A 56028-nucleotide genomic window follows, 5' to 3' on the forward strand; every position below is an offset into this window, starting at 1 on the left:
CGGCTACTACCTGCTGTTCACGGCCCGCCGGATCGGCGACCAGCCGGAGGACAACAAGGAGGCCGACATCAGCGACGGCGCGGGGGAGATCGGCTTCTTCAGCCCGCACAGCTGGTGGCCTCTGTTCGTCTGCCTGTCGGCGGCGCTGACGTTCTTCGGCTTCGCCATCGGCCTGTGGCTGTTCTTCATCGGCCTGTTCGCCACGATCATGAGTGCGATCGGCTTCGTCTTCCAGTACTACCGGGGCAACTTCTCGCACTGATCCCCGTCACGCATCCTCACCGGCGCGGCCGGTCGGCGACCTCGCCGGCCGGCCGCGCCGTTCTTTGCCGTGATTCGGCCTGCTCCCTGCGAGGACCGCGCGTGACCGGGGAATAACCCTCGGAAACCGCCCGGTGGAGGGAGATCGACGTGCGAGCTGGTGCGGGGGCGCTGGCCCTGCTGGTGCTGGCGGGATGCTCCGCCACATCACAGGAGTCCGGCGGCAGGCAGGAGCCGAAGGCGGCGATCAGCATCAGCCCGCCGGCAGGTGGACGGGACCTGCCGGCTGAGATGCCCATCACGGTGGGCGCTGTGGAGGGCAGGCTCACCAGGGTGGCCGTCGAGGCCGCCGGACGGCCCGTGGCGGGCGTCTACAGCGCCGACCACACGCAGTGGCGCAGCGAGCGCTCGATGGCCCCTGGGACCTCCTACAGCGTCCGCGCGGTGGCCGCGGCGAAGGGCGGCGGGTCGGTCGAGACGACCGGGGAGTTCTCCACCCGGAGGGCGGCCAGGACCTTCGGCATCCAGACACTGCTGCCGAACAAGCAGGACACCGGCCTGACGGTCGGCGTCGGCATGCCCATCATGGTCACCTTCGACCAGAAGGTCACCGACCGCGTGTCGGTGGAGCGCAACCTCATCGTCGAGGCGTCCCGGCCGATCGAGGGCGCCTGGCACTGGTTCGACGACAAGAACGTGGTCTTCCGGCCCAAGGAGTACTGGCCGGCCCACACCAAGGTGCGGTTCATCGCCCGTCTGGCGGGCGTGCGCGGCGCGGACGGCATGTACGGCAAGCAGGACTACGTCCGCGACTTCGAGATCGGCCGGTCGCAGATCAGCAACGCCGACACACAGACCCATTACATGAAGGTCGAGCGCGACGGCAAAGTGATCCACAACTGGCCGATCAGCGCGGGGATGGCCGACGTCTACCGCCACACCACCACCAACGGCATCCATCTGGCGATGACGCGGGAGGACGTCACCGTCATGACGTCGCCGGACGCGTCCCCGGGACAGTCCGGGTACTACCAGACCACCGTCTACAACAGCGTCCGCATCTCCAACAGCGGTGAGTACGTGCACGGGGCTCCGTGGTCGGTGGGGGACCAGGGCAACTCCAACGTCAGCCACGGCTGTGTGAACCTCAGCCCGGAGCGGGCGAAATGGTTCAAGAACAACACCCTGATCGGCGATCCGATCATCATTCGCGGGACGCCGCGCGAGCTGGAGCCGACCAACGGCTGGGGGCACTGGCAGGAGAACTGGCGAGACTGGCTGAAGTGGAGCCGCCTGCGCGCCGACACCGCCGGGCGGCTGACGTAGGCCGCTGCGGCGCCACCCACCCAGGAGAGCGCGGTCTCCTGGGTGCCTGCGGTTCCTGAGAGCGCGCTGTCCGGGGAGCAGGGATTCACCGGCTCCCAGCGCACGGATCAGCGCACGGATCACCGGGAAGGCGCCCTCGACGGCGAACGGCCCGGACGGGGGTCTCCCCGTCCGGGCCGTTCGTTCGCCGGTCGAGCGTCTCGGGCGCTCCGATGCCGCGGAGCGCCCGTGGCCGAGGCTAGTGGAGCTCCTTGCGGTCTCCCGCTCCGACCGCCGCGTGCTCCTCTTCCGCGCCGTCGTGACCGTCGGCGTGGCCGTCGTGACCGTTCCCCAGGGGGACGAGGTCCGTGCCGTACGTCTCGCTCATCCGGGTGCGGAGGCGGCCGAGCGCCGTGCGGGCGCTCTTCGGCGGCACGCCGTCGCCGTCGGGGGAGCTCTCCAGAACGGGGATCTCCCTCTTGCCCCTGATGTGCTCGGCGATGTCCTCCGCCGCCGGAGTGTGCACCTCGATGTACTGGCCGTTCGGCAGCCGCTTGATGACGCCGGACTCGACGCCGTGCCCCAGCACGTCGGCGTCCCTGCGCTGCAGCCCGATGCACATCCGGTACGTGACGAAGTAGGCGATCGCCGGGCCGATGAAGATGGCGAAGCGGCCGATGATGGTCGTCGTGTACAGGTCGATGTGGAAGTTGGAGGAGATCACGTCGTTGGCGCCCAGCAGCCACAGGACGCCGTAGAACGTGATGCCCGCCATGCCGATCGACGTGCGGTGCGGGTTGTTACGCGGCCGGTCGGCCACGTGGTGCTCGCTGCGGTCGCCCGTGACCCACTGCTCGACGAACGGGTACAGCGCCAGGCCGGTCATCACCAGCCCCAGCGGCACCAGCGCCGGGATCAGCACGCTCATGGTGACCGTGTGACCGAAGAGGTTGATCTCCCACGGAGGCATGAGCCGCAGCGAGCCCTCGAGGAAGCCCATGTACCAGTCGGGCTGCGAGCCGGCCGAGATGTTCGCCGGATTGTACGGCCCGAACAGCCACACCGGGTTGATCTGCGCGAACGCCCCCAGGAGGGTGACCACGCCGAACGTGAACAGGAAGAACGCGCCCGACTTGGCCATGAAGGCCGGGTAGAACGGGGCGCCGACCACGTTGCGGTTGGTCCGGTCCTTGCCCGGCATCTGCGTGTGCTTCTGCACCCACATGATGATCATGTGCGCGGAGATGAGCGCCAGCAGGATGCCCGGGATGAGCAGGATGTGGATCGTGAAGAACCGCGGGATCACGTCGTGGCCGGGATACTCGCCGCCGAACAGGAAGAACGCCAGGTACGTGCCGACCACCGGGATGCCGAGCATGACGCCCTCGGTGATCCGCAGGCCCGCGCCGGACAGCAGGTCGTCGGGGAGCGAGTAGCCGGTGAGGCCTTCGAGCAGGGCCAGCGTGAGCAGCCCGATGCCGATGAGCCAGTTGATCTCGCGCGGCTTGCGGTACGCGCCGGTGAAGAAGACCCGGAGCATGTGCACCGTCATGCCGCCGATGAACAACAGGGCCGACCAGTGGTGGATCTGCCGGATCAGCAGGCCGCCGCGGACGTCGAAGCTGATGTGCAGCGTCGACTCGTAGGCCTCCGACATGCGCACGCCGACCAGCGGCGCGTACGTGCCGCCGTAGGTGACCTCGCTCATGCTCGGCTTGAACCACAGCGTCAGGAACGTGCCGGTCAGCAGCAGGATGATGAACGAGTAGAGCGCGATCTCACCCAGGAGGAACGACCAGTGGTCGGGGAAGATCTTCCTCATGTTGCGCTTGAGGAAGCTCCCCGCCCCGAGACGGTCGTCGATGAACGTCGAGACGCCGGTTATGGCTTTCGGGGGAGCGTTCATGACGCGGTCTCCCTTGCTTGCGCTTCAGCGTCGCCGCGCTCCCAGAAGCTGGGGCCGACGGGCACCTTGAAGTCGGACTTGGCGACGAGGTAACCCTCCTCGTCGATGCCGAGGGGGAGCTGCGGCAGCGGCCGGGCGGCGGGGCCGAAGATGACCTTCGCTCCGTCGGCCGCGTCGAACGTCGACTGGTGACACGGGCAGAGGATGTGGTGCGTCGTCTGCTCGTACAGCGCGGCGGGGCAGCCCACGTGGGTGCAGATCTTCGAGTACGCGACGATGCCGTCGTGGGTCCAGTTCTTGTTCGTCCCGGACTTGAGCTCCTCGGGGCGGAACTTGAGCAGGATCAGCGTCGACTTGGCCAGCTCGTCCAGGTTCTCCTCGTAGCCCTCGGGGACCACGGAGAGGATGCCGCCGGGCGAGTTGAAGTCCGCGGCCCTGATCGGCTGGCCGCTGCCCTCGACGACGAGCCTGCGCGGCTTGCCGTCCTTGGTCGGCGCTCCCCACGCGGTGTGCCTGAGCGAGGCGCCGGGCAGCGGGCCGAGGTCCCTGAGCAGCACCAGCGGCGCCAGGCCCAGCGGCGCGGTGGCCAGCAGCAGTGTGCGGCGCAGCATCTTGTGCTTGACGAAGCCGCTCTCGTCGGCGCCCGCGACGAAGGTCTTCTCGACGTACTCGCGGGTGGCCGGGTCGGTCGTCGCCATCACGTGGCGCTCCTGGACCATGTTGTACTTCGGCATGACCTGCCGCACCCACACCGTGATGCCGGAGGCCAGCGCGAACAGGGCCAGGGCGAGCGTGCCGCCGAGCGCGTAGTTCGACGTCGCCGTCTTGTCGATCGTGCCGACCTGGAACATGACGTACGACACGATGAACGCGGCGCCGGCCAGGAAGGCGACCAGGAACGCCAGCGAGGCGCGCCGCTCGCCCCGGCGCGCCTGGGCCGGGTCCTGCGGGACCACGCCGGGCACGTCGTCGGGCGTGGTGATGGGATCGGTGTCGAGGATCGGCTCGTCGGGCGGAGGGGTGCCGATGACGCGCGCCGGCACCCGGCTCTCGGGCTGGTCCGTGTGCTGTTGTGTCATGCCTGCGCCCGTCGCTTCTTCGCAGTGATCCAGATGGAGGCCAGGATCAGAAGGCTGAGACCCACGATCCACCCTACAAGGCCCTCGGTGACGGGCCCGATCCGGCCCAGACCGGAGCCACCCGGGTCGGTCTGCTCCCGTACCTGGGTGATGTAGGCGATCATGTCCCGCTTCTGCTCGGGGGTGATCGTCGAGTCGTTGAAGACGGGCATCGCCTGCGGGCCCGTGATCATCGCCTCGTAGATCTGCGTCGGCGTCGCCGGGTTGAGCGGCGGGGCGTACTTGCCGTACGTCAGCGCGCCGCCGGCACCCACGAAGTTGTGGCACTGGATGCAGTTGGCGCGGAACAGCTCGCCGCCCTTGCCGGGGTCGCCCTTGGCCGCGTCGACCTGCTCGGCGCCCGGCACGGTGGGGCCGCCGCCCAGCGACTGCACGTAGGCGGCCAGGTCCTTGATCGCCTGGTCGTCCGCCCAGTCGGGGCGCGGCTTGCGGGGGGCCTGGGCGCCGGCGTCGGCGGCCGGCATGCGGCCCGAGCTCACCTGGAAGTCGACGGCCGCGGCGCCGACGCCGACGAGCGTCGGGGCCTTCGCGCTGCCCTCGGCGTTCATCCCGTGACAGCTCGCGCAGTGGGCCACGAACAGGCTCTTGCCCTGCGCCACGTCGTCGGCCTTGCCGGACGCGATCGCGGCGTCCGCCGTGCCGCCGTTCGGCGCGGCGAGGGCGTATCCGCCGCCGAGCAGGCCCAGCGAGAGCGCCACGACGGCGACTCGCGCGAGGGGATGGCGCCGTCGGGCGGTGATCGAGTTCACCGAATTTCCCGTTCCGATCATTTGATGATGTAGATGGTCGCGAAAAGGCCGATCCAGACCACGTCGACGAAGTGCCAGTAGTAGGACACGACGATCGCGCTGGTCTGCTGCTCATACGTCAAGCGCTTCGCGGCGTACGTGCGTCCCAGGATGAACAGGAACGCGATCAGACCACCCGTCACGTGCATGCCGTGGAAGCCCGTGGTGAGGTAGAACACCGAGTCGTACGGGGAGTGCGAGAGGACGTGACCCTCTTTCGCGAGGTTCCCGTACTCCCAGAGCTGCCCGCCCACGAAGAAGGCACCCATCAGGAAGCTTACGACATACCAGAATCGCAGCTTCTTGACCTGGCCCTTCTCCACGGCCCACACGCCCAGCTGGCACGTGACACTCGACAGGACCAGGACGGTCGTGTTGAAGGTCGCGAACGGGACGTTGAGGTCCGCCTCGGGCCACGGCTGGCCCTGCCCGAGGCTGACCGACCGGATGGTGAAGTACATCGCGAACAGCGCCGCGAAGAACATGAGCTCAGAGGACAACCACACGATCGTGCCGACCTGAACGAGGTTCGGCCGGCTGGACCCGTGCGGTCTCGTCGTCGAAGTAATTGCGGATGCTGTCGCCACGCCAGCATTATTGCGGCTCCCCAGCTCGGGTCGCCCCACGACCCCCCGTTAGGGGCTGCTCGCACCCATCAAACGGGCATGTCGCCCCATGACACGGCAAGCGGGCCGGGGCTGCGCGCCAGGTGGCGCCGCCGGTAGCATCACGATGACCATACCCCGCGATTCGACAGTGAGCGTGACATGAGGGTTCTCGTCTACAGCGACGACGCAGGCACCCGGGAGAAGGTGCGGCTGGCCATCGGGCGGCGTCCCGCCGCCGACGTGCCCCTCACCGAGATCGTGGAGTGCGCCACGCAGCCCGCGGTGATCAAGCACCTGGACTCCGGCGAGATCGACATCGCCGTCCTGGACGGCGAGGCCGTCCCCGCCGGCGGGATGGGCGTCAGCAGGCAGGCGAAGGACGAGGTGCACGACTGCCCGCCGATCCTGCTGCTGATCGGCCGTCGCGACGACCGGTGGCTGGCCAACTGGTCCCGCGCCGACGCCGTCGTCGCGCACCCGATCGACCCCATCGTGCTCGCCGAGACCGTGGCCGGCCTCATGCGGGGCCGGCTCAGCGTCGCCCGGTCCGACTGATCCCGCACCGGTTTTCCTTCCGCTCCATCCCGCCGTACGCCACGGGCCTCCCGGGGGCGTACGGGAGGGGACGTGCCCGTACGCGGCACGGCCCGCGAATCCCGATCCCTGACCTCGACATCGACTCCGCGGAGCCCATCATGGACACGCGCACCACCTGGCCCTCCTTGCTGAACGCGCTGCTCACCGGCGAGAACCTGACGTCGGACGAGACGTCGTGGGCCATGGGCGAGATCATGTCGGGGTCGGCGACGCCCTCCCAGATCGCCGCCTTCGTCGTCGCGCTGCGGGGGAAGGGCGAGACGGTCGCCGAGGTGACCGGCCTGGCCCGCGCCATGCTCGACCGCGCGACCCCGCTGACCGTCGAGGGGCCGGTGGTCGACGTCGTCGGCACCGGCGGCGACCGGGCACACACGGTGAACGTGTCGACCATGGCCGCGATCGTCGCCGCGGCCGCCGGGGCGCGGGTCGTCAAGCACGGCAACCGCGCCGCCTCGTCCCTGTGCGGTGCCGCCGACGTGCTTGAGCACCTCGGCGTCGCCCTCGACCTGCCGCCCGCCGTCACCGCCCAGGTGGCGGTGGAGGCGGGCATCGCGTTCTGCTTCGCGCCCGTCTACCACCCCGCGCTGCGGTTCGCCGGCCCGACCCGCAAGGAGATCGGCGTCCCGACCGTCTTCAACTTCCTCGGCCCGCTGACCAACCCCGCCCGGCCGTCGGCGCAGGCCATCGGCGTCTACGACGCGCGGATGCTGCCGGTCGTCGCCGGGGTCTTCGCCGAGCGCGGCGTGTCCGCGCTGGTCTTCCGCGGGGAGGACGGCCTGGACGAGCTGTCCACGGCCGCTCCCTCGACGGTCTTCGTCGTGCGGGACGGCACGGCCACGCAGCTGACGTTCGACCCCGTCGACATCGGCGTCCCCCGATCCCGGCCGGACGACCTGCGCGGCGGCGACGTGGAGTTCAACGCGGCGGCCGTGCACGACCTGCTGCGGGGGAAGACGGGGCCGGTGCGTGACGCGGTGCTGCTGAACGCGGCGGCGGCCCTGGTCGCCCTGTCCGGCCCCGGCGACGACCTCGTGTCCGACCTGGGGGCGGCCTACGCCCGCGCCGCCGAGGCGGTCGACACCGGCCGGGCCGCCGGCACGCTGGAGCGGTGGGTGCGGATCAGCCGGGCCCTCACCGCCTGACGCCCCTCCGCCCTCTCCGGGCCGCCCTCTCGGGGCCGGGTGCCTTCGAGGCGCGCGTCCGCCCGCTCAGCCCGGCGTGAGTCCCGTCAGCTCCCCGGTCGTGAGGTCGCCGGCGGCGCCGCCTCAGTCGGCGTCGCCGAGGCCGAGGGAGAAGGCCGCCTCGAGGTCGTGGCGCGAGTAGGTGCGGAAGGCGATGTGGGTCTCGGTGTGCCGGACACCGGCCACCTTGTTCACCCGGCCCGGGATCACCTCGGCGATGTCCTCGTACCGCTGGACCCTGACCATGGCCAGCAGGTCGAACTCGCCGGTGATCGAATACACCTCGCTGACGCCGCCGATCTCGGCGATCGCCTGCGCGACCTCGGGAATCCGGTCGACGTCCGCCTTGATGTGCACGATCGCGGTGACCATTCCGGTTGTCTCCTGCTTCGTCGCGTTTACGCCCTGTGCCGCGGAAACTCCTGTGCCCCAGACATTAGCGTCATCGCAGCGGCCTCCCCTCACGCCGGTCGCCCCGCAACGCCTGGTAGGCCCGCTCGATCCGCTCGGTGAGCCGGCCGGCGCCGTACGCGGGGAGGCTCCAGGTGCCCTCGACCCGGACCAGCCGCACGCCGGGGGAGTCGAGCCAGCGCAGCACGCACTCGGTCTCCTCGGCGCTGGCGGCGGGGGTGGGGCCCGGCCCGGGGGTGACGGTCTCGGCGGTGGCCACCAGGGCGTCGACGTAGGGCGTGGGGTGCGCGCCCCGTGGCATCACGCCCGCCGCGGCGAGCCTGCCGTACCGGACGACGTGGATGTCCCACCCGCCGTCGAAAGCGGGGCTGGCCGCGATCATCTGCGGGATGCCGGTCAGCGAGCTGAGGCGCTGCATGCGGGCCGCCGCCCGGACGTACGCCGCGAGCCGGTCGCGGTCGACGGCCGCCTCCTCGTACCGCTGCTCGGCCGACAGGCGCCGCATCCGCGCCTCCATGGCGGAGAACACGATCTCCGGGTCATGCTGCATGGCGTGCCGGGCGCCGCTGACGTGCCGGCCGTAGGTCTCCTGGCTCTCGCGGCCCTCGCACGGCGCGCCGCAGCGGCCGATCTCGGCCAGCGCGCAGGCGGGGCGCCGGACGCGGGCCGACAGCCGCTCGGTGCACTGGCGCAGCGGCAGCGCCTCGTGCATCGCGGTCCTCGCGTCGTCGGCGGTGCGGGTGCTGCCGAAGGGGCCGAGGTAGGCGCCGCCGTCGTCCTTCACCTCGCGGACGATGCTGAGCCGGGGGAACGGCTCGTCGGTCAGCTTCAGCCACACCACCCGCTCGGGAAAGCGCGATCTGCGGTTGTACCGCGGCTTCGTCGCACCGATCATCCTGAGCTCGCGGATCTCGGCCTCCAGGGCCGTGGCGCAGACGATCGTCCGCACCCGCTCCGCGATGCCCACCATCTCCCTGATCCGCGCGCGCGTCTCGCTCGCGGTGAAGTAGCTGCGGACGCGGTTGCGCAGGTTGGTGCTCTTGCCGATGTACAGCGCCTCGCCCTTGGCGTCCTCGAAGACGTAGACGCCCGGGACGCCGGGCACGCCCTCGGACAGGTGGCGTTTGCGGCGCTGCTCGGGGGTGGGGGCGCGGACGAAGCCGCGCAGCTCCTCAAGGGTGTGGACGCCGAGCGAGCCGACCCGGCCGATGAGCCCGTGCAGGACGTCGACCGTCGCCCGGGCGTCGGAAAGCGCGCGGTGACAGGGCTCGGTGGAGCTGCGGAAGACCCTGGCGAGGGTGCCGAGCTTGCAGTTGGGGGTCTCGTCACGGGTGAGCACCCGCCGCGCGAGGTCGGCGGTGTCGACCACCGGGTTGGCCGGCGGCGGGTAGCCGGAGGCGGCGCAGGCGGCCCGGATGAACGACATGTCGAACGGCGCGTTGTGCGCCACCAGCGCCGCTCCCTTGGCGAACTCCAGGAAGCTCGGCAGCACCTCCGTGAACTTCGGGGCGGCGATCACCATGGCGTCCGTGATGCCGGTCAGCACCGAGATGAAGGGCGGGATCGGGCCGCCGGGGTCGACCAGCGTGGCGAACTCGCCGAGCACCTCGCCGCCGCGCACCTTGACCGCGCCGATCTCGGTGATGGCGTGCTCGGCGGCGGAACCGCCCGTCGTCTCAAGGTCGAAGACGACGAACGTCACGTCTCGCAGGGGTGTGCCGAGCTCGTCCAGCGTGCCTTGTACCGCATCCACGCCCATGACCATAGAGATCCCGACCGACATTCGCGCCACGCCCGAGGTCAGGCAGGGTTCTCCCACTCCCGCCGCAGCATGGCGTAGACCAGCTCGTCGCTCCACTCGCCCGCGAAGAACTCGTTCTCCACGAGGTGGGCCTCCCGGCGCATGCCGAGACGCTCCATGACACGCGCCGACGAGGTGTTGCGGGCGTCGCAGCGGCCGTAGATCCTGTGCAGCCCCAGCTCGCGGAAGCCGAGCCGCAGCAGCTCGCGCGCCGCCTCCGTGGCCAGCCCCCGGCCCTGGTACGCCGGGTTGAAGACGAAGCCGATCTCGCCCTGGCGGTGCTCCTCGCTGCGCCAGAAGAGGGTCAGGTCCCCGATGACGACGCCGGTCTCGGGCAGCTCGACGGCGACGCTCAGCGCGTCGCCGTCCTCCCGCAGGCAGGCCTGGGCGATCTTGACGTCCAGCGCCGCCCGGGTCTCCTCCCTGGTGCGGGCGTCCCAGTAGAGGTACGTCGTCACCTCGGGCAGGGAGTGGAACGCGTACAGGTCGTCGAGGTCGCCGGGGCGGAAGGGGCGGAGGATGAGTCTCGGGGTCGCTATGGGATAGGAGGGCGTCAGCACGGACCGAGCCTAGGACCACCCGTGCCGCCCGCCGTGCCGGCCACCGTGCCGGCCACCGTGCCGCCCGCCGGAGATCGGCGCGCTCGACTCGTACACGGGTGCGGCGGTCGTACTCTTGTAAGAAGACACATACAAGGAGCGACGAGATGAGTTCAGCCGGAGAGGGCCTGTCTCGTCCGTTGCCCGAGCAGGTCCGGTTACATGTCGTGGAGGTCGCCGCGCAGGTGCTCGGCTCCATGCAGGCGACCGCGGTCCCGCCGCCGCTGCGCGGCATCGCCAAGTTCGACCCACGCAAGCGGGCCCGGCTGGGCAGCGCGCCGATCGCCGCCCAGCTGGAGAACGACAAGGAGTTCCGCGAGCTGGTGGCCGAGTCGCTGCAGGCGGCCTGGCCGGAGCTGGTGGCGAGCCTCGCCGAGGGCACCGTCCCTCCGGCGGCCGAGCCGGTCCTGGTCGCGGCCGCCGCCTACCTGACCCGGCCGCCCGGATGGCCCGGCCTGGTGGAGGAGGCGCGGGCCGACCTGGAGCGGGCCGCCTCCGCCGGCACGCAGCGTGAGCAGGCGGAGATACGGCTGCGCGAGCAGCTCGCGGCGCATCGGGCCGCGGCCAAGGAGGAGATCGAGCGGGTCCGCGAGCAGCTCAGGTCCGCCCGCGCGGAGAACTCGGACCTGCGGCGCAAACTGCACGACGCCCGGGAGCGGACGAAGGCGGCCGAGGCGCGCGCCGACGCTCTGGAGGCCGAGACCGCCGAGGCCAGGTCCAGGGCCTCCAGCGCCAACGGGGCCGCCGAGTCCGAGCTGCGCAGGCTCAAGGAGCGGCTCGCCGACGCCGAGCGCCAGATCGAGGCCAGCCGCCGGGCCGCCCGGGAGGGCCGCAGCATGGAGGACGCCCGCGTCCGCGTGCTGATGGACGCCCTGCAGGACGCGGCGGCCGGCTTGCGCAAGGAGCTCGGGCTGCCCACCACGATCAGCAGGCCGGCCGACTACGTGTCCGCCGTCACCCCCGGGGAGCCCGGCGTGACCGGCGTTCCCGCGCGCGCCCTGGCCAACGACGACCCCCAGCTCCTCGATCAGCTCCTGGCGATCCCCAACCTGCACCTGATCATCGACGGCTACAACGTGACCAAGACCGGCTACCCGTCGCTCACCCTGGCCGACCAGCGCGCCCGGCTCCTGACCGGGCTCGGCGGCCTCGCCGTGCAGGTCAGGGTGGAGGTGACCTGCGTGTTCGACGGCGCCGAGCTCAACGGGCCGGTCCAGGTCTCGGCGCCGCGGGGCGTGCGGGTGATGTTCAGCGCGCCCGGGGAGATCGCCGACGACCTGATCCGCAGGCTGGTGCGGGCCGAGCCGGTCGGCCGTGCCATCGCCGTCGTCTCCTCCGACCGCGAGGTGGCCGACTCGGTGCGCCGGATGGGGGCGCGTCCGGTGCCGTCGCTGACGCTGCTGCGCCGCCTCGGCAGGAGCTGACCCGGCCGTCCGCTCAGGGGCGGGCACGCTCCGCTCTCATCCCGTCGCCATTGGTGATGAGTGCCGCGAATACCTGCGAATAGGTTGTAGCTTCAAGATCGCCTAGATAGAGTCGCGCCGCAGGTTGAGGTCGATTCCGCTAGGGGGCCCGAGTGCGAGGGCGAGTACCGGTGGCCACGGCCGTGGCCGCCGCGGTTCTGCTGTTGCCGGTCGCGAGCGCACAGGCGGATCCGAAGCCGACGCTCGCTCAGGCCAAGGCGAAACTGCAGAAGCTGAACTCCCAGGCCGACCAGCTCGTGGACCGCTATAACGCGGCCAGTGAGAAGTGGAAGAAGGCCAAGAAGCAGTACCTCGCGCTGAACGGCGACTACAAGAAGCAGTCCGTCCGGGTGGACGCCCTCCGATCCGGGCTGGTCACGATGGCGGTCAACACCTACCAGGTCGGCGGGGACGCCGGTTTGGGCGGCGTCATCTCCGGCGGAGACCCCGGAGTGACGCTCAGCGGCCTCGCGGCGCTCGACCAGATCTCGCAGGAGCGGGCCGGGCGCCTCCGGGAGTACGAGGACGCCATCAAGGGCCTGAAGGACCGCAGGAACCAGAAGAAGGCGCTCTACGAGGCGGCCACCAAGGTCAAGGCCGAGCTGGCCGGCGAGAAGGACAAGGTCGACGACCTCGTCGACGAGCAGACGCGGCTGCTGCGCAAGCTGGGCGCGTACAACGCCGGCAATCCGAACAGCCCAGGCGTCGTCTACAGCGGCCCCGCGTCAGGCAACGCGCTGGCGGCGCTGCAGTTCGCCTACAAGCAGGTGGGCAAGCCGTACCGCTACGGGGGGACCGGCCCGGGGGCGTGGGACTGCTCCGGCCTCGTGCAGGGCTCGTGGGCGGCGGCGGGGGTCAACCTGCCGCGGACGAGCTACGAGCAGTGGGCGTGGGGCGCGAGCCGCAGAGTGTCGCTCGACGCCCTGGAGCCGGGGGATCTGCTTTTCCACGCGGGGTACGGCCATGTGGGCATGTACGCCGGCAACGGCAAGGTCGTCCACGCCCCGCAGACCGGAGACGTCGTGAAGATCGTCAGTCTCTCCGAGTATCACGCGATCGGGGCCGTACGCCCCTGAGGGTTACCTGGCGGGGTTAGTTCTGTTACCTGTGTTGCGTCAGCCATGCCCTGATGCGGGCGTTGTGAGCAGAGTCACATTTACCTCTTCGTTACATGAGTAACCTGCGGATTTGTCCGATTGTTGGCCGTTATTGGATCTTTATCCGCGGTTGAGGCTTTGCGGAAAGCCGGTCCGGCTCGGTAGCTTCTGGGCCGCGACAGCACGAGTGCTCGTCGCGGTGGGCACGGCCACCCGGCCGGCCCACCTGGCACCTCCACCGAAACGTCACCGACGCCGCCACGAGAAAACCCCCTGCAGAGGGCCCCTGGGCGCGGTGACCTGCCGAGTCCGTGCAGTCAGGAGGCACGGAGCCGGGGAACCAATCGACCTTCTCAAGCGGAGGTCAGGGGTGAATCGGCGCGACACGCGCCGTAGGGCGACTTCCCCGCCCGAATCCGTCAGCTAACCCGGTAGGCGCCAGCGGAAGAACCGAGGAGCAATCCTGTCTACCACCCCCGCTAGTCTGTCTCGCCTTGCCCGCATCACCCTCGGCGCCGCCGCTCTGTCGGCGTCCGTGGGAGCCTTCGGCACCCAGTCGGCGGCGGCCGATACGGGCGATTCGCTGACAGTTACGGTCACGAAGGTGACCACGGAGACCACCGCGAGAGCGGCCTCCAGTACGGCCTCTTCGAAGTCGTCCACCAAGGCGGCCAAGGCCGATTCGAAGAGGAAGGTGAGGAAGCTGAGCAGGGCCGCACTCCAGCGGGCCAAGGCTCGGCGAGCCGTCACCGCGGCCAAGAGTCGCATCGGCGCCCCCTACCGGTGGGGAGCCACCGGCCCGGGGGCGTTCGACTGCTCGGGCCTGGTCCAGTACGCCTGGCGCAAGGCGGGCGTCAAGCTTCCGCGCACGACGTGGTCCATGCGCAGCGGCGTGAAGAAGAAAGTCTCCTGGAACGCTCTACAGCCGGGCGACCTCGTCTTCACGAGCGGCGGCGGTCACGTGGGCCTGTACGTCGGGCACGGCAAGATGATCCACTCTCCGCACTCCGGAGCGCGGGTCAGGATCGACCCGCTCGACTCCTACCGCAAGCGCACCTTCGTGGGAGCGGTACGCCCCGGCGCCTGATCCGTCGTCCCCCGTGCGTCCCCCGTGCGTCCCCAGTGCGTCCGCCGTGGACCTCGGAATCAGGTGACCTCCACAGGAGCGCCGCGCCGGACCTCGTCCGGCGCGGCGCTCCCGCGTCAGGGGGTCTGTTAGCCTCGTGCCCCCGACCTCCCAGGTGAGGAACGTGAGCCAGACCCGCCAGGCCGTCGCTCAGCGTGCCGGGGCCTCCCGCACCCTGGCCCTGCTCGTCGCGGCGGTGACGCTGCTGGCGGGGGTGCCGGGATCCGGCCCGCGGGACATGCTGCTGCCCCGGGCCCGGGCGATCGCCGCCGAGCGTCCCTCCTTGTGGACGGGGGCGTTCGTCGCCCGGGGCGAGCACGCCGTGGTGATCGGGAATCCGAGAGGGCTCGTCACCGAGCTGGCCGCGCTCGCCGACGACGCGAGCCGTACGGTCGCCCGCGTCTGGGGACGGCCCGTCGACGCGGTCGTCCTCGTCCCGCGCACGGCGGAGCAGGCGGCCGAGCTGGCCGCACCGGCCAGGGTGGAGGGCATGGCGGCGCTCGCCGGTGCCGACCGTGTGATCGTCGAGCCGTCCGGGTTCGCCCGGCTGTCGGCGGCGGGCCGCCGGATCGTCGTGACCCACGAGCTCACCCATCTCGCCACCGGCGCGGCCGTCAGCCCTGGTATGCCGGTCTGGCTGGTGGAGGGCTTCGCCGACTACGCCGGCTACCTCGGCAGCGGGCTCCCGGTCACCACCGTGGCCGCCGAGCTGGCCGCGGACGTGCGCGCCGGCTCGGCGCCCCGGGAGCTTCCCGTACGCGCCGACTTCGACGCCGGCCCGGTACGGCGGGCCGAGGCGTACGAGGCCGCATGGCTGGCCTGCCGGTACGTCGCCGGGCGGTTCGGCGAGCGGCGGCTGGTCGCCCTCTACCGCGCGGCTGCGGCGTCGGGCCTGGACGCCGCCCTGCGTGGCACGCTCGGCATGACGGAGGCGGAGCTGACCCGCTCCTGGCGGGCCTACGTGCTCGACCAACTGGCCTCGCCGTAGCGGCGCGGGGGTCCCGGCCGCGCCGCGCCGGCGAGCTGGGACAATTCCGTGGGCCGGTGATCGGACCCGGCCGGCATCACGCCGTCCGCCCCGGGTAGCCGCAGGCGGACGGGACCGTGGGCCGGGACGAGGGCGAGGGGGTGGGGGCGGCGAAGCGCACTCTGATCGTCACCAACGACTTCCCGCCCAGGGCGGGAGGGATCCAGGCGTTCGTGCACGGGCTCGCCAGGTCCCGCCCGCCGGGCTCCGTCGTGGTGTACGCCCCCCGGTGGAAGGGGTGCGAGGAGTTCGACGCGCGTCAGCCGTACGAGGTGGTGAGGCACCCCTCCTCCCTCATGCTGCCGACGCGGGGGGTCGCGCGGCGGGCGGCCGGCCTGGTCGAGGACGGCGGCACGGTCGTCTTCGGCGCCGCGGCGCCGCTCGGCCTGCTCGCCCCCGTCATGCGGCGGGCCGGAGCGGCCCGGGTCGTCATGCTCACCCATGGGCACGAGGCCTCGTGGGCCGGTCTCCCGGTCGCGCGCGGCCTGCTGCGCCGTATCGGCCGGGACGCCGACGTCGTCACCTACCTGGGCGAGTACACGCGGCGCCGCATCGCGCCGGTGATCCCCGGCACCCGGCTCGTACGGCTGGCGCCCGGCGTGGACACGGCCGTCTTCCACCCGGGGGCGGGGGGCGACGGGGTGCGCCGGTCCCTGGGCCTGGGGGACCGCCCGGTTGTGGTGTGCGTCTCCCGGCTCGTCCCGCGCAAGGGCCAGGACATGCTGCTGCGCGCCTGGCCCCTGGTGCTGCGGCGGGTCCCCTCCGCCGCGCTGCTCCTCGTGGGCGGCGGCCCCTCCCGTCAGGGGCTGGAAAGGGCGGTGGCCCGGGGCGGCCTGAGCGGCTCGGTCGTCGTCACGGGCTCGGTCCCGTGGGAGGCCCTCCCGTCGTACTACGACGCGGGCGACGTGTTCGCGATGCCCTGCCGCAGCCGGGTGGGCGGCCTCGACGTGGAGGGCCTCGGCATCGTCTATCTGGAGGCGTCGGCGACCGGGCTTCCCGTGGTCGCCGGTTCATCGGGCGGCGCCCCCGACGCCGTACGGCACGGCGAGACCGGCCTGGTGGTCGACGGCACCTCGCACACGGCCGTCGCCGAGGCGCTGGCCGGGCTCCTGTCCGACCCCGTGCGCGCCCGGGCGATGGGGGAGCGGGGCCGGGCCTGGATCGAGGAGGAGTGGCGGTGGGACCGGGTCGCCACCCGGTTCGCCGGGCTCCTCGACATGACGTCCCGCGACGAGGGCCCGGCGGCCGGGCCGGTCTGAGGGGTGCGCGGCAGGCCGGTGTGAGCGCGGCGCGCGCCCGGCCGGACGCCCGGTTCAGCCGGTGAAGATCTGCACGAGCAGGAACGCGTTGAGCGCGCTGATCACGGTCGCGACCGCCACTCCCATGGCGGTGGTGGAGCGGCGGTTGACCAGGCCGCCCATCAGCTTGCGGCTGCCGGTGAACGCCACGAGGGGCGCCAGGGCGAACGGGATGCCGAAGGACAGCGCCACCTGGCTCAGCACGAGCGCCCGCGTGGGATCGACGCCCGCGGCCAGGACCGCCATGGCCGGGAGCATCGTGACCAGGCGGCGGGCGAGCAGCGGCATCCGCCGGCGCAGGAACCCCTCCATGATCACCTGCCCCGCGTACGTGCCGACGCTCGACGACGCGAGCCCGGAGGCGAGCAGGGCCAGGGCAAACGCGACCGCGGCCCCCGGGCCGAGGATCCTCCCCAAGCCGGCGTGGATGCCCTCCAGGCTGCCGGGGTCGCCTCCGTCGAAGGTCGCGGCGGCGACCGTCAGCATCGCCATGTTGACCAGCCCGGCCACGCCCAGCGCCACCGCGATGTCCACGCGGCTCGCCCGCACGGCCGCCGGGCGGCCCCCGATCCTGCCCTGGTGTTGCGTGAGCGCCGAATGCAGGTACACGACGTGCGGCATGACCGTGGCGCCGACGATGCCGGTCGCCAGCAGCAGGCTGTCGGTCCCGGCCAAGCGGGGCACGAAGCCGGCCGCGGCGCCCGCGAGGGAGCCCGAGCTCAGCACCTGGTAGGCGAAGCCCGCCAGCACGACGGTCAGCATCGCCGTGACCACGGCCTCGAACCGGTGCCGTCCCCGCGGCGCCAGCGTGAGCAGCAGCGAGGAGACCACTGCGGTGATCACCGCCGCCGGGAGCAGCGGGATGCCGAACAGCAGGTTCAGGGCGATGGCGCCGCCGATGAACTCGGCCAGGTCGGTCGCCATGGCGACCAGCTCGGCCTGCACCCACAGCGCCCGGCTCACCGGCCGGGGCAGGTGGTCGCGGCACAGCTCGGGCAGGTTGCGCCCGGTGGCGATGCCGAGCTTGGCCGACAACGCCTGGACGAACATGGCCAGCACGTTCGCCGTGGCGATCACCCACAGCAGCAGCGGGCCGTAGCGAGCGCCGCCGGACATGTTGGTGGCGAAGTTGCCCGGGTCGATGTACGCCACGGAGACGACGAACGCGGGGCCGCAGAGAGCGGCCAGCCGGCCCAGGCGGCCCGGCGGGCGCCACCCGGCGCGGCCCGCCGTGCCAGTGCCGGTGCCGGTGCCGGTGCCGGTGCCGGTGCCTGCGGCGGCCGCCCGTGTGTCCGGGTGGTGACGGGAGTCAAGCAAGAGAGCCTCACTGGTCGATCGCTCTGCTCAGGTGGCGGGGTGCCCCCGGCCTCGGTCAGGTGAGCTTGTCCTTGAGCTTGCCGATCGGCCCGGCCTCGCTGCCCAGCGCGGGGCTCCTCGGCTCGCCCAGGCTGCCGTCGTAGGTGTCGTACAGCTTCGGGTCCGGCGGCGGGGGCATCGCGATGTCGCCGAGCGGCTCGGGGTCCGTCAGATAGACGAACTCGTGACGCCCGTCCGGTGTCGGGCCTGACGCCCATCCGCCCCGCGGCCCCTGGTCGCCGTCCGACAGGTTCCAGATCGAGGAGGCATCTGCGTCGTCGCCGTGGCGGGCGCGCCCTCCAGGAGGCGCGCGACCATCGTGGCGAGCATCTCCACGTGGCCGATCTCCTCCGTGGCGATGTCCATGATCAGGTCCTTGTACCTGCCGGGCATCCAGTAGTTCCAGCCCTGGAAGAGGTACTGCATCGTGACGGTCCTCTCGCCGAAGGCGTCGCCGATGAGCTCCTGGAGCTTGCGCGCGTACACCGGGTCGGGCTTTTCTGGCTTCGCCTCGAACTGCAGGTGCTGGGTGTGCCGGAACGTGGATCACTCCTCGTGTCGCGAATCAAGGGAGCCGCAACGCCGTCCTGCCGGCGAATGCCGCGCCCCCGGTGATGTACCTGATGGGGGTCACTCGGAAATCCCAGCACGGTGCCCTCCGGGAGGGCGCGAGCGACATCTAAGGAAGGGCTAATGGTTGGGCAGGCCGCCGCCCTGCGCCGTTCCGTGCTGTCACCCTGCGCCGATCCGGGCCCCTTTGTACTGCCTTGTGCGTCGACCCGAGGCCCCGCGTGGAGACCGGCCCGCGAAAAATCTCAGCGGCCGGGCCGGGAGCCTGAGCCGGCCGATGACCTGGAAGTCCGCACCGTCCGGTCCGGCCGGATCGAGCATCCGCGCATTTGTTTTGTTGGCATGAGGGGTTTTCGCTCGGCTTCTCGCGGTAGGCGGTCAAAGGAACGACCAAGCGAGGAAAAGGGAGAACGCATGATCACGCTCGAACAGATCCCCATGGTCATCGACCATCCGGTCTACGACCCCAACGGGGACAAGGTCGGCGACGTCAAGCACGTCTTCCTCGACGAGGCGACCGGTCAGCCGGAGTGGCTCTGCGTCAAGAGCGGGCTGTTCGGGACCAAGGAGACCTTCATCCCTCTGCAGAACGCCGACCTGGTCGGCGACCGCGTCGAGGTGGCCTACGACAAGGACCGCATCAAGGACGCCCCCGACGTCGACCTCCGCGACGACGGGTACCTGTCGCCCGACCAGGAGCAGGTGCTCTACCGTCACTACGACCTCGACGCGTCGTGGATCCAGGCCAACCAGCCCGGCGACGCCGGCTGGGCCCACACGGCCGGGCAGTCCGAGCGCGAGCGCCTCGGGCGGGACACCTTCACTGACACCGACGGCACTGCCACCACCACCGACGGCGTCATCGATGACACCACCGGTGGCACCGTCGGCGGCACGGCCCGTGAGCGCTTCGGCGTGACCGGCGAGGCCGCCGGGGACGCCTACGACCGTTCCGACGACCGGGCCTACGACCGGGCCGACGACGCGACGACCCGCTCGGAGGAGCCGCTCCAGGCCGGCGCCGAGACCCAGACCGGCCGGGCCCGGCTGCGCAGGTACGTCGTGACCGAGCAGGGTGAGGTCAGCGTGCCGGTCGCCCGCGAGGATGTCCGGGCCGAGCGCGAGCCGGTCGCCGGCGAGCAGACCGTCGCCGGCGACGCCCGCAAGGAGCGGATGGACGCCGAAGACGACGAGGGCGACGCCCGGCGCGCCTTCTGACGCCCGGCCCTCGCGGAGACCTGCGCGTTCCGCCGAGCGCCGATGAGACGACGTCGCCCCGGCACGGCCCCCGTGGCCGCCGGGGCGACGGCGCGTCCGGCCCCGGTTCGCGGCCTCAGCCGCCTGTGGGCCCCGTCCGCCGCAGCGCGGCGAGGACCGAGGTGAGCAGCCCGGGGAACCTGGCCTCCAGGTCGTCGTGGCGCAGCCTGACGACCCGTGATCGTCCCTCCAGGGTGGTTCGCGTGACGCCGGCCTCGCGCAGGACGCGGTAGTGGTGCGACATCGTCGACTTGTGCACGTCGATGCCGTCGCCGATCCCTCCGCAGTTCTCCCCATCGCTGCCGGCCAGCCGGGCCACGATCTCCAGGCGTACGGGATCGGACATCGCGTGCATGACCGAGGCCAGGCTGATGCTCTCGGTGGGTGGATGGAACGGCTCTCGCATCAGTGCACCTGCGCTTTCATGCGTCGCCATCGTACCCGTAGTTCAATGGTTGGACGTTCGTAAAACCGTCGTGTTAGTTTGATGGTTCCCCAACCGTCGAATGGAGATGTCATGCACCAGCAAGCAGACGCCGCCGCCGTGGCGTCGGGCCCGGTCACCGTCGTCGGCCTGGGCCCGATGGGGCAGGCGCTGGCCGGCGCGTTCCTGGCGGCGGGTCATCCCACAACAGTGTGGAACCGCACGGCCGCGAGGGCCGACGCGCTCGTCGCGCGAGGCGCGCTTCGCGCGGCGACGGTCGCCGGCGCGGTCACCGCGAGCCCGCTGGTGATCGCGTGCCTGGTGGATCACGACGCCGTACGCGCGGTGCTCGGCCCCGTGGCCGAGGCGCTCGAAGGCCGGACCCTGGTGAACCTCAGCTCGGCCTCGCCCGGGCAGGCCCGTGAGACGGCGGCCTGGGCCGCCGGCGCGGGCATCGACTACCTCGGCGGGGCGATCATGACCCCAACTCCGGCCATCGGGCGACCGTCCGCCCTGGTTCTCTACAGCGGACGGGAGGACGTCTACCAGGCGCATCTGTCGACGCTGGCAGGTCTGGGAGGCACCGCCTCCTACCTGGGAAGCGACCCCGGCCGGGCGGCGGCCCACGACGTGGCCCTGCTCGCCGTCTTCTGGTCGCTGGTCAGCGGCCTCGTGCACGGCCTCGCCCTGGCCCGCGCCGAAGGCATCCCCGGCAGCGCCCTGGCCCCGCTCGCACAGCCGCTCTTCGGCATGCTGCCCGAGATGATGAGCAGGTTCGCCCGGCAACTCGACGAAGGGCGTCACCCGGGCGAGCGGTCCACCGTCGACTCCGCCGCCGCGAGCCTCGGCCACATCATCCACACGGCCCAGGGCGATCACATCGACGCGGGCGTACTGACCGCCTTCAAGGCTGTGGTCCAGCGAGCGATCGACGCGGGGCACGGCGCGGACGGGCTTTCACGGCTGGCCGCCACACTCGCCGACGCCACACCGGCGCGCGGTTGACGAGTCCCGCCGGGGGCGTCACCCGCGGGTGCTGTCCCATTCCAGCTCGCCCTTGACGACTTCCGGCCGCCAGCCGCGGATCGGCCGGCCGGTCTCCAGGGACCTCGTGGTCGCCTTGAGCAGGGCGAGGTAGGAGGGCCACACCACGTCACCCTCCAGGGTGATGCCCTCCTCATTGAAGAACTCGCCCGTCTTCCCTGTACGGGTGTCGATGAAGAGGTTCCCGCCGTCGTTGGCGTACGCGAAGGGGATCAGACGGCCGTGCCACCAGAATCCGAGCGAGTCTCCTCCGATGTCGCAGAGCATCTTCCAGTTCGTGCGGATGTCCTTGGCGGACATCAGCTCGTAGAAGGGGGCGGGACCGAATCCCCATGAGCCGACGCCGTCGTGCCGCAGCAACGAGGCGCGCAGGTCGTCGGGGAACCGCCGGCCCATCGCCGCCTCCGACCTGGCGATGTCCAGAGGGCGGGCCGGTGGCCGCAGCGATCTGTACGTGGCGGGGGCCTTCCGGGCCAGCCATCGCTCGATGCGCCGCCACACCGCGTTCACTTCGGCGCTGACGCGTGGGCTTGGCAGGCGCACGCGGGGCGTACGGCGGGGTGGGAGGCAGCCGCCGGCCCGCAGCTCCCCGGCCGTCGGTTTGTCCGGGGTCGGCTCCGCGGTGGGTGTGGGGCTGGGGGACGGCCGGGGGCCGCCCGCGCAGCCCGGCCGCAGGGGGGCGGGCGTGTCGGCCCAGCGCAGCTCGCAGCCCGCGGTGACGACCGGATACCAGTCCCGCAGCGCCTCACCGCGCTCCAGCGAGCCCGCCAACGCCTCCAGCATGGCGAGATGCGACGGCCAGCCCATCGGCCCGTCGTACTCCAGCTCTTCCTGCCATTTCGCCTCGCCCACGCGGCCCGTACGCGGCTCGACGAACAGTTCCCGTCCGTAGCTGTCGCCGCCGACGGCGAGGAGGCTGCCGTGCCACACCCCGTGCTCAGGATCGGCCGCGTCCAGGTCGCCCTCCATCACCAGGTCTTGGCAGTTGCCCCCGTTGATGGAGTCGATGTCGTACAGGCCGAGCAGGCCGTACGACGGCGGCAGTTGGAACCCCGCGCCCAGGTTGCCGTCGGCGCCGTCATGCCGCAGGTAGGAGACGTACAGGTCGTCGGGCAGGCGGCGGTCGTGGCGGGCCTCCCATCCGGCGACGCTCTGCGGTTCGGCGCCGAACTCGAGCTTCCGCAGCGTGGCCGAGGCGTGCGCGCCGAGCCAGCGTTCGACGCGGTCCCACGCCTGGTTCACCCGTGTGGCGACCGCCGGATCGGGCGTGCGTGGGGTGTAGGCAGGCTCCTCCGAACCCATGACCTCGGGCTCCTGCGGCGTCGCGGTTTCGGCCGTGCTCGGATCGTCCTCCCAGCGGATCGGAGGGCAGCCGATGGCCTTCGCCTGCTCAGGCGTGAGAGCCCGCGCCTTGATGTCAGCCTCGGTCTCAGGATCGTCGCAGGACAGCGACACGGTGTCGCCGGCGGACATGGAGAAGCACCTGACCGAGTCCTCCATGAGGCCCGGCTCGCCCGCGGTCGCGCTCATCAGAAGCGCGGTCACGAGCACCGGTCCTGCAAGGCGCGTCCGCAGGGTTCCGATCATCCGCGCACCTTATCGATCTTGTGCGTCGTCGTGCCGGAAATCGCTGGAAAACACCGCGCTTCGCCCAGGACTCGTCACAGACGGACCGGCCATGGCCCGTGCTCGCGGGAACGTCCCCGAGGGAACCGCCGCGTCACCTGCCGGCCCGGACGTGCAAGCCCTCTAGCCGTACAGCTCCTCGATCTGCTTGGCGAAGTCGCGCGTCACGAGGTTGCGCTTGACCTTGAGGGACGGGGTGAGGTGGCCGCTCTCCTCGGTCAGGTCGTTCTCCAGGATCACGAACTTCTTGATCTGCTCGGGCTTGGAGACCATCCGGTTCGCCTGGTCCACCGCGGTCTGCACCTCGGCCAGGAGCGCCGGGTCGGTCAGGGAGACCTCGGCCTTGCCGCCGGCCTGCTTCCACTGCTCGAGCGCCTCGGGGTCGAGCGTGACGAGGGCCGCGACGAACGGCCGGTCGTCGCCGACGACCATGACCTGGCTGACGAGCCGGTGGGCCCGGATGGCGTCCTCCAGCGGGGCCGGCGCGACGTTCTTGCCGCCCGCGGTGACGAGGATCTCCTTCTTCCTGCCGGTGATGCTCAGGTAGCCGTCGTCGTCGAGCCGGCCCACGTCACCGGTGTGGAACCAGCCCTCGGAGTCGACGGCCTCCTTGGTGGCCCGCTCGTTGTTCCAGTAGCCGTCGAAGACGTGGCGCCCTCGCACCAGCACCTCGCCGTCGTCGGCGATCCTGATGCCGACGCCGGGGAACGGCTTGCCGACCGTGCCGATCTTGTTGGCTCCCGGGATGTTGACCGTCGAGGGGGCGCTGGTCTCGGTGAGCCCCCAGCCCTCGAACACCTCGATGCCGACGCCCCGGAAGAAATGGCCGAGCCGCTCGCCGAGTGCCGACCCTCCGGAGACCGCGGCGCTCAGCGCCCCGCCGGTGGCCGCGCGGAGCTTGCCGTACACGAGCTTGCCGAAGGCCGCGTGCTTGAGCCGGACGCCGAACCCGGCGCCGCCGGAGCTCTCCGCCCTGCTCCAGGCGATCGCCGCGTCGACCGCGGCGTGGAAGATCTTGCCCTTGCCGTCGGCGGTGGCCTTCTGCTCGGCGGAGTTGTACACCTTCTCGAAGACCCGCGGCACGCCCAGCAGGAACGTGGGCTTGAACTCCTGCAGGTCGGGAGCGACGTTCTTCATGTTGGGGGTGTGCGCCAGGACGGTGCCGGTCTCGATGAGCACGATCTGGATGAGCCGGGCGAAGCTGTGCGCCAGCGGCAGGAAGAGCAGCGCGGCGCGGCCGTCCACCTCGAACAGCTGCTCCAGCGGCCCGCGGGACACGTTGCGCGCGGTGAACAGCAGGTTGTCGTGGGTGAGCCGGCATCCCTTGGGCATGCCGGTCGTGCCCGACGTGTAGATGATCGTCGCGAGGTCCCGGCCGCCCCTGCTCGCCCTGCGCTCGGCGAGCGTCTCGTCGCTCACCTCGGCGCCGAGCCGCGTCAGCTCGTCGAGCCCGCCGCCCTCGATCCGCCAGAGCAGGGCCAGGTCGGGCGTCGCCTCACGGACGGTCTCCTCGTGGACCGGCAGCTCCACGAACACGCCCTTGGCGCCGCTGTCGGACAGGATCCACTTCACCTGGTCGGCGGAGGAGGTCTCGTAGATCGGCACCCCCACCGCGCCCGCCGCCCAGATGGCGTAGTCGGCGACCGTCCACTCGTAGCGGGTGCGCGACATCAGCGCGACCCGGTCGCCGGGCTCGACACCGGCCGCGATCAGGCCCTTCGCCACTCCGGCCACCAGGTTGCGGAACCCGGCCGCCGTGATGGGTGCCCACGGTGCGCCGGGCGCGTCGCCGTCCTTGTGCCGGATCACCACGGCGTCAGGCTCGTCCACGGCCCGCTGGAACACCACGTCGGTGCAGTTCGCCGACGGAGGGACGTCCACCAGAACGGGAACGCTGAACTCGCGCACGGTCACTCCTTCGCGCATGCCCCGGGTCTCCGGGGGGAGGGCCGGAGCCGCATGAGCAGGACCATCACTCTTCGTGTCTCACGGGACGCTACCGTGCGATGTTACGCATGGGTAGATCCGTCACCCAGGCGTTACCCAGGGCACCCGCACGGTATCAGTCTCCCCGCGCGAGCCCGGCCCGACACATCTGGTAGCACAAGCGTTTGGTTGGTACGCGTCGGCGGACACTACGATGTCGCCATGCGAATCCACGTCGTCAGCGACGTCCACGGCCGCGCGGACGCCCTCGCCCGCGCCGGTGACGGCGCCGACGCGCTGGTGTGCCTCGGCGACCTGATCCTCTTCGTCGACTACGCCGACCACTCCCAGGGGATCTTCCCCGAGCTCTTCGGCGCGCACCGGGCCACCGAGCTGATCGGCCTGCGCACGTCCGGGCGCTTCGACGAGGCGAGGCGGATGTCGGCCGAGCTGTGGGCCACCCTCGGCGGCGACCCCCGCGAGCACATCGAGGCCGCCGTCCGGCGGCAGTACGAGCAGATCTTCACGGCGATGCCCACACCCGCCTACCTGACGTACGGCAACGTGGACCTGCCGCGCCTGTGGCCCGAATACCTCAGGCCCGGTCACCGGGTGCTCGACGGCGCCACGGCGGAGATCGGCGGGCTGACCTTCGGCTTCGTCGGCGGCGGCCTGTCCACGCCGTACCGCACGCCGAACGAGATCGACGAGGAGGAGTTCGCGCGCAAGGTCGAGGCGGTCGGCGAGGTGGACGTGTTGTGCTGCCACATCCCGCCCGCCGTCCCCGAGCTGCTGTACGACGTGGTGGCCCGGCGCTTCGAACGGGGCAGCGAGGCCACCCTGGAGGCGATCAGGAGGACGCAGCCGCGTTACGCCCTGTTCGGCCACGTCCACCAGCCGCTGGCGAGGCGGACCCGGATCGGCCGCACCGAGTGCGTCAACGTCGGCCATTTCCGCGGCCGTGGCACGCCTTTCGCCCTCGAGTGGTGAAGTACCGTGGGCCCATGGCTGATCGCACCTCGTCCAGCATCACGATCGGCGCGGGCCGGTCGACAATCATGGCCGTCATCGCCGACTTCCCGGCCTACCCGGAGTGGGCGGGCCAGGTGAAGGCGGCGGAGGTCCTGAAGACCGGCGACGGCGGACGCGCCTCCCAGGTCAGGTTCGTCCTCGACGCCGGAGTGATCAGCGACGAGTACGTCCTCGGCTACGAGTGGGACGACGACGCGGCGGTGAGCTGGCGGGTCGTCGAGGCCGGCAAGATGGTCTCCGGCCTGACCGGCAGCTACCGGCTGGCCGAGGCCGGCGGGGCCACCGAGGTGACCTACGACCTCGCCGTGGACCTGAAGGTCCCGATGATCGGCATGATCAAGCGGAAGGCCGAGAAGGTCATCATCGACACCGCGCTCAAGGGGCTCAAGCGGCGCGTCGAGGGCCGATGAGGATCATCCTCTTCACCGGCAAGGGCGGAGTCGGCAAGACGACGGTCGCCGCCGCGACGGCCACGCTGGCCGCGAAGAGGGGCCTGAAGACCCTCATCGTCTCCACCGACACCGCGCACTCGCTCGCCGACGCGCTCGCCGTCGAGCCCTCCGGGGAGCCGGTCGAGGTCGCGCCCGGCCTCCACCTGCAGCAGGTCGACACGCAGCGCTCGCTCGAACGCTACTGGGGCGAGCTGCGCGACTACGCCGGCACCCTGCTCGGCGAGCTCGGCCTCGACGAGATCACCTCCGAGGAGATCACGGTCTTACCCGGGGCCGAGGAGATCCTCGCGCTGCTGGAGCTGCGCGAGCAGGCCCGCACCGGCCGGTGGGACGTGATCGTCGTCGACTGCGCGCCCACCGCCGAGACGCTGCGGCTGCTCGCCCTCCCCGAGGCCCTCGACTGGCACGTCAACCGCCTGCTCCCCACGGGGCGGCGGCTGCTGAAGGCCCTGTCACCCGTCATCCGCCACGTCGCCAAGGTCAGCGTGCCGGAGAGCGAGGTCGTCTCGGCGGGGGAGCGGCTGCACCGGGGGCTGCTCGGGGTCCGCGAGATGCTCGCCGGGGAGGACGCCTCGGTCCGGCTGGTCCTCACCCCCGAGGCGGTCGTCGTGGCCGAGGCCCGCCGCACGCTCACCTCCCTCAGCCTGTACGGCTACCGCGTCGACGCCGTCGTCGCCAACCGCGTCTTCCCCGCCGGGGGCGCCGACGAGTGGCGCAGGGGATGGGTGGAGGCCCAGGCCAGGCAGCTCGGCGTGGTGCACGAGTCGTTCGCGCCGCTGCCCGTCCTCACCGTCCCCTACCTGCCCGCCGAACCCGTCGGCGCCGCCGCCCTCGCCGGGGTCGCCGAGGAGCTGTACGGCACGGCCGACCCCTTCGCCCGTCCCGACGTGGAGCCCCCGCTGCGGATCACCGCCGACGAGCTGACGCTCGCCCTGCCGCTGGCCGACCGCGACGACGTCGACCTGGCCAGGAAGGGCGACGAGCTGATCATCACGGCGGGGCCGTACCGGAGGGTGATCGCCCTTCCGGTGGCCCTCGCCCGCCGCTCCGTTTCCTCCGCCGCGCTCCGGGACGGCCGTCTGCGGGTACGGTTCGAGACAGGAGGGGCGAAATGACGGATTCCAACAACGGCGTCAACCCGGAGGGCCGCCGCCGCGACCCGCTCGGCTCGGCGGCCGAAGAGGCGTTCAAACTGCTCGACGCCGTACAGCAGCGGGTCGGCCGCGAGTTCGGCAAGGGCCTGGTGAAGGGCTCGATGAGCGGCTTCGGGTCGGCGTTCGGCGGCGCGGGCGCCGGCAGAGGCGCGGGCGCGAGCCCCGCCGCCGACGTGTGGAGCGAGGCGGTCGGCGAGGGCCACGGCGACGAGTACATCTGCCGCGCCTGCCCAGTGTGCCGGGTCATCGCCGCGCGCAAGGAGGCGGGCGGCGACGTCGCCGACCACCTGTTCGCGGCGGGCGGTGAACTGTTCGCCGCGCTCCGGCAGGCGGTGGACGCGCTGCAGCGCCCGGCGTCCCGTGGGCCCGGCGGCGAGCGCCCGGAGGGGCCGCGGGTGGAGCGCATCGACCTGAGCTGATCCGTTCATCTCCGGGGCGGGCGTGGCCACCTGCTTTTCCTGGGGTGTTGCCCTGGCCGGTCGTGATCCGCTTCAATCGGCGCGGACCGCGGGCGAATGCCGGGCGGGCTGGTGACGGCGGGTGACGGCGGGCGTCGCGGCGACTCGGGCGAGAAGGAGACACCATGGCACTGACCATCGGCGTGGACGTGGGCGGTACCAAGATCGCCTCAGGTGTCGTCGACGAGGAGGGGCATGTCCTTGAGCGGGGCGTGCGGCACAGCCCGGCCGGCAGCCCGGAGAAGATGGCCCTGACGATCGCCGAGGCGGTGACCGAGCTCGCCGGCCGGCACGAGGTCGAGGCGGTCGGCATCGGGGCGGCGGGATTCATCGACGAGACCCGGTCGGTCGTGCGGTTCGCGCCCAACCTCGCCTGGCGCGAGGAGCCGCTGCGCGAGAAGGTCGGCGAGCTGGTGGACATGCCGATCGTCGTGGAGAACGACGCCAACGCCATGGCGTGGGGCGAGTACCGCTTCGGCGCCGGACGGGGCGAGAGCCACGTGGTGTGCGTGACCGTCGGCACCGGGATCGGCGGCGGCATCGTGCTCGGCGGCCGGCTCTACCGGGGCAGGTGGGGGATGGGCGCGGAGCTCGGCCACATGCAGGCCGTGCCCGGCGGCCGGCCCTGCGGCTGCGGCAACACCGGGTGCTGGGAGAAGTACGCCAGCGGCAGCGCGCTGCTGCTGGAGGCGAAGCGGAACGCGCAGGCCGACCCGTCGTCGGCCCCCCACCTGCTCCGCCTGGCCGGCACGGCCGACGCCGTCGAGGGCGAGCACGTCACCCAGGCGGCCCGGCAGGGCGACCCCGCCGCGCTCGCCGCGTTCGAGTCGCTCGCCGGCTGGCTCGGCCAGGGGCTCGCCGACCTGGCCTCGATCCTCGACCCCGGCTGCTTCATCATCGGCGGCGGCGTCTCCGGCGCGGCCGACGTCTACATGGACAAGGTGCGGTCCGAGTTCGCCGAGCGGCTCACCGGGCGGGGGCACCGCCCGCTGGCCGACATCCGGGTGGCCGAGCTCGGGCCCGCCGCCGGGATGGTCGGCGCCGCCGACCTCGCCCGGCTCCGCTGACCCCGCGTGCTCCGGGTCGCCGCGTACAACGTCCGGTCGCTCAGAGACGACAGGGCCGCGCTGCTCCGCGTCATCCGGGCCGTACGGCCTGACGTGCTGTGCCTCCAGGAGGTGCCCCGCTTCGCCGGCTGGCGGTGGCGCCGGCGCGCCCTGGCCCGCGACGCGGGGATGGCGGTCGCGGCGGGGGGACGCGTCGGAGGGGTCGCCGTGCTCGCCGGCCCCGCCGTACGGGTCCTGCACGGCCGGGGCCACAGGCTGCGCTGGTACAGCGGGCTGGAGTGGCGGGGCGCCGCCCTCGCCGTGGTCGGCAAGGACGGCGCGCGGTACGCCGTCTGCTCGATCCACCTCGACCTGGTGGCGGGAGCCCGGCTCCGGCACGCCGTGCAGGTCACGGCGATCCTGGAGGGGGCGGCCCGGACGTTCGGGGCGCGGGCCGTGCTCGCCGGGGACGTCAACGAGGAGCCTGGCGGGCCGGTCTGGCGTCACCTCGCCGGGCGGTACACCGACTGCTTCGCCGCCGCCCCCGAGGGGGACGGCCGCACGTTCCCGGCCGGGGATCCTCGCGCGCGCATCGACGCGATCTTCGCCGGGCCGGGGCTCCACGTGCTGCGGTGCGGTGGCGCGGACGTCTCGCCGCGCGACCTGGCCGCCGCCAGCGACCACCTGCCCGTGGTGGCGGACCTCGCGCTCCCCGGCGGGTAGCGACGTGCGGATTCCGGGACATACGGACGGTCGCGCGATGGCACGTTCCGGGCCGCGAATATAAGACGTTCCGGTCGCACTCCGGCATCGCTTGGGAATCGAAATCACCACCTCCCGGGCGAGCCGCCGGAGGTCACCCTTACGATCGTTTCATGACCCGCCGCCCGACACGGCGTGCGGTACCGCTGTGTGCGCTTCTCGCCGTCCTGCTGAGCGGCTTCTTCCTGCGTGCCACATCGGTCGCGCACGCCCACACGCACGCCGGCTCCGAGCATGGCCCCCAAGCCCGCGCCGCGAACGTGCGCCCGCAGGCGGAGCGCAGCCCGTCGCAGGACGACACCGCTCAGGGGACCTCCCTCGGGCAGATGGGAAAGGACGGCTCGCTGTCGGACGTGGCCGGGCTGTCGGCGGGGGACGTGTGGGCGGTGGGCCAGGGGAACGCCTGGGACATGTGGCGCAACCGCGGCGTCATCCTGCACTGGAACGGCGCCTCCTGGGCCGAGATCCCCGTCCGGGGCGACGCCACCGGCGTGAGCCACCTGAGGTCGGTCGCCGCATCCTCGCCCGGCGAGGTCTGGGCGGTCGGCGACGGCCGGGACGGCCTGCCGTACGTCGCGAAGGGCTCGCAGGACGGGTTCGCCCGGGTCGCCGTGCCGGAGCTGCGCACGGGCGACTGGCTCGGCGGCGTGGCGGCGGCCGGGAGCCGGGTCGTCGCCGTCGGCAGCCGGGACGGCCACGCGTTCATGGCGGCCACCGGCGGGGCGGGCGAGGGCACGGTGTGGACCTCGGCCGCCGGTCCAGAAGGCGCGTTGTACGGGGTGGCGCTCGCCGGGAGGACCGACGGCTGGGCGGTGGGCGACTCGGGGAGCGCGCCGATCGCCATGCGGCTGTCGGAGGACGGCTGGAAGCAGGTGGACCTGCCGGAGATCAAGGGCGGGTTCCTCAGGGACGTCTACGCCCAGAGCCGGAAGCGGGCCCTCGCCGTGGGCGGCGTCTACACCGGCGACGGCGGCGTCGATCCGCTGGTCCTGTCGTGGGACGGCAAGCGCTGGACGCGGGAGGATCCGCCGAAGCGCCGCGCCGACCTGTACGGCGTGGGCGGCGACGGCGACGGGACGTTCTGGATCTCCGGCTACGACCCCGAGCGCCCGCGACAGGGATTCATGCTCCGCTACGACGGGTCCCACTGGACCACCATCCGCGGGGAGGACTCCGCGGACGAGCGCACGGTGCGGCTCCAGGCCGTCACCCGCGTCGCGGACGTGACGATGGCGGTCGGCTACGTGCTCGACGCCAAGGACCGCTACACCGATCTCGTCGAGAAGTTCGGCCCGCCGCCCGCGGGGTGAGCGGCCCCGCCCGTGCCCCGTTCAGGCGACGCCGTTCAGGCGACGCCGTTCAGACGACGGCGCCGTCGTCCCAGCCGGAGTCGGGGGGCGGGCCGTCGCCCATGCGGACGACGAGCGTGACGAACCCGGCGATGAACGCCGACACCGCGGCGAACACGATCCAGCCGTCCCTGGGCCAGTCCAGCAGCGCGGCGAGTAACAGGTAGGCGGGCCCGCCGAAGAGCGCGAGCCAGGACATCCTGCTCACGGCGTCCCCCTGAGGCAGCGGGGGAGGAGGTGGCGGGATGTAGTGGTCCTCCTCGCGGTCCTCCGCGGGGGCGGCGTCCTCGTCCTCGCCGGCCTCTTCGCCGGGGGACGGCTCCTGGAGCAGGCCGCCGGGATCCGGGGCCTCCTCGGGGACGTTCTCCCGATCAGGCCATGGCTGACTGGCCGAGGCGTCCTCGGCCTTCTCATTGAACGAGGCGACGATCTGACGCCAGACCTCGTCCTCGTCACTCTGCGGCGTCACATCGATCCCAGGTCACAAGTCCTTCGTCAAGGGTACAGAGGCATGGGAGCGGATGAAGTCGAGGCTCCCCTGGAAGATCAGGGGCGCGTCGTTGTCGAGGGTCGCGACGTGGTAGCTGTCGGCGAGCTCCCGGACCTCCAGGTTCTCCCCCATCCTCTGCCTGAGGAAGGCCACGCTGGCCGGTTTGACCACGTGGTCGCCGGGGCTGTGGAACACCAGCACCGGCTGCGTGACCTTGCCGATGTCCGACTGGACGAGCTTCCACAGCCGGGGCAGCGTGGAGGCCGCCCGGACCGGGGTGCGCGTGTAACCGAGCTCGGTCGCGCCTTCCTTCTTGATGTCCCCCGCGACGCCGGGGACCGAGGCCATCACGAGCTTGAGCGCCGGGGCCAGCCGCAGCAGCGGCGTGTCGCTGACCACAGAGGGGTTGACCACGACGACCCCCTGGACGGCGTCCCCGTGGACCTCCGCCAGGCGCAGCGCCATGCACCCGCCGAGCGACAGCCCCATCACGAAGACCTCCGAGCACCGGCCGCGCAGGTCGGCGAAGGCCTTGCCGAGCTCGGCGTACCAGTCCTCCCAACGCGTACGGTTCATCTCCTGCCAGGTCGTGCCGTGACCTGGGAGACGGGGAAGCGACACGGTGAGCCCGGCGTCCGCCAGGAACTCCGCCCAGGGCCGCAACGACTGCGGCGACCCGGTGAAGCCATGGCACAGCAGGGCGCCGATCTCGCCGCCCTCATGGTGGTACGGCTCCGCGCCTGCGAGCACTGGCATGGGAAACCTCCGTGTCACCGCGACGGAACAGCGGCTTATTCCGCCCGATACTCGCACGTAAGTCATCGTTAGTGCGAGAGGGCCGGGCGTGCGAAGATGACTTGACGTCCGACCCGAGAGGGGTGCCTGAGTGTTCTACTGGGTGGTGAAGGCCATCCTCTGGCCGTTCCTCCACTTCGTGTTCCGCCCCTGGGCGGAGGGGGTGGACAACGTGCCCAAAGAGGGACCGGTGATCCTGGCCGGCAACCACCTGTCGTTCGCCGACCACTTCTTCGGAGCGCTGTTCCTGCCGCGCAAGGTGATCTCGCTCGGGAAGGCGGAGTACTTCACCGGCCAGGGGCTCAAGGGCATGTTCAGCCGGGCGTTCTTCTCCGGCGTCGGCACTGTCCCGATCGACCGCTCGGGCGGCAAGGCCAGCGAGGCGGCCCTGCGCACCGGCCTTCGCATTCTGCGGGACGACAAGGTCCTCGGCATCTACCCGGAGGGCACCCGCTCTCCCGACGGCCGGCTCTACAAGGGCAAGACCGGCGTGGCCCGGCTCGCGCTGGAGTCCCGCGCGCCCGTCGTGCCCTGGGCCATGGTCAACACGTTCGAGATGATGCCCCCCGGCCGGCCGTTCCCCAAGCTCGGCATCCGCCCCGGCGTCCGGTACGGCAAGCCGCTCGACTTCTCCCGGTACTACGGGATGGAGAACGACCGCCTCGTCCTCAGGGCGGTCACCGACGAGATCATGTACGCGCTCATGGAGCTTTCCGGTCAGGAGTACGTCGACAAGTACGCCGCCTCCGCGAAGGTCGAACTCGCCCGGGCGGCCCGGGAGAAGCCTTAATACTGTCGGTCGGGACGAGTAGCGTGGCGGGTGTTCGCCACGCGCACACGGGGATTCCGGACGCTTTCCCCGCATCCGGACGCGCGGGCGGGCGCGTACTGGAAACGGAAGTTCGTGTACCACCGGAGTGAGCGCCTGGGGATGACGTCCGCGCGCGACCCCGGCTCCCGACGTGAGGAATGTGCATGAGTGTTCGCGAGGAGCAGCAGGCCGTCTCCGGCTACCTGCCGCATCGCCAGATTTTGATTGTCTTGTCCGGAGTGGCGGCCGGAATGCTGCTCGCGGCGCTCGACCAGAGCATCGTCGGCACGGCCCTGCCCCGCATCGTGAGCGAGCTGGGCGGCCTGGACAAGCTGTCGTGGGTGGTCACGGCCTACCTGCTCACGTCCACGGCCGCGACCCCGCTGTGGGGCAAGATCTCCGACCTGTACGGCAGGCGGATCATCTTCCAGACCGCCATCGGCATCTTCCTCATCGGATCCGTCCTCGCCGGGCTGAGCCAGGACATCGGCCAGCTCATCGCCTTCCGCGCGATCCAGGGCCTGGGGGGCGGCGGCCTCATGGCGCTGGCGTTCAGCATCATCGGCGACGTCATCCCGCCCCGTGAGCGGGGCCGCTACATGGGCTACTTCGGCGCCGTGTGGGGCGCCTCCAGCGTCGCCGGGCCGCTGCTCGGCGGCTTCTTCACCGACGGCCCCGGCTGGCGGTGGATCTTCTGGATCAACCTGCCGATCGGCCTGGTCTCACTGGTCGTGACGTCGGTCGCGCTCAAGATCCCCGTGGTCCGCCGGCCTCACAAGATCGACTATCTGGGCGCGGTGCTCATCATCTCGGGCGTGTCGTGCCTGCTTCTCTACCTGGACTGGGCGGGCAACGACCTCGGCTGGACCGCCCCCGGCTCCCTGGCCCTGCTCGCCGGCTTCGTCGCGCTGGCGGCGCTGTTCGTGCTGGTGGAGCTGCGCGCCCCCGAGCCGATCCTGCCGATGCGGCTGTTCCGCAACTCCATCTTCAGCGTGGGGAACGTGTACACCTTCCTGTCCGGCCTGGCGATGTTCGGCGGCATGATCTTCCTGCCGGTCTACCTGCAGGCGGTCCAGGGCATGTCGCCGACCCGGTCCGGGCTGGCGCTGCTGCCGGCCGTCGCGGGCATCTTCTCCACGTCCATCACCTCCGGCCAGCTCATGAGCCGCACGGGACGGTACAAGATCTTCCCGATCATCGGCGCGGCCGTACTCATCGTCGCGCTCGGGTTGCTGGCCACGATCAAGGTGGACACACCGTACTGGCAGGTCGCGATCTACGCGTACCTCTTCGGCGCGGGGCTCGGATTCACCATGCAGACGATCGTCACGGCGATCCAGAACGCCGTGGAACGGTCGGACATGGGCACGGCGACCAGCTCCACCACGTTCTTCCGCATGATGGGCGCCGCCATCGGCACCGCGATCATGGGGGCGGTCCTCACGAACCGGCTGACCCACTACATGGCCGTCGAGTTCGGCGGCAAGGCGCCGTCGGGCAATGTCGACGCCAACAACGTGCAGGCGATTCAGCAGCTCCCGCCGCAGGTCAAGGAGCACGTGCTGGTGGCCTTCACCAGCGCCATCGACGACGTGTTCATCGCCAGCCTCCCGTTCGTGGTGGTCGCGCTGGTGGTGGCGTTCTTCGTCAAGGAGATTCCGCTGGCGACCGGCAAGAGCGAGCCCGCCGTCGGCGGCTGAGACCGGGCGGCCGTTTCAGAGGGGCGTCGTGGCCGTTCCCGCCGGTGCGAGACGGGAGCGGACCTCGCGGATGTGCTCGGGCGTCGTGCGGCAGCAGCCGCCGACGTACCGGGCGCCGAGAGCCTGCCACCGGGCGGCCTCCTCGCCGAACTCGACGGGGTCGGCCAGGCCCAGCCACCGCCGGCCGGCGGCGTCCCAGGTCTCGCCGGAGTTGGGGTAGACGATGGTCGCCCCGTGGCCGATCAGGTCGGGGATGAACCGCGGGGCGGTGCAGTTCACGCCCACCGCGACCACCTGGGGCAGGTCGGCGAACAGGGCGGCGCACTCCTCGAAGGGGGTGCCGTCGTTGACGTGGTGCCCGTCCCGGCAGGAGAAGCTGACCCACGCCCGCACATCCGGAGTCTCGCGCAGCAGCGTGGCGAGCGCCCTGGCCTCCGCCGCCGACGGGATCGTCTCGCACGCCAGCAGGTCGGCCCCGGCGGAGGCGAGGATCTCGAAGCGCTCGCGGTGCCAGGCGGCCAGGCCGTCGGCGTCGAGGTCGTAGTCGCCCGTGTACTCGGCTCCGTTGGCGAGATAGGCGCCGTACGGCCCCACACTCGCGGCCACCAGGCCGTGGCCCGCCTCGTCCCGGGCCTGCACGGCGAGGGTGACGGACAGCCGGATCAGGTCGCGCGCCTGCGCGGCGGTGTGGCCGCGCCGTACGAAACCGGGGATGCTCGCCTGGTAACTCGCCGTCGTGGCGACGTCGGCCCCGGCGCGGAAGTAGTCGAGATGGGCCTGCCGGATGACGCCGGGATCGGTGGCCAGCAGCCTCGCCGACCACAACTCGTCACGCAGGTCGCAGCCGAGTGCCTCCAGGCGCGTGGCGAGACCGCCGTCCAACACGATGGAACTCATCCGGCAACCTTATGCGTTCCTGACCTATGGGGCTTAAAGGGCTCATCAAGAGGTTGCTGCGCCGTCGATCTCCCGTCCCCGCAGGTGGACGAGACGATCGGCCCGACACGGGAGGGGTGAGGGAGCCTCGGCGTCCCGCTCCCACCCCGCCGTCCGATGTCATCCGCCTACCGGAACCCTCATGAGGTCGGCCTGACCGAACGCGTGTGAGGGAATTAATGCGGCCGGGCGCCTCGGTGCCCGGCCACATGCTTCCTTTCCGTATGCGCGCGGCCGGCGTGAGCGGGGCAAGCCACGCGCGCGAGCGAGCCCGCCATGGGCGAAGAGCCGGCCCACTCGGCTGGTCCGGGCTGGCCACGCGAGCGAGCCTGCCGGTCAGCGGGTGCGGGTCATGGGCGCTTCCAGAAGGCGCGGCGTCCCTCCTTCCTCCCGCCGGTACCGGTCGCGTCCGGGCCGCTGCCTGCTGAGCCGCTCCCAGTTGGGCCGCCCTCTGACGGGCCGCCGGTCAGCGCGTCGAGCGTGTCGACGGTGCGACGCCAGAGGTCGTCCAGCGGGCTCGCCGCATGCTCGGCGGTCTCCAGCTCCGCGATCAGCGCGGTGAGCTCCGCGTGGCCGCCCACCATCTGCGAGATCACCCGCAGGCGGCTCGCGAGGTCCGCCAGATAGCGTCTGCGGTCCCGCTCGGGCAGCGACCGTGCCTCGCGCAGCCGTGCCAGCTCCTCGGCGAGCATCGGCAGGATCCCCGTGAAGTCGGTGGCCGCAGCAGTCTCCCGCCGGTGATGCGGCAGGAACGCGTCGACCGAGAACCCGCGGCCGAGCCGCCCGCCGCCGGTCGTGGGCGGCGTCGCGTACGACTGGGCGGGTGGCCGGGCGGGCGCGCTCGGTGCGGGCAGCGGCCCGAGGGGCGCGTCCGCCGCCCCGGGAGCCGCACCGCCGGGCGCGGGCATCCCGGTGGTGAAGGAGGCCAGCTTGGCCATCATGGGAGCCCCCGCCGCCGTCATCGGCACCGCGGCGGGCATCTCCCAGCCGCTCGGCGGCTCGACGGGCTGGATCACGTGGTGCTCCGGCCCGCCCTCCGCGACGACGCGCGTGTCGACGGCCACGAACGCGGTGAACCGGCACAGCACGCCGAACCTGAGCGATGTGTCGACGATGCGCTGCTCCAGCGTGCGCTCACCGACCGTGTAGCGGTCCTCGAGTGCCCGCAGGTGCGCCCGGGCCCACACCGCCCGGGCCGCCCGGTCTTCGGCGGCGTGGCCGTCGACGCGGGCGTCCCAAGGCGCACCCTCGGCCGTACGGCCCCGCAGGGCGACGGCGCCCTCCGGCCGCCCGCGATAGCGGCCGGAGACGGTCAGAGGCACGCCGGGGTAGAGCGAGCCGGCATGGGTGATCGTGCCGGCGACGACGTCGAGGCCCTCGGGTCGCAGGGTGATGTCGGTGACCAGCGGTGAGCCGATCCGGCGGTGGATGTGCTCCATCGCCTCGTCGAGGCGATCCTCCGACTCCACCAGCTCGCACCGGCCCGCGCCGAGAAGGGCGAGCCTGCCGAGGAACCCGGCGTTCACCGCGCGGTCGATCCCCACGGTGTGCACGCGGATGCCGCCCAGCCGGGGACCGGTGCGTTCGAGGATCTGGTCCTCGTTGCCCACCTGGCCGTCCGTGACGAGGACGAGCACACGGTCGCGTCCGGCGTCTCCGGGCTCTCCCGGACGCCCTTCCAGCCCTTCATGGCAGGCAGGGTCCGGCTGCCCTGCCTGCTCCGCCGGAGGGGTGGACGGCCGGGGCCGCTCGTCGCCGAGCAGGCGGATCGCCTCCTCCAGGGGAGCGAGCATCTCGGTGCCGCCCCGCGCCTCCAGGCGGGACAGGTGCTCGACGGCCCGGTAACGGTTGCGATCGGTGGCCTGGACCAGCCCGTCCGGGAAGGCGCGCTCGACCACCGAGTCGAACGAGAGCACGGCCACCCGATCACGCGTGGTCAGCGTGTCGACGATCCGCGCCGCCGCACGTCGCGCGGCGACCATCTTCCAGCCGGTCATGCTGCCGGAGCGGTCGAGCAGCAGGACGACGTCCCGGGGGGCCGGCACGGCGGCGGCATCCGAGGGAGGCACAAGGGTCAGCAGGAACGTGCCCTCGGGCGTTCCGGAGCGTCCGGCCTCGCCGGCCGCGGCGGTGCCCGCGCCGTGCTCCGCGTCCTCCGCGGAGTCGGTCACACCGTCGCCTCTGTTGCCGCTGTCCCCCTCGCCGCCCTCGTCGGGCACGAGGGCGAGCGAGGTGGAGGGGTCGAACGCCAGGCGCAGGATGAAGTCACGGTCCAGCCTCTCCCCGGGGCGCAGGCTGATCGTGCCGCCCTCATGGGCGACCTCGTGCAGGCTCGAACGGATCTCCTTGAGATCGAGCCCCGCCGGGTCCACGGTCGTCGTCAGCGACAGCCGTACCGGATTGGGGAATCCGGGAAGCAGGACCGGCGGGGTGATGCGGGAGGCGTCGGGCGCCGCGTCGGTGTCCGGGGCGACGCCGGCGCCCGCGGAAGGGCCGGGCAGCGGAGCCCCCGGGATGTAGCGGGGCGCGACGACGAGGGGGAACCGGAACTCCGCCGCCCCGTCCTCGTACGGCAGCGGCTGGCTCAGCGTCAGCCGTACCGTCACCCGTTCTCCCGGCACGATGTTGCCGACGCGGATGGTGAAGACGTCCGGCCGGTCCTCCTCGGCGATCGCGGCCCGCCGGCCCTCGGCCAGTGCCTGGTCGTAGTCGGCCCTCGCCCGTCCCCGTTCCTTGAGGAGGCCTTCGATCACGCGGCCGTCGGCCTCCATGCGGAAGGCGGTCACCGCCGCCCTCGGCGGCAGCGGGAGGACGTACGTCGCCTCCAGGGACACGTCGAACGGGTTGCGGAAGCCCTGGACCACATCGACCCCGGCCACCAGGCCGGTGATGCGCGCCGCGACGTCGACGCTCTCCAGGGGCAGGTTGCCCCTGGCGGTTTCGAGCGCTCCGAGCCCGGCGTCCGGCAGCGGCCGGCACTCCTCCGGTCGCAGAGGCGTGATGGGAACGGTCATGGCGTGATCCCTTCGGCGTGGTCGGAACGGCCTGCCAGGCCGAGCGTGGCGAGTGCCGCGAGAAGCGGTCCGGCGGCCAGGCGGAGGGCGGCCACCTCATCCGGGGTGAGTGCGTGGCCTGTGTCGTCGAGCAGCACGGTCACCCCGGGCGCGAGCCGTACGCCATGGAGGACGACGTCCGGCGTGGAGGCGGCGGCGGGCCGTGCGGGGCCGTCCCCGAGGCCGGCATCGGCCCCCGGCGCCGACGGCGACACTGACGGCGACACTGACGGCGACGCTGACAGGGGTGCGGAGAGTGGAGACGGGGAGGGGAGCGGGGTGGCCGGCGACGGGCCGGGCCGGGTCCAGAAACGGTCCCGTACGGCGCCGTCTCGATGTCCCGCCGCTTCGGCGCCGGCCGGGGAGCCGTCGCGGCCGGGCGCCGCGCCGTCTCCGGAAGGACCTTCCCGGCTCTCGGGGACGGCCACGCCGCCGGGTTCAAGGCCGGCGAGGCCGGCGACACGCTGAAGCATGCCGTCGGTGGCCCCGGCCAGCTCCGCCTGGATGGCGGCGATCGAGAGCCCCTCCGCCTGGCGCCGCTTGACCGCGACGAGCTGGAGCAGGTGGCGCCTGCCGTACAGCGCCACCCGTCCGCGCCGGGCGAGCGGCGGGTCGAGCAGCCCGATCGTGGTGTACCAGCGGATGAGCCGCTCGTTCGGCACGTCCCGGACCCGGCCGTTGACCGGACGCCCGGGACCGAGCACGCCCGCCGCCCGTTCCGCCAGCTCGCCTATGGTCCAGGTCTCGCTCATGTGCTCACAATGACACTGTCACAGTGACACTGTCAAATAGAAGGGCGGGCGCGGTTCGCGAAGAGTTCGTTCCCTGGAAGAGCGTGGCTTCCCTCCGTTCACGCGCCTCCGGTCCACTGGCCGGGCGGCGGCGAGCCGGGAAATCCGCGGCGTACGTTGTGAGATGCCGGTCAGGTCGCGCGGAACGGGGTAAGGGGCCGGGCGAACCGCCAGGCCGGCCCTCCGAGGGGCGGCCGATCGGGACCGCCGGCGGTGCGGCGTGGCCGGGAACGGCATCGCGCCGGGGGCACGACGCATCGTTCGCCGTAGCGGTGCGAACGCACGATGACGACAGCCGCGGAACGCCCGGAGAGCGCCGGGGGCCGGCTTCCGGGGGCGCTCAAGGTCGAGGAGGCGGATCACGGTGCGCGGTACCTTCATCCGATACGGGGCTCTGCCCGCGTTGTCCGGGTCGCTGTGGCGCTCCGCCTTCGCCGTGCCCTGCGGGAGGCCGCAGGCGCCGCTGCGAGGGCCCGACGTCAACGGCATCGCGTTGCCGGAGGGGTTCACCAGCCGGGTCGTGGGCCGGTCCGGCGAACGAGTCGGGGGAGTGGCATGGCACGCCGCCCCCGACGGGGGAGCCTGTTTCGCCGACGGTGACGGCTGGATCTACGTGTCCAACTCCGGCGTCCCGTTGCTGGGAGGCGTGACGGCCCTCCGTTTCGGACCGGACGGCGCCATCCGGAGCGGCTACCGCATCCTGTCGGGCACCGACGTGAACCGGGCGGGCGGGGCGACCCCGTGGAACACCTGGCTCTCCTGCGAGCAGACCCCCGCCGGCCGGGTCTTCGAGTGTGATCCGTACGGCCGCCGCGCCCCGATGCCCCGGCTCGCGATGGGCCTGTTCGCCCACCAGGGGCTGGCGTGCGATCCGGACAGGCGGGTCGTCTACCTCACCGAGCGCGAGCCCGACGGGTGCTTCTACCGGTTCCGCCCGGACACCTGGGGCGACCTCACGACGGGCGTCCTCGAGGTGATGGCCGGTACGCCGGAGGGGGAGGCCGTGACCTGGGAGCGCGTCCCCACCCCCGCCGCGCTGTTCGAGCCCACCCGGGAACAGGTGAAGGGCGCCCTGCGCTTCGACGGCGGCGACGGGACCCACTACTCCGACGGTTTGTGCTACTTCATCACACGTGGTGACGGCCGGGTCTGGGTGTACGACGCGGCGCGCGAGCGGCTCTCGGTCCGGTACGGCCGGGGACGCGACGGCCTGTCCGGGGAGCCCCGAGCCTTCCACGGCCATGAGGAAGCGGTGGGGGACCTCTTCGTCGCCGAGGACGCCGGGCCGATGGAGATCAACGTGATCAGCGGCGGTGTGGCGGAGCCGTTCCTGCGGGTGGAGGGCCAGGAGAGCTCGGCCATCGCCGGGCCGGCGTTCTCGCCCGACGGCACCCGGCTGTACTTCTCGGCCCGCCGGCTGCCGCCGCCTCGCCGCGCGGGCGCTTCAGGGCTCCCGGCGTCCCGGCCGTCCGCCTTCGCGCAGTCCGGGGGCTCTCACCCGTCCCGCCGCCTCCCGTTCCAGCGCGGCAGCGCCGCCCAGGCCGAGGTCGGCATCACGTACGAGATCACCGGCCCGTTTCCGGACCGGATGACCCGCTCCGCCCGGTCCTGAGCGGATCCTGAGCCGGGCCGGGTGCCGCCCCTGGAACGGCCGTCCGCGGCCGGCTACCTCGTGTCACCGAGATTGCGCGCCCAGATCTGATCGGTGACGGGCCGGCCGGACTCCTGCCCCTCCCGCTCCTCCACCAGCTCGAACCCGGCCTCCTGATAGATCCGGCGAGCGCTCACCAGGATGTCTCTGGTCCAGAGCATGATCGTCCGGTACCCGGCCTGCCTGGCGAAACGGAGGCACTCCTCGACGAGCCGTCCCCCGATGCCCATGCCGCGAGCCGACGGCTCGACCAGGAGCAGGCGGAGCTGGGCGGTCGTCTCGTCCTTCCGCACGCAGAAGACGCACCCGGCCGGCTCGCCGTCGACCTCGGCGATCCAGACGGCCTCACGCTGCGCGTCGTGGCCGTCGACGTAGTCCGCGACGATGCGCGCGACGAGGGCCTCGAAGCCCGCCCCCCATCCGTACTCCTCGGCGTAGATCACGCCGTGCCGATGGACCACCCAGCCGAGGTCCCCGGGCCGAGGCGGCCTGATGACGTACGACTTGGGCCGTTTGCCGCGCTCCTCGCTGTCCAGCAGACGCCGGATCGTGGACATGCCGGCCACGAGCCTGTGCCGCTCCTCCTCTGTCAGGCTCCCCAGCATCGCCTCCGCCTCCGCGTTCGAGCGCTGGTCGAGCATGCCGTACGCCTCGCGCCCGGTGCCCGTGAGCCTGACGACCTGGCGGCGCCCGTCCTCGGCCGACCGCTCCCGCGCGACGAGGCCGTCCGCCTCGAACTTGGCGAGGATCCGGCTCAGGTAGCCGGGATCGAGGCCGAGCAGCTCCCGCAGGACCGCCACCTCGGACACCTCGCGCGTGCCGAGCTCGAACAGGACCCTCGCCTCGGTCAGTGAATAAGGCGTGTCGAGCATTCCCGCCTGCAGGACGCCGATCATCTCCGTGTAGAAGCGGTTGAACGCGCGGACGTCCGCCACCATATTCATTGCCCACCTCAAATGTTTGGTTGACTGAGTCAAGTATGGCGGAAACCCGGAAACGGCGAAAGGTCTCCGGCCGATTCCCTGCCTTTCATGGGAGACTGACGCTGTCTCCGGATGTGCTCGCGGTCCGTCTCCGCGGCCCCCGGCGACAGCCGGACGGGTTCGCGGACCTCAGGCCGTGGCCGGCTTGGTGGTGGCCCGCCCGTTCGCGTAGCCTCACTCATGGTCTAGACCATTGTTGGCGGACTGGGGCAGAATGCGGTGCTGTTGGCGCGCCGCCGTCCTGCGCCATTCCGGCCGCACACCCATACGGAGGAAGCCGTCATGCGAATAGGAGTCCTTACCGGAGGCGGCGACTGCCCCGGCCTGAACGCGGTGATCCGCGCAGTCGTCCGCAAGGGCATCGGCGTGTACGGGCACGAGTTCGTCGGATTCCGCGACGGATGGCGTGGTCCCCTCGAGGGTGACACCATGCCGCTCGACATCCAGGCCGTCCGGGGGATCCTGCCGCGCGGCGGCACCGTCCTCGGCTCCTCCCGCACGAACCCCATCAAGATCGATGGCGGTGTCGAGCGGATCAAGGAGAACCTCGCCTCGACCGGCGTCGACGCGCTGATCGCGATCGGCGGCGAGGACACCCTCGGCGTCGCCAAGCAGCTCTTCGACCGCGGCGTGAACGTCGTCGGCGTCCCCAAGACGATCGACAACGACCTCAACGCCACCGACTACACGTTCGGCTTCGACACCGCGGTCAACATCGCGATGGAGGCGATCGACCGGCTGCACACCACGGCCGAGTCGCACCACCGCGCCCTGATCTGCGAGGTCATGGGCCGCCACGCCGGCTGGATCGCCCTGCACGCGGGCATGGCCGCCGGTGCGAACGTCATCCTCATCCCGGAGAAGCCGTTCGACATCGACCGCGTCTGCTCCTACGTCGAGTCGCGGTTCAAGACCCGCTACTCGCCGATCATCGTCGTCGCCGAGGGCGCCCATCCCCTTGAGGGGCAGATGGCGCTCCAGGCCGGCGAGCTGGACGCGTTCGGCCACGTGCGCCTCGGCGGCATCGGGGAGACCCTTGCCCAGGAGATCGAGAAGCGCACCGGCAAGGAGGCGCGCACCACGGTCCTCGGCCACATCCAGCGCGGCGGCACGCCGACCGCCTACGACCGGGTGCTCGCCACCCGCTTCGGCCTCGGCGCGATCGACGCGGTCCACGAGGGCGACTACGGAAAGATGATCGCGCTCAAGGCCACCGACATCGTCCGCGTCGGCCTCGACGAGGCCACGTCCGAGCTCAAGACGGTCCCCGCCTCCCGCTACGAGGAGGCCGAGGTCTTCTTCGGCTAAACCGCCTCTGGCAGGTTCCGGCCGTGTCCCGGCGGCTCCCGATCGGCTCCGATCGGGTCCGATCGGGTCCGATTCGGCCAGACCTCTTTACCATCCGTACGGCTCCCGCGATCCTTTGCGCGGGAGCCGTACGCGTGCCGGGGCCGCGTCGCAGCGGGAGGCGGGAGATGGGGACCGAGGGACCGTTCTGGCGGGCGATCGCCGTGTTCCGCTTCGCGTCCCTCGGATATGCCGCCGTCCTCCTGCTCAGGACCGGGGGATACAGCTCGCCGGTGACCGCGTGGGCGATCTTCGCGGTCATGGCCGGGTGGACGGCGGCGGCGACGCTCGTCCTCTACCCCGCCGTCCAGCGGTCCGGCCGCTCCCGCGCGGAGCGGCGCCGGCTGCTGCTGCCCGCCGACCTGCTCGTGACGGCCGGATGCCTGCTCGCCACGACGTACGCGCAGAGCGAGGAGCAGGTGCTCCTCGGCGCCATGCCGATCACCGCGACGTGGGTCGCCGCGCCGGTCCTCGCCTGGGGCGTCGCCTGGGGGAGGAGGGCCGGCGCCGTGGCGGCCCTGCTCATGTCGGCGGCGGATCTGTGGCTGCGCAGCCGCAGAGGGGTCGAGCCGACCTCGATCCCGGTGAACGGCGCGGTGCTGATGCTCATGGCCGGCGTCGTCGTCGGCCACGTCGCCCAGCTCGCCCGGCAGGCGGGGGAGCGCATGCAGCGGGCTGTCGAGATGGAGGCCGCCGGGAGGGAGCGGGAGCGGCTCGCCCGCGGCATCCACGATTCCGTCCTGCAGGTGCTCGCCCTGGTCCAGCGCCGGGGGGCCGAGATCGGCGGTGAGGCGGCGGAGCTCGGCAGGCTCGCCGGGGAGCAGGAGGCGGCACTGCGGGCCCTTGTCCAGGCCCCGCCGCCGCACGCGCCCCGCGTGGCGTCCGGGCGTCTCCGCGGCGTGCGACGCGGGAACCGGAACGGCGGCGACGGGATGAGCGGCGACGGGACGAGCGGCGACGGGATCGGCGGGGACGAGGGCGCCGCGCACGTGACCGGAGCGGCGCCTGGTCTGACGGACCTGCGCGAGCTGCTCCGGCCGTACGGCACAGCCCGCGTGACCGTGGCGGCTCCCGCGACCCCTCTGCTCCTGCCGGCCGGAACGGCGCGGGAGGTCGCGGCGGCCGTCGGGGCCGCGCTCGACAACGTGTCGATGCACTGTCCTGGCAGCGCCCGCGCGTGGATTCTCGCGGAGGAGGACGGCGGCGCCGTGGTGGTCACCGTCCGCGACGACGGCCCGGGGATCCCCGAGGGCAGGCTGGAGGAGGCCGAGGCCGGTGGGCGCATGGGCGTGGCCCGTTCGATCAAGGGCCGGATGGCCGACCTCGGAGGCACAGTGGTGATCACCTCCTCGGGGACGGGCACGGAGGTCGAGCTGACGATCCCGCTGCCGGGGGCGGCACGTGCGCGCGGGAGCCGGGACGCCGGGAAGGCCCGCGAGGCCGGGGACGGCCGGGACACTGGGGAAGGCCGGGACGCCGGGGAACGGCGCGGAAGGCGACGGCGCGGATGATCGCGGCCAGGCGTACGCCCGGCCGCCGGGCGGCGACGGAGGGGGAGCGATGGAGGGACGGCCGATGGTGCGGGTGATGGTGGTCGACGACCATCCGATGTGGCGGGACGGGGTCGCCCGCGATCTCGCCGAGGCCGGGTACGAGATCGTGGCGACGACCAGCGAAGGCCGCCAGGCGCTGCGCATCGCGGCGGCCGTACGGCCGGACGTCGTGGTGCTCGACCTGCGGCTGCCCGACCTGTCCGGCGTGGAGGTCGCCAGGGGGCTGGGCGCGTCGGACGCCCCGCCGCGGGTCCTTGTCCTGTCCGCCAGCGCCGAGGAGGACGACGTCCTTGAGGCGGTCAAGGCAGGCGCATCCGGATATCTGGTCAAATCGGCGAGCCGGGCGGAGTTCCTCGACGCCGTGCGCCGGACGGCGGAGGGCGACGCCGTGTTCACCCCGGGGCTGGCCGGGCTGGTGCTGGGGGAGTACCGCAGGCTGGCCCACAGGCCGCCGGACGCCGCGGAGGACGGCCCCAGGCTGACCGACCGCGAGACCGAGGTGCTGCGGATGGTCGCCAAGGGCCTGTCGTACAGGCAGATCGCCGAACGCCTCGTGCTGTCGCACCGCACGGTGCAGAACCACGTGCAGAACACGCTCAGCAAGCTGCAGCTTCACAACCGGGTGGAGCTCGTCCGCTACGCGATAGACAAGGGCCTCGTCGACCTCGACTGAACCCGCGGACCGCTCTGGGGCTGGCCGGGGCCGGTGCCGGTGTAAACGGACCACGAACCGGGAGGCCAGGGACGGAACCGGCCCGTGCGCCACTACAGTGGGGAAGTTCGCGCCGCACGTGCGCGTTGTCCCCCTGGCAGCAACGGCCGGGCACCGCGGGCGGCAGAGCCCGGCGAGGCGCCCGGCGCAAGATCCCTCGTGTCCGCCCCGGAGGTTCGCACCGATGACCGTCACCGCCCTGGGAGAGCCCTGTGTGCTGCTCAAGTTAGGCGAGGTGGTCCTGAAAGGCAGGAACCGCGAGGTCTTCGAGATGCGGCTGCGGGCGAACATCAAGCACGCCCTCAAGGACTACCCCGTCGACATCCGCCAGCGGCACGGCGTGATCGCCCTGTTCCTCCCGCCGGGCACGGACGTGGAGGTCGCCGAGGCCGTGACCCGCCGGATGACCGAGGTGCCCGGCCTGGTGCTGGTCCACCTCGCGTGGCGGATCCCCAAGGACCCCGACACGATCACCAAGGCCGCCATCGAGCTGATCAAGGACTCCGGCGAGGTGGCCAGGAAGGCCCGCTTCGCCGTACGGTCGCGGCGGCGGGACAAGCGGTTCCCCCTGCGGTCGAACGAGCTCGACCGGCTGGTCGGCGGCGCGATCAACGACACCTACGGCCTGCCGGTCGACCTGAGCCGTCCCGAGCTGACCGTGAACATCGAGGTCGACAGGGACGAGGCGTTCCTGTTCACCGAGGGACGGCCGGGCCAGGGCGGCCTGCCCGTCGGCTCCAGCGGCCGGGCACTCGCGCTGCTGTCGGGCGGCATCGACTCCCCGGTCGCGGCCTACCGGATGATGCGCCGCGGCCTGCGCGTGGACTTCCTGCACTTCTCCGGCATCCCGTTCACGACGTCGGAGTCGATCTACAAGGCGTACGCGCTGGTGCGCAACCTCGACCGGTTCCAGGGCAAGTCGCGGCTGTGGGTCGTGCCGTTCGGCAAGGCGCAGCAGTCGATCAGGAACTCCGGCCAGGACAGGCTCGCGGTCATCACGCAGCGGCGGCTGATGCTGAAGACGGCGGAGGAGGTCGCCCGCCGCATCCACGCGGAGGCGCTCGTCACCGGCGACTCGCTCGGCCAGGTGTCCTCGCAGACGATGACCAACATCACCGCCCAGGACCACGCGGTGGAGCTGCCCATCCTGCGCCCGCTGATCGGCATGGACAAGACGGAGATCATCGCGGACGCCCGTCGCATCGGCACCCTGGAGATCTCCGAGCTGCCCGACGAGGACTGCTGCACGCTCCTCGCGCCCCGGTCGGCCGAGACCCGGGCCAAGATCGAGGACCTGAAGCAGATCGAGAGGCGCCTCGACGCCGAGGACCTGGCCTCCCAGCTCGCCGACTCGATCCGGCCGTACAAGCTCGACGTCTGAGCCGCGCCCGGTACGGCTCGCGAGAGCCGTACCGGGGCGCGGGGTTCACGCCAGGGCCGGAGTGACCGCCCGCGCGAGCGTGCGGCCCATCAGGGGCGGGAAGTCCCGCATGACGGCGGCGAGCTCGTCCAGGTCCCCGTTCACGAGGGCCTGGGGGCCGTCGCACAGGGCCTGCTCGGGGTGGGGGTGCACGTCGATGATGACGCCGTCGGCGCCCACCGCGACGGCGGCCCGGGTGAGCGGCAGGACGAGGTCGCGGCGCCCGCCCGAGTGCGACGGGTCCACGATGACCGGCAGGTGCGACAGGCGCTGGACCACCGGGACCGCCGAGATATCCAGCGTGTTGCGGGTGGCGGTCTCGTAGGTGCGGATGCCGCGCTCGCACAGCACGATGTCGAGGTTGCCGCGCTGGGCGATGTACTCGGCCGCCATCAGCCACTCCTCGATGGTCGCGGTCATGCCGCGCTTGAGCATGACCGGCTTACCCGCCGCCCCCACCGCCTGGAGCAGCGCGAAGTTCTGCGCGTTGCGGGTGCCGACCTGCAGCATGTCGGCGTACGACGCGACGAGCGCCACGTCGTGGGCGTCCACGACCTCCGTCACCACGGGCAGCCCGGTCTGCTCGCGGACGCCGGCGAGGATCCGCAGGCCCTCCTCGCCGAGGCCCTGGAAGGCGTACGGCGAGGTGCGCGGCTTGTACGCCCCGCCGCGCAGGAGCGTCGCGCCGGCCGCCTTCGCCATCTGGGCCGCCTCCAGCGTCTGCTGGGGCGACTCGACGGCGCAGGGACCGGCTATCAGGGTCACCGTGTCCGGCCCGATCGGCACGCCGCGCACCGACACCGTCGAGCGGTCGGGATGGTTGTCCCTGCTGACGAGCTTGTACGGCGTGGACACGCGGACGACGTCGGCCACTCCCGGCATGCCGCGCAGGTTGAGCGCGGCGAACCGCTCCACGTCGCCGATCAGCCCGATGATCGTGCGGCTCACGCCGCGGCTGGCGAAGGCCTCGCCCCCGGCGGCGGTGACGAGGCCGACGATCGCCTCGACGTCGTCCTGGGTTGCCTCCGGGGTCATGACGATGACCATGATCGCTCCTTTTCGATGGTGGGCGGTGAAAGGCCGGAAAACGCGAAAGGCCCCGGGTCCGTGGACCCGGGGCCTTCGTTCGCCGTGGCTGTCAGCGCAGCGCGTGCGGGCGAGCGGTCCTCACGGGTCCGTCGCCATACCAAAACGCGAAAGCGATGCGCATGGCCGAAATATAGCGCATCGGGGGCAGTGCCCGCGGCAGTGCCCGCGGCAGTGCCCGCGGCAGTGCCCGCGGCGGGGCCCGCCGCACCCGCCCAGGGGTCCGGTGCGGGGCGGCCGCGCTCCTGGTGGCAGGATGGCGTCCGTGCCGGAGAATCCTGACGGGGAGACCCGCCTGCCCCCCGGGCAGTACATCCCGCGAGGACGACCCGTCATCCACTACGGCAGGGTGCCCGCGTTCCGCCCGCAGACGTGGCGGTTCCAGGTGTTCGGCGCGACGGCCTCCGGCGAGGTCGGCGAGTTCGGCTGGGAGGAGTTGTCCCAGCTTCCGAGGACCACCGTGCTGGCCGACTTCCACTGCGTCACCAAGTTCTCCGTCATGGGGAACGAGTGGGAGGGGTTCGCCGCCTCCTCCATCCTCCTGGCGGTGCCGCCCGCCCCGGACGTGCGCCACGTCATGGTCTGGGCCGAGTACGGCTACAGCGCCAACCTCCGGCTCGCGGACTTCGACCGGCCGACCACGCTGTTCGCCACGCACCTCGACGAGAAGCCGCTGACGCCCGAACGCGGCCATCCGGTGCGCCTCGTGGTGCCCCACCTGTACGCGTGGAAGAGCGTGAAGTGGGTGCGCGCCGTGGAGTACCTCGTGGAGGACCGGCGGGGGTTCTGGGAGGAGCGCGGCTACCACAACCTCGCCGACCCCTGGAAGGAGCAGCGCTACTCATACCAGGAGGAGCCGGGAGACGGCCCGCTCTGAGCGCTCCGAGCGGCTACGGTTTCCGGCGTGTCTGCAGCCGTGTGGGTGACGCTGTGCGGGGTCTCCGCCCTGTCCGTGCTGGCCGGGGCCCTGCTCGGGTACGCGCTCGCGCGCCGCACCCGCTGGCCCGGCACGCTGCCGGGGGAGGAGATGTTCCTCGCCCTGCACGTCGCCGGCCAGGCGGCGCCCTCGCTGCGCGCCGGCCTCACCCGTGACTCCGCGCGGCGCGCCGTACGGCACGTGCGCACGCTGCTGGGCACGTCCGGGCTGGTCGTCACCTCGCGGGACAGGGTGCTGGCACGGGACGGCGAGGCCGTGCCCGATGACGAGGCGGTCCTCGCCGAGGTGGGCGGGGTGTTGATGGACGGCCGCCCCCACGTCGCGGCGCACGCCGCCGGGGAGGCCAGCGCCGTCGTGGTCCCGCTGACGGTCGACGGCCGGGTGGTCGGCGCCATCGGGGCGTACCACGCCGTGGTCACCGCCTCACTGGTCCGCACGGCGACCGAGGTCGGCCGGTGGGTCTCCGGCCAGCTTGAGCTCGCCGAGCTCGACTCCTCCCGGCGGCGGGCGCTGGAGGCGGAGACCAGGGCGCTGCGCGCCCAGATCTCCCCGCACTTCGTGTACAACTCGCTGACCACGATCGCGTCGTTCGTCCGCACCGATCCCGAGCGGGCCCGCGAGCTGCTGCTCGACTTCGCCGACTTCACCCGCTACGCGCTGCGCCGGGCGCGGGACTTCACCACATTGGCCGATGAGCTGAGCTGCGTGGACCGTTACCTGCTGCTGGAGCGGGCGAGGTTCGGCGACCGCCTGCGGTTCCGGGTGCAGGTGGCCCCCGAGGTGCTGCGGGTCCCCGTGCCGTTCCTGTGCCTGCAGCCTCTCGTGGAGAACGCCATCAAGCACGGCATGCCGGGAGAGGTCAGGGTCGTGATCAAGGACGCCGGCCCGGAGGCGCACATCTGCGTCGAGGACGACGGCATCGGCATGGACCCCGAGCACCTGCGCGCCGTCCTGGGGGACGAGTCCAAGGGCGGGATCGGGCTGAGCAACGTGGACATGCGGATGAGGCACATCTACGGCCAGGACTACGGGCTCGTCGTCGACACGGCCCCGGGGGCGGGCACCAGGATCCGGCTCCGGGTCCCGAAGGTGCGGCCCCGGCTGAGCCCGGTCTGACCGGTCCCTTTCGCGGGCGGGTCGTGACGCCGAACGCCTCACGGCGACCCGCCGGTGTGCGCGCCGAGTAAACGGCTGGTCACTAATTGCTCAACTTTCACTTGCGTAACACCCCGCCGCGCGGCACGGTGGAGCCCATGCTGCGCGTCCTTGCCGTCGACGACGAGGTTCCCGCGCTGTCCGAGCTCGCCTACCTGCTCCGCCAGGACGCCCGGGTGGAGCACGTCGCCACGGCGTCGGACGGCGGAGCCGCCCTGCACGACATGGTCCAGATGATCGCCGACGGCGAGCGCCTCGACGGGGTGTTCCTCGACGTCCGCATGCCGGGCCTCGACGGGCTCGACCTGGCCCGGCTCATCGGCGGGTTCCCCGCGCCGCCGCGCCTGGTCTTCGTCAGCGCCCATGACTGCGCGGTCCAGGCCTTCGAGCTGGCGGCGGTCGACTACCTCCTGAAGCCCGTACGCCCGGAACGGCTGGCCGAGGCCGTACGGAGGCTCTCGGCGGCCGTCTCGCCCCCTTCGGGCGACGAGGCGGCGGACGTCATCCCGGTCGAGCTGGGCGGGCGGACGAGGTTCGTGGCCCAGCAGGACGTGTGGTACGCGGAGGCCCAGGGGGACTACGTGCGCCTCCACACCTGCGTCGGGACCTATCTGGTGCGGATGTCCCTGGCGGCGCTGGAGCGGCGCTGGGGCGGCTCCGGCTTCATCCGGGCCCATCGCAGCACGCTGGTGAACGCCCGGCACGTCAGCGAGCTCCGCTTCGACGCGGGACGGGTCGTGCTCCAGGTGGGCGGTGAGACGCTGCCCGTCAGCCGGCGGCACACCCGGCAGGTGCGCGAGCAGCTCGTCCGCCAGTTCCGCGCCTGCTCCCCGGCCGCGCCGGCGGAGACCCGCTGACCCGGCGCCGCCCGCGGAGCCGTACGGCGGCGGGCCGGGAGCCGGGGGACGCGCGCGGCGCCGCCAGCGCGGCCTCCGGGGGCGTGTGAAAGGCCGGTGCGCGCCCCGAACGACCGCTCGTCGGCCGGGGGGCTCCGCTCGTCGCGGCGGAGCGGGCCGCAGGGCGCGAACTAGAGACCGCTCGTCCGAAGGGCCTCCGGCCGCCTCATTACTCCTCGTAGCCTTTGGCACGTCGCAAGACACGCGGGGTAAACCAAAGTGATAAGGGTGTCACCTTTGGGTTACTGGGCGGAGCTCTACTTCGGGGGGGGAAGAGCTCCGCTCACGCGTGACCTGGGAGTTCGCGAGCGATCCGGCCGAACGGGGGCGCCGGATCGCCGCGAGCGACCCTCGGCCACTTGCGCGGTCATCGCCGGGCCGCGCCTTCCGGGAGACGGCCGCCGTGAAGGCGGCCGGACGACCCCGGCAGCCGGCCCGGCAGGCGGTCCCCGAGGCGCACGAGTCCCCGGCGCACGAGATCCCCGGTGGATCGGGATCGGCGGCGGGCGGGCCCGTGCTCGGCCGGTCAGCCTCCGCGGAGCTTCTTCAGCAGGTCGATGTCCGCGCGGTGCCGCTCCACCTTGCCGGGCGTCTCGATGCAGAGGGGCACCCCCGCCGTCACCGGGTGGCGCATGAGGTCGCCGAACGGCTCCGCCCCGATCCGGCCGGCGCCGATGTTCTCGTGCCGGTCCTTCTTGGAGCCGCACGCGTCCTTCGAGTCGTTGGCGTGGATCAGCCTGAGGCGGCCCGGCGCCACCTCGTGGAGGGCGTCCAGCGTCTCCCGCACCCCGCCGGGGGCCGACAGGTCGTGCCCGGCGCCGAACGCGTGGCAGGTGTCCAGGCAGACGCCCACCCTGGGGTGGTGGTCGAGGGCCTCCAAGTAGGGGCCGAGGTCCTGGACGGTCGCGCAGAGCATCTGGCCCTGACCCGCCATCGGCTCCAGCAGCAGATCGGGGCCGTCGTCGGGCAGCTCGTCCAGCAGTGGGAGCACGTGCTCGCGGAGCTGGCGCATGGCGTCCTCCCGGGGCTGCGTGACGGCCGACCCGGTGTGGACGACGACGCCGAGGGCTCCGATCTCGGCGGCGCGGCGGAGCGTGTGGCGGACCACGGCGGTGGAGTTCTCCAGCGTCGCCACCGTCGGGGAGCCGAAGTTCACCAGGTAGGCCGCGTGCAGGAAAACCGGCATCCCGGACTCCCGCAGCCGGGCGTCCTCGGCCGGGTCGCCGCCGCTGAGCGCCCACCCGCGCGGGTTCGTCACGAAGACCTGGATCATTTCGGCGCCGATGTCGGCGGCGTACCGCAGGCCCCCCGTGGCCAGGCCGCCCGCCACGAAGACGTGCCCGCCGATGAGGTTACGAGGTGTCATGGTGCTCTCCAGCGTAGCCGCGCACGCGTCCTGACCCGCGAGAACGGCCCGGGGGCCGGGGGCCGTTTGTCGCAACGTACAAAGCGGCGGCCGGTCGGGGGTGGGCGGTTGGGAGCTCGCGCCGCTGGACCCCGCGGCGTCCCCGGCGGTTGACTGACCGGCATGAGACAACTCGGCCCGCGTGACCTGCGCCCCTGCTGCGCGTCGGCCGCGTGGGTCACGGCCGTCGCCGGGCGGGGGCCGTACGCCGATCTCGGCGAGCTGCTGAAGGCCGGGGAGGCGGCCCTGGCGGAGCTGGACTGGGACGGGGTGCTGGAGGCGCTGGCCGCGCACCCCCGGATCGGCGAGCGGGCGGCCGGAGGCGGCAGGGAGGCCGGCTGGTCGCGGGCGGAGCAGTCCGGCGCGGCGGCCGCCGGCGACGCGGTGCTCGGCGCGATCCACGAGGGGAACGCCGCCTACGAGAGCCGGTTCGGCCACGTCTACCTCGTCTGCGCCACCGGCCGAACGGCGGAGGAGATGCTGGGCCTGCTGCGTGAGCGCCTGGACAATGACGAGGAGACCGAACGTGAGGTCGTCCGCGCGGAGCTGTCGAAGATCGTCGCGCTGCGGCTCGCCAAGCTGTGGGAGGGCCGGTGACCCTGTCGACGCACGTGCTGGACACCGCCGCCGGGCGGCCGGCCGCCGGCCTGTCCGTACGGCTGTCGCGGCGGGCGCCGCACGGGTTCGTGCCGGTCGCCGAGGGCCGCACCGACGGCGACGGCCGGATCCGCGAGTGGTCCCCCCTGGGCCGGGAGTGGATCGCCGCGGACGACCCCCGCCCCGGGACCTACCGGCTGGTGTTCGACACCGGCGGCTACCTGGGGGAGGAGGCGTTCTTCCCCGAGGTGAGCGTCGTCTTCACGATCCGGGAGGACGGCGGGCACTATCACGTGCCCCTGCTGCTGAGCCCGTTCTCCTACTCGACCTACCGCGGGAGCTAGCGTGGTCATATTGGGTCCCAACAGGTACGGCAAGGCCGAGACGAGGGTCGTGCGGGTCACCCGGCACGGTGACGCCCACCACATCAAGGACCTCAACGTCAGCACGGCGCTGTCGGGTGACATGACCGAGGTCCATCTGAGCGGCGACAACTCGGCCGTGCTCCCCACCGACAGCCAGAAGAACACCGTGAACGCCTTCGCCAAGAGGCACGGCGTCGGCGCGATCGAGGACTTCGCGCTCCTGCTGGCACGGCACTTCGTGGACTCCCAGCCCACCGTCCACCACGCGAGGGTGGCGATCGAGGAGTACGCCTGGGAGCGCAACGGCGCGTCCGGCCACTCGTTCGTCCGGTCGGGGAGGGAGACCCGGACCTGCGTCGCCCACTACGACGGCTCCCACGCATGGGTGGTGTCGGGGCTGCGCGATCTCGTGGTGCTCAACACCACGGACTCCGAGTTCTGGGGCTTCGTCAAGGACGAGTACACGACGCTGCCGGAGACCCGCGACCGCGTGCTGGCCACGGCGGTCAACGCGTCATGGCGGCACACGGGCGACGGCGCCGGGGAATGGGACTGCGAATGGGACAAGGAGTACGACACGGCCAGGCAGGCCATGCTCGCGGCCTTCGCCGGCACCTACAGCCTGTCCCTGCAGCAGACCTTGTACGCCATGGGGAGCCGCGTGCTCGCAGAGTGCCCCGGCGTGTGCGAGGTGCGGCTGTCGCTGCCGAACCGGCACCACTTCCTCGTGGACCTGTCGCCCTTCGGGCTCGCCAACGACGGGGAGGTCTTCTTCGCCGCCGACCGGCCGTACGGGCTCATCGAGGGCGCCGTCCTGCGTGAGGACGCCCCCGACGCCGGCCCGGCCTGGGAGTAGCCGATGGACTTCCTGAGACCCGCGAGCTGGGCGGACGCGCTGGAGCTCAAGGCCGCACGGCCGGAGGCGACGCCGATCCAGGGCGGCACCGACGTCATGGTGGAGATCAACCTCGACAAGGGCCGCCCCTCGGCCCTGCTCGACCTCACGCCCGTCGCGGAGCTGGCGGAGTGGTCGCGCGAAGGCGGCACCCTGCGCATCGGCGCCGGGGTCACGTACACCCGGGTGATCGCCGAGCTGGGGGCCTGGCTGCCGGGGCTGGCCCAGGCGTCCCGTACGGTCGGCTCGCCCCAGATCCGCAACCGGGGCACGGTCGCGGGCAACCTGGGCGCCGCCTCGCCCGCCGGGGACAGTCACCCCCCGCTGCTCGCCTCCGGCGCGCTGGTCGAGGCGGAGTCCGTGCGCGGCGCCCGGCTGATCCCGATCACGGAGTTCTACACGGGAGTGAAGCGCAACGCGCTGGAGCCCGACGAGCTGATCCGCGCCGTGCGCGTCCCGGTGGCCACCGGCCCCCAGTACTTCTCCAAGATCGGCCCCAGGAACGCGATGGTCATCGCGGTCTGCTCGTTCGGGATCGCGCTGCATCCGGCGGAGCGGCGGGCCGGCACCGGCATCGGCTCGGCCGCGCCGACCCCGCGCGCCGCCCCCGCCGCCGAGGAGCTGCTGGCCGCCGAGCTCGACTGGGAGGGCCGTTCGGCCCTGGACCCCGCGCTGGCCCGCCGGTTCGGCGAGCTGGTCGCGGGGGCGGCCGCACCCATCGACGACGTACGAGGACGGGCGGCCTACCGCCTGCACGCCCTGGCCGTCATGGCGCGCCGCACGCTGGGCTGGGCCTGGAACGACTACACGGGCGGTCACACGGGCGATCACACGGGGAGGGGAGCGGCATGAGGGTGAACGTCACCGTCAACGGACGGCCCATGGCCGCCGACGACGTCTGGGCGGGCGAGAGCCTGCTCTACGTCCTGCGGGAACGGCTCGGCCTGCCGGGGGCCAAGAACGCCTGCGAGCAGGGCGAGTGCGGGTCGTGCACGGTCTACCTGGACGGGACGCCGGTGTGCGCCTGCCTCGTGGCGGCCGGTCAGGCCGAGGGCCGCGAGGTGATCACCGTGGAGGGGCTCGCCGCCGGCGACGCCGGGGGGCGGGACGAGGCGGACGGCCTGGGGCCCGGCAGGGAGCACGGCCTGGACGAGGTGCAGCGGGCGTTCCTGGAGGCGGGAGCCGTGCAGTGCGGCTTCTGCACCCCGGGGCTCATCGTGCAGACCCACGCGCTGATCGACGCGAGCCCGGGCGTCCCCGGCGACGCCGAGATCCGCGAGGCCCTGGCCGGGAACCTGTGCCGGTGCACCGGCTACGAGAAGATCCTCGACGCGGTGCGCCTGGCCGCGGCGCGCAAGGCCGCCGCCGCGGGGGAGGCCTCCCGGTG

Annotated in this window: 53 protein-coding genes, 1 pseudogene and 1 riboswitch (3 of these 55 only partly in view); of the genes and pseudogenes, 34 read left to right on the forward strand and 20 right to left on the reverse strand. The window is 72.2% G+C overall.

Annotated features, from left to right (window positions below; all coding sequences use genetic code 11):
- Window positions 1–262: the 3' portion of a cytochrome c oxidase subunit 4 gene (locus AB0B72_RS05010; protein ID WP_367737003.1), read on the forward strand. It extends 134 nt beyond the left edge of the window; 262 of the gene's 396 nt are visible here — the last part of the coding sequence; its start codon lies beyond the left edge, outside the window; the stop codon is at window positions 260–262.
- A 149-nt stretch (window positions 263–411) separates the two neighbouring features.
- Window positions 412–1587 carry an Ig-like domain-containing protein gene (locus AB0B72_RS05015; RefSeq protein WP_367737004.1) on the forward strand — a complete coding sequence of 392 codons (1176 nt, stop codon included), beginning with the start codon at window positions 412–414 and terminating at the stop codon, window positions 1585–1587.
- Between the two features lie 238 nt (window positions 1588–1825).
- On the opposite strand, the gene AB0B72_RS05020 is transcribed toward AB0B72_RS05015, so the two are convergent.
- The 4 genes from AB0B72_RS05020 to AB0B72_RS05035 are packed head-to-tail and all read right to left on the reverse strand — an operon-like array spanning window position 1826 to window position 5968.
- A complete protein-coding gene (locus AB0B72_RS05020) occupies window positions 1826–3472 on the reverse strand; it encodes a cytochrome bc complex cytochrome b subunit (protein ID WP_367737005.1) in 1647 nt (548 codons plus the stop codon).
- A complete protein-coding gene (locus tag AB0B72_RS05025) occupies window positions 3469–4551 on the reverse strand; it encodes a Rieske 2Fe-2S domain-containing protein (protein WP_367737006.1) in 1083 nt (360 codons plus the stop codon). Before AB0B72_RS05025 ends, AB0B72_RS05020 begins: the two co-directional genes overlap by 4 nt.
- Window positions 4548–5360, reverse strand: a complete 813-nt coding sequence (locus AB0B72_RS05030) for a c-type cytochrome (RefSeq protein WP_367737007.1) — start codon at window positions 5358–5360, stop codon at window positions 4548–4550. Before AB0B72_RS05030 ends, AB0B72_RS05025 begins: the two co-directional genes overlap by 4 nt.
- A gap of 17 nt (window positions 5361–5377) precedes the next feature.
- A complete protein-coding gene (locus AB0B72_RS05035; protein WP_367737174.1) occupies window positions 5378–5968 on the reverse strand; it encodes a heme-copper oxidase subunit III in 591 nt (196 codons plus the stop codon).
- Between the two features lie 198 nt (window positions 5969–6166).
- Here AB0B72_RS05035 and AB0B72_RS05040 point away from each other — a divergent pair, with 198 nt between their 5' ends.
- A complete protein-coding gene (locus AB0B72_RS05040; protein ID WP_367737008.1) occupies window positions 6167–6562 on the forward strand; it encodes a hypothetical protein in 396 nt (131 codons plus the stop codon).
- Window positions 6563–6702: 140 nt separating this feature from the next.
- Entirely contained in the window at window positions 6703–7746 is a 1044-nt protein-coding gene (gene trpD / locus AB0B72_RS05045) for an anthranilate phosphoribosyltransferase (RefSeq protein WP_367737009.1), read from the forward strand.
- 123 nt (window positions 7747–7869) lie between these two features.
- Here trpD and AB0B72_RS05050 read toward each other — a convergent pair whose 3' ends face one another.
- From AB0B72_RS05050 to AB0B72_RS05060, 3 genes are all read right to left on the reverse strand, one after another.
- Window positions 7870–8157 carry an Lrp/AsnC family transcriptional regulator gene (locus tag AB0B72_RS05050; protein ID WP_367737011.1) on the reverse strand — a complete coding sequence of 96 codons (288 nt, stop codon included), beginning with the start codon at window positions 8155–8157 and terminating at the stop codon, window positions 7870–7872.
- 70 nt (window positions 8158–8227) lie between these two features.
- The gene (locus tag AB0B72_RS05055) at window positions 8228–9949 is read right to left on the reverse strand and encodes a DEDD exonuclease domain-containing protein (RefSeq protein WP_367737012.1); all 1722 of its coding nucleotides are present in this window, start codon (window positions 9947–9949) and stop codon (window positions 8228–8230) included.
- 47 nt (window positions 9950–9996) lie between these two features.
- The gene (locus tag AB0B72_RS05060) at window positions 9997–10557 is read right to left on the reverse strand and encodes a GNAT family N-acetyltransferase (protein WP_367737014.1); all 561 of its coding nucleotides are present in this window, start codon (window positions 10555–10557) and stop codon (window positions 9997–9999) included.
- A 146-nt stretch (window positions 10558–10703) separates the two neighbouring features.
- On the opposite strand from AB0B72_RS05060, the gene AB0B72_RS05065 reads away from it, so the two are divergent.
- The 5 genes from AB0B72_RS05065 (at window position 10704) to AB0B72_RS05085 (ending at window position 16568) form a co-directional block, all read left to right on the forward strand.
- Complete coding sequence (locus tag AB0B72_RS05065; protein ID WP_367737016.1) at window positions 10704–12020, forward strand: NYN domain-containing protein; 1317 nt, start codon at window positions 10704–10706, stop codon at window positions 12018–12020.
- 170 nt (window positions 12021–12190) lie between these two features.
- Window positions 12191–13135, forward strand: a complete 945-nt coding sequence (locus AB0B72_RS05070) for an NlpC/P60 family protein (protein ID WP_367737017.1) — start codon at window positions 12191–12193, stop codon at window positions 13133–13135.
- Window positions 13136–13447: 312 nt separating this feature from the next.
- Window positions 13448–13609, forward strand: a riboswitch (cyclic di-AMP (ydaO/yuaA leader).
- A gap of 151 nt (window positions 13610–13760) precedes the next feature.
- Complete coding sequence (locus AB0B72_RS05075; RefSeq protein WP_367737018.1) at window positions 13761–14243, forward strand: C40 family peptidase; 483 nt, start codon at window positions 13761–13763, stop codon at window positions 14241–14243.
- 163 nt (window positions 14244–14406) lie between these two features.
- Complete coding sequence (locus tag AB0B72_RS05080) at window positions 14407–15270, forward strand: hypothetical protein (protein ID WP_367737019.1); 864 nt, start codon at window positions 14407–14409, stop codon at window positions 15268–15270.
- Between the two features lie 116 nt (window positions 15271–15386).
- On the forward strand, window positions 15387–16568 hold the full coding sequence (locus AB0B72_RS05085) for a glycosyltransferase family 4 protein (protein ID WP_367737020.1): 1182 nt from the start codon (window positions 15387–15389) through the stop codon (window positions 16566–16568).
- Window positions 16569–16622: 54 nt separating this feature from the next.
- Here AB0B72_RS05085 and AB0B72_RS05090 read toward each other — a convergent pair whose 3' ends face one another.
- Together AB0B72_RS05090 and AB0B72_RS05095 are read right to left on the reverse strand one after the other, a co-directional pair.
- Complete coding sequence (locus AB0B72_RS05090; protein WP_367737021.1) at window positions 16623–17924, reverse strand: Nramp family divalent metal transporter; 1302 nt, start codon at window positions 17922–17924, stop codon at window positions 16623–16625.
- A 55-nt stretch (window positions 17925–17979) separates the two neighbouring features.
- Window positions 17980–18485, reverse strand: a pseudogene (locus tag AB0B72_RS05095) (manganese catalase family protein).
- Window positions 18486–18947: 462 nt separating this feature from the next.
- Here AB0B72_RS05095 and AB0B72_RS05100 point away from each other — a divergent pair.
- Window positions 18948–19751, forward strand: coding sequence for a PRC-barrel domain-containing protein (locus tag AB0B72_RS05100; protein WP_367737022.1), 804 nt, complete (start codon window positions 18948–18950; stop codon window positions 19749–19751).
- Window positions 19752–19866: 115 nt separating this feature from the next.
- Here the strand turns inward: AB0B72_RS05100 and AB0B72_RS05105 are convergent, their stop codons facing one another.
- Complete coding sequence (locus AB0B72_RS05105; protein WP_367737023.1) at window positions 19867–20196, reverse strand: ArsR/SmtB family transcription factor; 330 nt, start codon at window positions 20194–20196, stop codon at window positions 19867–19869.
- Window positions 20197–20307: 111 nt separating this feature from the next.
- On the opposite strand from AB0B72_RS05105, the gene AB0B72_RS05110 reads away from it, so the two are divergent.
- Window positions 20308–21219 (forward strand): NAD(P)-dependent oxidoreductase, encoded by a 912-nt coding sequence (locus tag AB0B72_RS05110; protein WP_367737024.1) that lies wholly within the window; start codon window positions 20308–20310, stop codon window positions 21217–21219.
- 18 nt (window positions 21220–21237) lie between these two features.
- Here the strand turns inward: AB0B72_RS05110 and AB0B72_RS05115 are convergent, their stop codons facing one another.
- Window positions 21238–22845 carry an SMI1/KNR4 family protein gene (locus AB0B72_RS05115; protein ID WP_367737025.1) on the reverse strand — a complete coding sequence of 536 codons (1608 nt, stop codon included), beginning with the start codon at window positions 22843–22845 and terminating at the stop codon, window positions 21238–21240.
- 162 nt (window positions 22846–23007) lie between these two features.
- Window positions 23008–24792: a long-chain fatty acid--CoA ligase gene (locus AB0B72_RS05120; protein WP_367737026.1), complete on the reverse strand. Its 1785-nt coding sequence runs from the start codon at window positions 24790–24792 to the stop codon at window positions 23008–23010.
- 240 nt (window positions 24793–25032) lie between these two features.
- Here AB0B72_RS05120 and AB0B72_RS05125 point away from each other — a divergent pair, with 240 nt between their 5' ends.
- The 7 genes from AB0B72_RS05125 (at window position 25033) to AB0B72_RS05155 (ending at window position 31024) form a co-directional block, all read left to right on the forward strand.
- The gene (locus tag AB0B72_RS05125) at window positions 25033–25800 is read left to right on the forward strand and encodes a metallophosphoesterase (protein WP_367737027.1); all 768 of its coding nucleotides are present in this window, start codon (window positions 25033–25035) and stop codon (window positions 25798–25800) included.
- 14 nt (window positions 25801–25814) lie between these two features.
- Window positions 25815–26252, forward strand: a complete 438-nt coding sequence (locus tag AB0B72_RS05130) for an SRPBCC family protein (protein WP_367737028.1) — start codon at window positions 25815–25817, stop codon at window positions 26250–26252.
- Window positions 26249–27409: an ArsA family ATPase gene (locus AB0B72_RS05135; RefSeq protein WP_367737029.1), complete on the forward strand. Its 1161-nt coding sequence runs from the start codon at window positions 26249–26251 to the stop codon at window positions 27407–27409. Before AB0B72_RS05130 ends, AB0B72_RS05135 begins: the two co-directional genes overlap by 4 nt.
- On the forward strand, window positions 27406–27867 hold the full coding sequence (locus AB0B72_RS05140; RefSeq protein ID WP_367737030.1) for a hypothetical protein: 462 nt from the start codon (window positions 27406–27408) through the stop codon (window positions 27865–27867). The genes AB0B72_RS05135 and AB0B72_RS05140 overlap by 4 nt, the downstream gene beginning before the upstream one ends.
- A 164-nt stretch (window positions 27868–28031) precedes the next feature.
- Window positions 28032–28973: an ROK family glucokinase gene (locus AB0B72_RS05145; protein WP_367737031.1), complete on the forward strand. Its 942-nt coding sequence runs from the start codon at window positions 28032–28034 to the stop codon at window positions 28971–28973.
- Between the two features lie 6 nt (window positions 28974–28979).
- Window positions 28980–29675 (forward strand): endonuclease/exonuclease/phosphatase family protein, encoded by a 696-nt coding sequence (locus AB0B72_RS05150; RefSeq protein WP_367737032.1) that lies wholly within the window; start codon window positions 28980–28982, stop codon window positions 29673–29675.
- Between the two features lie 152 nt (window positions 29676–29827).
- Window positions 29828–31024, forward strand: coding sequence for a hypothetical protein (locus AB0B72_RS05155; RefSeq protein WP_367737033.1), 1197 nt, complete (start codon window positions 29828–29830; stop codon window positions 31022–31024).
- A 49-nt stretch (window positions 31025–31073) separates the two neighbouring features.
- On the opposite strand, the gene AB0B72_RS05160 is transcribed toward AB0B72_RS05155, so the two are convergent.
- Window positions 31074–31532: a hypothetical protein gene (locus AB0B72_RS05160; protein WP_367737034.1), complete on the reverse strand. Its 459-nt coding sequence runs from the start codon at window positions 31530–31532 to the stop codon at window positions 31074–31076.
- A 12-nt stretch (window positions 31533–31544) separates the two neighbouring features.
- Window positions 31545–32309: an alpha/beta hydrolase gene (locus AB0B72_RS05165; RefSeq protein WP_367737035.1), complete on the reverse strand. Its 765-nt coding sequence runs from the start codon at window positions 32307–32309 to the stop codon at window positions 31545–31547.
- A 130-nt stretch (window positions 32310–32439) separates the two neighbouring features.
- Here AB0B72_RS05165 and AB0B72_RS05170 point away from each other — a divergent pair, with 130 nt between their 5' ends.
- Window positions 32440–33138: a lysophospholipid acyltransferase family protein gene (locus AB0B72_RS05170; protein ID WP_367737036.1), complete on the forward strand. Its 699-nt coding sequence runs from the start codon at window positions 32440–32442 to the stop codon at window positions 33136–33138.
- 185 nt (window positions 33139–33323) lie between these two features.
- On the forward strand, window positions 33324–34859 hold the full coding sequence (locus tag AB0B72_RS05175; protein WP_367737037.1) for an MDR family MFS transporter: 1536 nt from the start codon (window positions 33324–33326) through the stop codon (window positions 34857–34859).
- A 15-nt stretch (window positions 34860–34874) separates the two neighbouring features.
- On the opposite strand, the gene mmuM is transcribed toward AB0B72_RS05175, so the two are convergent.
- From mmuM to AB0B72_RS05190, 3 genes are all read right to left on the reverse strand, one after another.
- Complete coding sequence (gene mmuM, locus AB0B72_RS05180) at window positions 34875–35756, reverse strand: homocysteine S-methyltransferase (protein WP_367737038.1); 882 nt, start codon at window positions 35754–35756, stop codon at window positions 34875–34877.
- A gap of 389 nt (window positions 35757–36145) precedes the next feature.
- Window positions 36146–38809, reverse strand: a complete 2664-nt coding sequence (locus AB0B72_RS05185; protein ID WP_367737039.1) for a VIT domain-containing protein — start codon at window positions 38807–38809, stop codon at window positions 36146–36148.
- On the reverse strand, window positions 38806–39600 hold the full coding sequence (locus tag AB0B72_RS05190; protein ID WP_367737040.1) for a helix-turn-helix domain-containing protein: 795 nt from the start codon (window positions 39598–39600) through the stop codon (window positions 38806–38808). Before AB0B72_RS05190 ends, AB0B72_RS05185 begins: the two co-directional genes overlap by 4 nt.
- 403 nt (window positions 39601–40003) lie before the next feature.
- On the opposite strand from AB0B72_RS05190, the gene AB0B72_RS05195 reads away from it, so the two are divergent.
- Window positions 40004–41251, forward strand: a complete 1248-nt coding sequence (locus AB0B72_RS05195; protein WP_367737041.1) for an alkaline phosphatase PhoX — start codon at window positions 40004–40006, stop codon at window positions 41249–41251.
- Window positions 41252–41304: 53 nt separating this feature from the next.
- On the opposite strand, the gene AB0B72_RS05200 is transcribed toward AB0B72_RS05195, so the two are convergent.
- A complete protein-coding gene (locus AB0B72_RS05200; RefSeq protein WP_367737042.1) occupies window positions 41305–42234 on the reverse strand; it encodes a GNAT family N-acetyltransferase in 930 nt (309 codons plus the stop codon).
- Between the two features lie 321 nt (window positions 42235–42555).
- On the opposite strand from AB0B72_RS05200, the gene AB0B72_RS05205 reads away from it, so the two are divergent.
- From AB0B72_RS05205 to thiI, 4 genes are all read left to right on the forward strand, one after another.
- Window positions 42556–43581: a 6-phosphofructokinase gene (locus AB0B72_RS05205; protein ID WP_367737043.1), complete on the forward strand. Its 1026-nt coding sequence runs from the start codon at window positions 42556–42558 to the stop codon at window positions 43579–43581.
- A 167-nt stretch (window positions 43582–43748) separates the two neighbouring features.
- Window positions 43749–45131, forward strand: coding sequence for a MacS family sensor histidine kinase (gene macS, locus AB0B72_RS05210; RefSeq protein WP_367737045.1), 1383 nt, complete (start codon window positions 43749–43751; stop codon window positions 45129–45131).
- A gap of 49 nt (window positions 45132–45180) precedes the next feature.
- Entirely contained in the window at window positions 45181–45846 is a 666-nt protein-coding gene (locus AB0B72_RS05215; RefSeq protein WP_367737046.1) for a response regulator, read from the forward strand.
- Between the two features lie 223 nt (window positions 45847–46069).
- Window positions 46070–47266 carry a tRNA uracil 4-sulfurtransferase ThiI gene (thiI, locus tag AB0B72_RS05220; protein WP_367737047.1) on the forward strand — a complete coding sequence of 399 codons (1197 nt, stop codon included), beginning with the start codon at window positions 46070–46072 and terminating at the stop codon, window positions 47264–47266.
- A 45-nt stretch (window positions 47267–47311) separates the two neighbouring features.
- Here thiI and aroF read toward each other — a convergent pair whose 3' ends face one another.
- Window positions 47312–48352 carry a 3-deoxy-7-phosphoheptulonate synthase gene (gene aroF / locus AB0B72_RS05225; protein ID WP_367737048.1) on the reverse strand — a complete coding sequence of 347 codons (1041 nt, stop codon included), beginning with the start codon at window positions 48350–48352 and terminating at the stop codon, window positions 47312–47314.
- Between the two features lie 304 nt (window positions 48353–48656).
- Here aroF and AB0B72_RS05230 point away from each other — a divergent pair, with 304 nt between their 5' ends.
- The 3 genes from AB0B72_RS05230 (at window position 48657) to AB0B72_RS05240 (ending at window position 51340) form a co-directional block, all read left to right on the forward strand.
- Entirely contained in the window at window positions 48657–49268 is a 612-nt protein-coding gene (locus AB0B72_RS05230) for a molybdopterin-dependent oxidoreductase (RefSeq protein WP_367737049.1), read from the forward strand.
- Between the two features lie 27 nt (window positions 49269–49295).
- Entirely contained in the window at window positions 49296–50444 is a 1149-nt protein-coding gene (locus tag AB0B72_RS05235) for a sensor histidine kinase (RefSeq protein ID WP_367737050.1), read from the forward strand.
- 137 nt (window positions 50445–50581) lie between these two features.
- Window positions 50582–51340 (forward strand): LytR/AlgR family response regulator transcription factor, encoded by a 759-nt coding sequence (locus tag AB0B72_RS05240; protein ID WP_367737051.1) that lies wholly within the window; start codon window positions 50582–50584, stop codon window positions 51338–51340.
- A 565-nt stretch (window positions 51341–51905) separates the two neighbouring features.
- Here the strand turns inward: AB0B72_RS05240 and AB0B72_RS05245 are convergent.
- A complete protein-coding gene (locus tag AB0B72_RS05245) occupies window positions 51906–52745 on the reverse strand; it encodes a deoxyribonuclease IV (protein WP_367737052.1) in 840 nt (279 codons plus the stop codon).
- A gap of 162 nt (window positions 52746–52907) precedes the next feature.
- Here AB0B72_RS05245 and uraD point away from each other — a divergent pair, with 162 nt between their 5' ends.
- A complete protein-coding gene (uraD, locus tag AB0B72_RS05250) occupies window positions 52908–53381 on the forward strand; it encodes a 2-oxo-4-hydroxy-4-carboxy-5-ureidoimidazoline decarboxylase (protein ID WP_367737053.1) in 474 nt (157 codons plus the stop codon).
- A complete protein-coding gene (uraH, locus tag AB0B72_RS05255; protein WP_367737054.1) occupies window positions 53378–53725 on the forward strand; it encodes a hydroxyisourate hydrolase in 348 nt (115 codons plus the stop codon). The genes uraD and uraH overlap by 4 nt, the downstream gene beginning before the upstream one ends.
- A 1-nt stretch (window position 53726) precedes the next feature.
- Entirely contained in the window at window positions 53727–54602 is an 876-nt protein-coding gene (pucL, locus tag AB0B72_RS05260) for a factor-independent urate hydroxylase (RefSeq protein WP_367737055.1), read from the forward strand.
- Window positions 54603–54605: 3 nt separating this feature from the next.
- On the forward strand, window positions 54606–55493 hold the full coding sequence (locus AB0B72_RS05265; protein ID WP_367737056.1) for a xanthine dehydrogenase family protein subunit M: 888 nt from the start codon (window positions 54606–54608) through the stop codon (window positions 55491–55493).
- On the forward strand, window positions 55490–56028 hold the 5' portion of the coding sequence (locus AB0B72_RS05270; protein ID WP_367737057.1) for a (2Fe-2S)-binding protein. 1 nt of this gene lie beyond the right edge of the window; the window shows 539 of its 540 coding nt (coding positions 1–539); its start codon is at window positions 55490–55492; the stop codon is cut by the window's right edge — 2 of its three bases fall inside, at window positions 56027–56028. The genes AB0B72_RS05265 and AB0B72_RS05270 overlap by 4 nt, the downstream gene beginning before the upstream one ends.
- Window positions 56026–56028, forward strand: partial view of an 8-oxoguanine deaminase gene (locus AB0B72_RS05275; RefSeq protein ID WP_367737058.1) — the 5' end (the start) only. The gene runs 1350 nt beyond the window's last position; 3 of the gene's 1353 nt are visible here — the first part of the coding sequence; it begins with the start codon at window positions 56026–56028; its stop codon lies off the right edge, out of view. Before AB0B72_RS05270 ends, AB0B72_RS05275 begins: the two co-directional genes overlap by 4 nt.

The organism is Microbispora sp. NPDC049125 (assembly GCF_040802045.1).
Lineage (GTDB): Bacteria > Actinomycetota > Actinomycetes > Streptosporangiales > Streptosporangiaceae > Microbispora.

What these genes read in the sequence shown, in the direction of transcription:
- AB0B72_RS05020 (WP_367737005.1), bottom strand. Translation starts at nt 3,472, where the DNA reads ATGAACGCTCCCCCGAAAGCCATAACCGGCGTCTCGACGTTCATCGAC.
- AB0B72_RS05025 (WP_367737006.1), bottom strand. Translation starts at nt 4,551, where the DNA reads ATGACACAACAGCACACGGACCAGCCCGAGAGCCGGGTGCCGGCGCGC.
- AB0B72_RS05040 (WP_367737008.1), top strand. Translation starts at nt 6,167, where the DNA reads ATGAGGGTTCTCGTCTACAGCGACGACGCAGGCACCCGGGAGAAGGTG.
- trpD (WP_367737009.1), top strand. Translation starts at nt 6,703, where the DNA reads ATGGACACGCGCACCACCTGGCCCTCCTTGCTGAACGCGCTGCTCACC.
- AB0B72_RS05050 (WP_367737011.1), bottom strand. Translation starts at nt 8,157, where the DNA reads ATGGTCACCGCGATCGTGCACATCAAGGCGGACGTCGACCGGATTCCC.
- AB0B72_RS05065 (WP_367737016.1), top strand. Translation starts at nt 10,704, where the DNA reads ATGAGTTCAGCCGGAGAGGGCCTGTCTCGTCCGTTGCCCGAGCAGGTC.
- AB0B72_RS05100 (WP_367737022.1), top strand. Translation starts at nt 18,948, where the DNA reads ATGATCACGCTCGAACAGATCCCCATGGTCATCGACCATCCGGTCTAC.
- AB0B72_RS05105 (WP_367737023.1), bottom strand. Translation starts at nt 20,196, where the DNA reads ATGCGAGAGCCGTTCCATCCACCCACCGAGAGCATCAGCCTGGCCTCG.
- AB0B72_RS05110 (WP_367737024.1), top strand. Translation starts at nt 20,308, where the DNA reads ATGCACCAGCAAGCAGACGCCGCCGCCGTGGCGTCGGGCCCGGTCACC.
- AB0B72_RS05115 (WP_367737025.1), bottom strand. Translation starts at nt 22,845, where the DNA reads ATGATCGGAACCCTGCGGACGCGCCTTGCAGGACCGGTGCTCGTGACC.
- AB0B72_RS05125 (WP_367737027.1), top strand. Translation starts at nt 25,033, where the DNA reads ATGCGAATCCACGTCGTCAGCGACGTCCACGGCCGCGCGGACGCCCTC.
- AB0B72_RS05130 (WP_367737028.1), top strand. Translation starts at nt 25,815, where the DNA reads ATGGCTGATCGCACCTCGTCCAGCATCACGATCGGCGCGGGCCGGTCG.
- AB0B72_RS05135 (WP_367737029.1), top strand. Translation starts at nt 26,249, where the DNA reads ATGAGGATCATCCTCTTCACCGGCAAGGGCGGAGTCGGCAAGACGACG.
- AB0B72_RS05140 (WP_367737030.1), top strand. Translation starts at nt 27,406, where the DNA reads ATGACGGATTCCAACAACGGCGTCAACCCGGAGGGCCGCCGCCGCGAC.
- AB0B72_RS05145 (WP_367737031.1), top strand. Translation starts at nt 28,032, where the DNA reads ATGGCACTGACCATCGGCGTGGACGTGGGCGGTACCAAGATCGCCTCA.
- AB0B72_RS05155 (WP_367737033.1), top strand. Translation starts at nt 29,828, where the DNA reads ATGACCCGCCGCCCGACACGGCGTGCGGTACCGCTGTGTGCGCTTCTC.
- AB0B72_RS05165 (WP_367737035.1), bottom strand. Translation starts at nt 32,309, where the DNA reads ATGCCAGTGCTCGCAGGCGCGGAGCCGTACCACCATGAGGGCGGCGAG.
- AB0B72_RS05175 (WP_367737037.1), top strand. Translation starts at nt 33,324, where the DNA reads ATGAGTGTTCGCGAGGAGCAGCAGGCCGTCTCCGGCTACCTGCCGCAT.
- mmuM (WP_367737038.1), bottom strand. Translation starts at nt 35,756, where the DNA reads ATGAGTTCCATCGTGTTGGACGGCGGTCTCGCCACGCGCCTGGAGGCA.
- AB0B72_RS05185 (WP_367737039.1), bottom strand. Translation starts at nt 38,809, where the DNA reads ATGACCGTTCCCATCACGCCTCTGCGACCGGAGGAGTGCCGGCCGCTG.
- AB0B72_RS05190 (WP_367737040.1), bottom strand. Translation starts at nt 39,600, where the DNA reads ATGAGCGAGACCTGGACCATAGGCGAGCTGGCGGAACGGGCGGCGGGC.
- AB0B72_RS05200 (WP_367737042.1), bottom strand. Translation starts at nt 42,234, where the DNA reads ATGAATATGGTGGCGGACGTCCGCGCGTTCAACCGCTTCTACACGGAG.
- AB0B72_RS05205 (WP_367737043.1), top strand. Translation starts at nt 42,556, where the DNA reads ATGCGAATAGGAGTCCTTACCGGAGGCGGCGACTGCCCCGGCCTGAAC.
- macS (WP_367737045.1), top strand. Translation starts at nt 43,749, where the DNA reads ATGGGGACCGAGGGACCGTTCTGGCGGGCGATCGCCGTGTTCCGCTTC.
- AB0B72_RS05215 (WP_367737046.1), top strand. Translation starts at nt 45,181, where the DNA reads ATGGAGGGACGGCCGATGGTGCGGGTGATGGTGGTCGACGACCATCCG.
- thiI (WP_367737047.1), top strand. Translation starts at nt 46,070, where the DNA reads ATGACCGTCACCGCCCTGGGAGAGCCCTGTGTGCTGCTCAAGTTAGGC.
- aroF (WP_367737048.1), bottom strand. Translation starts at nt 48,352, where the DNA reads ATGGTCATCGTCATGACCCCGGAGGCAACCCAGGACGACGTCGAGGCG.
- AB0B72_RS05240 (WP_367737051.1), top strand. Translation starts at nt 50,582, where the DNA reads ATGCTGCGCGTCCTTGCCGTCGACGACGAGGTTCCCGCGCTGTCCGAG.
- AB0B72_RS05245 (WP_367737052.1), bottom strand. Translation starts at nt 52,745, where the DNA reads ATGACACCTCGTAACCTCATCGGCGGGCACGTCTTCGTGGCGGGCGGC.
- uraD (WP_367737053.1), top strand. Translation starts at nt 52,908, where the DNA reads ATGAGACAACTCGGCCCGCGTGACCTGCGCCCCTGCTGCGCGTCGGCC.
- AB0B72_RS05265 (WP_367737056.1), top strand. Translation starts at nt 54,606, where the DNA reads ATGGACTTCCTGAGACCCGCGAGCTGGGCGGACGCGCTGGAGCTCAAG.